The organism is Herpetosiphon geysericola (assembly GCF_001306135.1).
Classification (GTDB): domain Bacteria; phylum Chloroflexota; class Chloroflexia; order Chloroflexales; family Herpetosiphonaceae; genus Herpetosiphon; species Herpetosiphon geysericola.
In genome coordinates this window covers 115,344-162,090 of record NZ_LGKP01000007.1, presented here as the reverse complement: position 1 = coordinate 162,090, position 46,747 = coordinate 115,344, and the positions used below count along the sequence as shown (strand labels likewise).

Annotated in this window: 43 protein-coding genes and 1 tRNA gene (1 of these 44 running past the window's edge); 20 read left to right on the top strand and 24 right to left on the bottom strand. The window is 50.8% G+C overall.

From position 1 onward, the window contains the following. The coding region (locus SE18_RS03600; RefSeq protein ID WP_054532803.1) for an IS982 family transposase at nucleotides 1-697 on the top strand (697 nt) is incomplete at its 5' end. 28 nt (nucleotides 698-725) lie between these two features. Here the strand turns inward: SE18_RS03600 and SE18_RS03595 are convergent. After that, nucleotides 726-1,304: an integrase core domain-containing protein gene (locus SE18_RS03595; protein WP_054533053.1), complete on the bottom strand. Its 579-nt coding sequence runs from the start codon at nucleotides 1,302-1,304 to the stop codon at nucleotides 726-728. Continuing rightward, nucleotides 1,283-1,654, bottom strand: a complete 372-nt coding sequence (locus SE18_RS03590) for a helix-turn-helix domain-containing protein (RefSeq protein ID WP_054533052.1) — start codon at nucleotides 1,652-1,654, stop codon at nucleotides 1,283-1,285. Before SE18_RS03590 ends, SE18_RS03595 begins: the two co-directional genes overlap by 22 nt. Before the next feature lie 582 nt (nucleotides 1,655-2,236). Here SE18_RS03590 and SE18_RS28120 point away from each other — a divergent pair. Both SE18_RS28120 and metG read left to right on the top strand, forming a co-directional pair. Further along, the gene (locus SE18_RS28120) at nucleotides 2,237-2,362 is read left to right on the top strand and encodes a hypothetical protein (protein ID WP_269083549.1); all 126 of its coding nucleotides are present in this window, start codon (nucleotides 2,237-2,239) and stop codon (nucleotides 2,360-2,362) included. Nucleotides 2,363-2,448: 86 nt separating this feature from the next. After that, nucleotides 2,449-4,173, top strand: a complete 1,725-nt coding sequence (metG, locus tag SE18_RS03585; RefSeq protein WP_054533051.1) for a methionine--tRNA ligase — start codon at nucleotides 2,449-2,451, stop codon at nucleotides 4,171-4,173. A 95-nt stretch (nucleotides 4,174-4,268) separates the two neighbouring features. On the opposite strand, the gene SE18_RS03580 is transcribed toward metG, so the two are convergent. Together SE18_RS03580 and SE18_RS03575 are read right to left on the bottom strand one after the other, a co-directional pair. Continuing rightward, on the bottom strand, nucleotides 4,269-5,741 hold the full coding sequence (locus tag SE18_RS03580) for a sensor histidine kinase (protein WP_054533050.1): 1,473 nt from the start codon (nucleotides 5,739-5,741) through the stop codon (nucleotides 4,269-4,271). Next, nucleotides 5,738-6,448 (bottom strand): response regulator transcription factor, encoded by a 711-nt coding sequence (locus SE18_RS03575; RefSeq protein ID WP_012190338.1) that lies wholly within the window; start codon nucleotides 6,446-6,448, stop codon nucleotides 5,738-5,740. Before SE18_RS03575 ends, SE18_RS03580 begins: the two co-directional genes overlap by 4 nt. Nucleotides 6,449-6,664: 216 nt before the next feature. Here SE18_RS03575 and SE18_RS03570 point away from each other — a divergent pair, with 216 nt between their 5' ends. The 4 genes from SE18_RS03570 to SE18_RS27370 are packed head-to-tail and all read left to right on the top strand — an operon-like array spanning nucleotide 6,665 to nucleotide 10,489. Further along, nucleotides 6,665-7,942, top strand: coding sequence for an AI-2E family transporter (locus SE18_RS03570; RefSeq protein WP_054533049.1), 1,278 nt, complete (start codon nucleotides 6,665-6,667; stop codon nucleotides 7,940-7,942). Next, on the top strand, nucleotides 7,939-9,147 hold the full coding sequence (locus SE18_RS03565; protein WP_054533048.1) for an AI-2E family transporter: 1,209 nt from the start codon (nucleotides 7,939-7,941) through the stop codon (nucleotides 9,145-9,147). The genes SE18_RS03570 and SE18_RS03565 overlap by 4 nt, the downstream gene beginning before the upstream one ends. Nucleotides 9,148-9,187: 40 nt before the next feature. Next, complete coding sequence (locus SE18_RS03560) at nucleotides 9,188-10,294, top strand: YihY/virulence factor BrkB family protein (protein ID WP_054533047.1); 1,107 nt, start codon at nucleotides 9,188-9,190, stop codon at nucleotides 10,292-10,294. Nucleotides 10,295-10,315: 21 nt separating this feature from the next. Then, nucleotides 10,316-10,489 (top strand): hypothetical protein, encoded by a 174-nt coding sequence (locus tag SE18_RS27370; RefSeq protein ID WP_160319463.1) that lies wholly within the window; start codon nucleotides 10,316-10,318, stop codon nucleotides 10,487-10,489. Nucleotides 10,490-10,624: 135 nt separating this feature from the next. Here SE18_RS27370 and SE18_RS03555 read toward each other — a convergent pair whose 3' ends face one another. Further along, complete coding sequence (locus SE18_RS03555) at nucleotides 10,625-11,179, bottom strand: hypothetical protein (RefSeq protein ID WP_054533046.1); 555 nt, start codon at nucleotides 11,177-11,179, stop codon at nucleotides 10,625-10,627. 134 nt (nucleotides 11,180-11,313) lie between these two features. Between SE18_RS03555 and SE18_RS03550 the strand changes: the two genes are divergently transcribed. From SE18_RS03550 to SE18_RS03525, 6 genes are all read left to right on the top strand, one after another. Continuing rightward, a complete protein-coding gene (locus tag SE18_RS03550) occupies nucleotides 11,314-11,793 on the top strand; it encodes an aminoacyl-tRNA deacylase (RefSeq protein ID WP_083469697.1) in 480 nt (159 codons plus the stop codon). Nucleotides 11,794-11,935: 142 nt separating this feature from the next. Then, nucleotides 11,936-12,748, top strand: coding sequence for an exonuclease domain-containing protein (locus SE18_RS03545; RefSeq protein ID WP_054533044.1), 813 nt, complete (start codon nucleotides 11,936-11,938; stop codon nucleotides 12,746-12,748). 170 nt (nucleotides 12,749-12,918) lie between these two features. After that, nucleotides 12,919-12,995 (top strand) — tRNA-Glu (locus SE18_RS03540). Nucleotides 12,996-13,058: 63 nt separating this feature from the next. Further along, nucleotides 13,059-13,850 carry an AraC family transcriptional regulator gene (locus tag SE18_RS03535; protein ID WP_054533043.1) on the top strand — a complete coding sequence of 264 codons (792 nt, stop codon included), beginning with the start codon at nucleotides 13,059-13,061 and terminating at the stop codon, nucleotides 13,848-13,850. A gap of 47 nt (nucleotides 13,851-13,897) precedes the next feature. Continuing rightward, on the top strand, nucleotides 13,898-14,341 hold the full coding sequence (locus SE18_RS03530) for a hypothetical protein (RefSeq protein ID WP_054533042.1): 444 nt from the start codon (nucleotides 13,898-13,900) through the stop codon (nucleotides 14,339-14,341). Further along, on the top strand, nucleotides 14,331-14,684 hold the full coding sequence (locus SE18_RS03525; RefSeq protein WP_054533041.1) for a VOC family protein: 354 nt from the start codon (nucleotides 14,331-14,333) through the stop codon (nucleotides 14,682-14,684). Before SE18_RS03530 ends, SE18_RS03525 begins: the two co-directional genes overlap by 11 nt. A 110-nt stretch (nucleotides 14,685-14,794) precedes the next feature. On the opposite strand, the gene SE18_RS03520 is transcribed toward SE18_RS03525, so the two are convergent. Next, the gene (locus tag SE18_RS03520; protein WP_054533040.1) at nucleotides 14,795-15,220 is read right to left on the bottom strand and encodes a hypothetical protein; all 426 of its coding nucleotides are present in this window, start codon (nucleotides 15,218-15,220) and stop codon (nucleotides 14,795-14,797) included. Between the two features lie 155 nt (nucleotides 15,221-15,375). Further along, nucleotides 15,376-16,596 (bottom strand): metallophosphoesterase, encoded by a 1,221-nt coding sequence (locus SE18_RS03515; RefSeq protein ID WP_054533039.1) that lies wholly within the window; start codon nucleotides 16,594-16,596, stop codon nucleotides 15,376-15,378. Between the two features lie 324 nt (nucleotides 16,597-16,920). Here SE18_RS03515 and SE18_RS03510 point away from each other — a divergent pair, with 324 nt between their 5' ends. Next, entirely contained in the window at nucleotides 16,921-17,964 is a 1,044-nt protein-coding gene (locus SE18_RS03510) for a hypothetical protein (protein ID WP_054533038.1), read from the top strand. A gap of 120 nt (nucleotides 17,965-18,084) precedes the next feature. Here the strand turns inward: SE18_RS03510 and SE18_RS03505 are convergent, their stop codons facing one another. The 5 genes from SE18_RS03505 to SE18_RS03485 all read right to left on the bottom strand — a co-directional run bounded on the left by SE18_RS03505 (nucleotide 18,085) and on the right by SE18_RS03485 (nucleotide 22,858). Then, nucleotides 18,085-18,840 carry an ABC transporter ATP-binding protein gene (locus SE18_RS03505; protein ID WP_054533037.1) on the bottom strand — a complete coding sequence of 252 codons (756 nt, stop codon included), beginning with the start codon at nucleotides 18,838-18,840 and terminating at the stop codon, nucleotides 18,085-18,087. A 24-nt stretch (nucleotides 18,841-18,864) separates the two neighbouring features. Then, complete coding sequence (locus tag SE18_RS03500; protein ID WP_054533036.1) at nucleotides 18,865-19,683, bottom strand: ABC transporter permease subunit; 819 nt, start codon at nucleotides 19,681-19,683, stop codon at nucleotides 18,865-18,867. A 368-nt stretch (nucleotides 19,684-20,051) separates the two neighbouring features. Further along, nucleotides 20,052-21,197, bottom strand: coding sequence for an FMNH2-dependent alkanesulfonate monooxygenase (gene ssuD / locus SE18_RS03495; RefSeq protein WP_054533035.1), 1,146 nt, complete (start codon nucleotides 21,195-21,197; stop codon nucleotides 20,052-20,054). Between the two features lie 103 nt (nucleotides 21,198-21,300). Continuing rightward, nucleotides 21,301-22,293: a sulfonate ABC transporter substrate-binding protein gene (locus SE18_RS03490; protein WP_054533034.1), complete on the bottom strand. Its 993-nt coding sequence runs from the start codon at nucleotides 22,291-22,293 to the stop codon at nucleotides 21,301-21,303. A 10-nt stretch (nucleotides 22,294-22,303) separates the two neighbouring features. After that, nucleotides 22,304-22,858: an NAD(P)H-dependent oxidoreductase gene (locus SE18_RS03485; protein WP_054533033.1), complete on the bottom strand. Its 555-nt coding sequence runs from the start codon at nucleotides 22,856-22,858 to the stop codon at nucleotides 22,304-22,306. Between the two features lie 180 nt (nucleotides 22,859-23,038). Here SE18_RS03485 and SE18_RS03480 point away from each other — a divergent pair, with 180 nt between their 5' ends. Together SE18_RS03480 and SE18_RS03475 are read left to right on the top strand one after the other, a co-directional pair. Next, a complete protein-coding gene (locus tag SE18_RS03480; protein WP_054533032.1) occupies nucleotides 23,039-24,025 on the top strand; it encodes a lysylphosphatidylglycerol synthase transmembrane domain-containing protein in 987 nt (328 codons plus the stop codon). Continuing rightward, nucleotides 24,009-25,199 (top strand): hypothetical protein, encoded by a 1,191-nt coding sequence (locus SE18_RS03475; RefSeq protein ID WP_152976543.1) that lies wholly within the window; start codon nucleotides 24,009-24,011, stop codon nucleotides 25,197-25,199. The genes SE18_RS03480 and SE18_RS03475 overlap by 17 nt, the downstream gene beginning before the upstream one ends. A 45-nt stretch (nucleotides 25,200-25,244) precedes the next feature. Here the strand turns inward: SE18_RS03475 and SE18_RS27690 are convergent, their stop codons facing one another. Beyond that, nucleotides 25,245-25,400 carry a hypothetical protein gene (locus SE18_RS27690; protein ID WP_164689389.1) on the bottom strand — a complete coding sequence of 52 codons (156 nt, stop codon included), beginning with the start codon at nucleotides 25,398-25,400 and terminating at the stop codon, nucleotides 25,245-25,247. A 407-nt stretch (nucleotides 25,401-25,807) separates the two neighbouring features. On the opposite strand from SE18_RS27690, the gene SE18_RS03470 reads away from it, so the two are divergent. Then, the gene (locus SE18_RS03470; RefSeq protein ID WP_054533030.1) at nucleotides 25,808-26,890 is read left to right on the top strand and encodes a lysylphosphatidylglycerol synthase transmembrane domain-containing protein; all 1,083 of its coding nucleotides are present in this window, start codon (nucleotides 25,808-25,810) and stop codon (nucleotides 26,888-26,890) included. Continuing rightward, a complete protein-coding gene (locus SE18_RS03465) occupies nucleotides 26,887-28,176 on the top strand; it encodes an NAD(P)/FAD-dependent oxidoreductase (RefSeq protein WP_054533029.1) in 1,290 nt (429 codons plus the stop codon). The genes SE18_RS03470 and SE18_RS03465 overlap by 4 nt, the downstream gene beginning before the upstream one ends. Nucleotides 28,177-28,449: 273 nt before the next feature. Here the strand turns inward: SE18_RS03465 and SE18_RS03460 are convergent, their stop codons facing one another. The 10 genes from SE18_RS03460 to SE18_RS03415 form a co-directional block, all read right to left on the bottom strand. Continuing rightward, the gene (locus SE18_RS03460) at nucleotides 28,450-29,943 is read right to left on the bottom strand and encodes a carboxypeptidase M32 (protein ID WP_054533028.1); all 1,494 of its coding nucleotides are present in this window, start codon (nucleotides 29,941-29,943) and stop codon (nucleotides 28,450-28,452) included. Between the two features lie 324 nt (nucleotides 29,944-30,267). Beyond that, entirely contained in the window at nucleotides 30,268-32,172 is a 1,905-nt protein-coding gene (locus tag SE18_RS03455; protein ID WP_054533027.1) for a WD40 repeat domain-containing protein, read from the bottom strand. A gap of 92 nt (nucleotides 32,173-32,264) precedes the next feature. Then, the gene (locus SE18_RS03450) at nucleotides 32,265-33,542 is read right to left on the bottom strand and encodes an N-acetylmuramoyl-L-alanine amidase (protein WP_054533026.1); all 1,278 of its coding nucleotides are present in this window, start codon (nucleotides 33,540-33,542) and stop codon (nucleotides 32,265-32,267) included. A gap of 577 nt (nucleotides 33,543-34,119) precedes the next feature. Beyond that, nucleotides 34,120-35,685 carry a PP2C family protein-serine/threonine phosphatase gene (locus SE18_RS03445; RefSeq protein ID WP_054533025.1) on the bottom strand — a complete coding sequence of 522 codons (1,566 nt, stop codon included), beginning with the start codon at nucleotides 35,683-35,685 and terminating at the stop codon, nucleotides 34,120-34,122. Then, a complete protein-coding gene (locus tag SE18_RS03440; protein WP_054533024.1) occupies nucleotides 35,682-36,632 on the bottom strand; it encodes an NHL repeat-containing protein in 951 nt (316 codons plus the stop codon). The genes SE18_RS03445 and SE18_RS03440 overlap by 4 nt, the downstream gene beginning before the upstream one ends. Nucleotides 36,633-36,651: 19 nt before the next feature. Further along, nucleotides 36,652-37,011, bottom strand: coding sequence for a hypothetical protein (locus SE18_RS03435; RefSeq protein WP_054533023.1), 360 nt, complete (start codon nucleotides 37,009-37,011; stop codon nucleotides 36,652-36,654). Continuing rightward, nucleotides 37,008-38,567 carry a 4-alpha-glucanotransferase gene (gene malQ / locus SE18_RS03430; protein ID WP_054533022.1) on the bottom strand — a complete coding sequence of 520 codons (1,560 nt, stop codon included), beginning with the start codon at nucleotides 38,565-38,567 and terminating at the stop codon, nucleotides 37,008-37,010. The genes SE18_RS03435 and malQ overlap by 4 nt, the downstream gene beginning before the upstream one ends. Nucleotides 38,568-38,862: 295 nt before the next feature. Next, the gene (locus SE18_RS03425) at nucleotides 38,863-39,651 is read right to left on the bottom strand and encodes an SAM-dependent methyltransferase (RefSeq protein WP_054533021.1); all 789 of its coding nucleotides are present in this window, start codon (nucleotides 39,649-39,651) and stop codon (nucleotides 38,863-38,865) included. Nucleotide 39,652: 1 nt separating this feature from the next. After that, nucleotides 39,653-40,246, bottom strand: a complete 594-nt coding sequence (locus SE18_RS03420) for a hypothetical protein (protein ID WP_054533020.1) — start codon at nucleotides 40,244-40,246, stop codon at nucleotides 39,653-39,655. A gap of 16 nt (nucleotides 40,247-40,262) precedes the next feature. After that, a complete protein-coding gene (locus tag SE18_RS03415) occupies nucleotides 40,263-43,415 on the bottom strand; it encodes an AfsR/SARP family transcriptional regulator (RefSeq protein WP_054533019.1) in 3,153 nt (1,050 codons plus the stop codon). A 103-nt stretch (nucleotides 43,416-43,518) separates the two neighbouring features. On the opposite strand from SE18_RS03415, the gene SE18_RS03410 reads away from it, so the two are divergent. Beyond that, a complete protein-coding gene (locus SE18_RS03410; RefSeq protein ID WP_054533018.1) occupies nucleotides 43,519-44,130 on the top strand; it encodes an RNA polymerase sigma factor in 612 nt (203 codons plus the stop codon). Nucleotides 44,131-44,350: 220 nt separating this feature from the next. On the opposite strand, the gene SE18_RS03405 is transcribed toward SE18_RS03410, so the two are convergent. Beyond that, complete coding sequence (locus tag SE18_RS03405; RefSeq protein WP_054533017.1) at nucleotides 44,351-46,426, bottom strand: molybdopterin oxidoreductase family protein; 2,076 nt, start codon at nucleotides 46,424-46,426, stop codon at nucleotides 44,351-44,353. A gap of 224 nt (nucleotides 46,427-46,650) precedes the next feature. Here SE18_RS03405 and hflX point away from each other — a divergent pair, with 224 nt between their 5' ends. Further along, on the top strand, nucleotides 46,651-46,747 hold the 5' portion of the coding sequence (gene hflX, locus SE18_RS03400; protein ID WP_054533016.1) for a GTPase HflX. 1,238 nt of this gene lie beyond the right edge of the window; the window shows 97 of its 1,335 coding nt (coding positions 1-97); the start codon lies at nucleotides 46,651-46,653; its stop codon lies beyond the right edge, outside the window.

Below are 46,747 nucleotides of genomic sequence, written 5' to 3'. Positions count from 1 at the left end.
TGCCGATTTATTTCCGACCCTGCCGCATCAAAGCCAATTCAATCGTCATGCTCGCCGCCTGTGTGGCCTGCTTGAACCATTACGCCAGTCGTGGCTCCGCTCCTGGGCAACCATTACTCGTCCGCAGGTCATTCTGGATACCAAACCGATTCCCGTGGTTGGGTATGCCCGCCCCAAAACCCGCAGCGATTTTGCTGGCAGTGCCAGCTATGGGTACTGTGTTAGCCGCAAATTGCATTATTTTGGCTATAAACTGGTCATGCTCACGACCCTGGATGGCATTCCCGTCGCCTATGATCTCGTTCCTGCCCATACCGATGAGCGAGCCGCTGCGGACGAACTACTCGACCGAATCACGAATGCCGATGTCTGGGCGGATAAAGGCTTTCTTGGTCAACAATGGCAGCAGGCGGTGCGGAACACGACTACGAATCGCATCTGGACGGCCAAACGCCACAATCAACGACGGAATCCCGCGCCATTTGATGCGCTCCTCGGGTCGATCCGTGAACGGATCGAAGGGACGTTTCATGAACTGCAAAACACCGGACGGCATGTCGAGCGCTTGTTGGCCAAAACCGTAGAAGGCTTGGCGACCCGTATTGCGAGCAAGGTGACCCATCTGGTCTTAAAAGCCGTGTTGCGTGCACGCTTTGGGATCGATGTGCTCACCTTCACCATTCTTAAAGAAGCCTAACTCACATCAAGCGTATAGATGTAATGTTTCATAACATTAACAACCGAATGTTGGTATCCCGCGCATACTCGCGACGAAACACCGCATCGGGGGTTTCACCCCCAAGACCCTGATGCGGTCGCCGGGTGTTATAGCTCATTTCCCACAACCGATGGACATACCGCCGTTCTTCCGAGGATACGAACTGCTGCCGATGGAAACACTCCTCGTTATCCGTCCGGTTACTCCGTTCAATAAACCCGTTCCGCCACGGCGCACGGCGCGGTATCCGCCAATGGCGTAATCCCAAGTGCCGCACCATCCGTTCAAAGGCCGTGACCCGCTGCGGATGGGCGGTATACGCCATGGTGAACATCATGGCATTGTCGGTCACCACCAGATGGAAGGGCGGGACCCGCGTCACGGCTTGGGCAAGCACCCTCGCAATCACGGCGCTGGTTTGGGTCGGATGGATTTCGGAATATTTGATCCGCGTCCGCAGGTGAATCACGCTGATTTTGTATTCCCGTCCATGCTGCCCCTGAATCGCGGGTAATTCCTGAATATCCAATTGCACCCGATGCCGTCCCACCGGAATATGCCACGCTACCCGTTTTTTTTGGGGCATGATCCGATCCGGCCAGCGGCATGCAAAATCCGCCAGATGGTCGCGTTATTGGCGGTTGGAAACTGGGCCTGGAGTTCATGGGCGATGCGCTGGGTTCCGTGATGCGGGTTCGCATCGCGATAGGTGAGCACGGCCGTACGATAGGCGTCGGTGACGACGATCCGGCCATGGTGGTTGGGGGCTGAGGAGCGGTCATCGGGATGGTCACGATGAATCCAGCGGAAGACGGTACTCCGATTGACCCGAAAATGGGTGGCTAAGCGGGCAATCGTCCAGCCCTCCTCACGGCGCAGGCGTTGCAGTTCTTGCCGTTGGCGTACCGTCAGCGCGGCATTGCGGTGTATTCCCATAGGGCCTCCACGATGGACACGAATATGATCGCTAACCTATTGTATCATTACACATAGAGCATAGAACATAGAGCATAGCGGTACTGGTTTATTGCGTTAGCAACCGCAGCATTCCCGCATCGCAACTCTATCCCAAGGGTTGGTTTTCGCTGTCCACCACGCATCCGCAGGGTCATCAATGGATGCGGTTCGGTCACGAATTGTCCTTGAGGGGGTGCAGGGGGATTAAAGCCCCCTGCGTTTCCCGCTGGCGGGACGGAAGGGTGGAAAAGAATGCTGGTGGTTAATGTGATGAACCATTACACATAGAGCATAATGTTGATCCACGAAGGGCACGAAGCGCCGATTTTTCGCCACAGATGCCACCGATTGACCCAGATTATGATTTCTATAGCCTATAGCCATCATCCCTCTGCGCCTCTGCGTTAAATTTCAACTTGCTGATTTTTGATTTCTGCCTTCTGACTTTTGATTTGGTATTTCATCCTTTTCTATGTTCTATGCTCTTTGCTCTACTCCCATAGGCCTATGCGTCCAACCAGCCAGTGTGGTACAATGGGGCTACGTAGGCGAGGAACCCAAATGCAACCATTGCAACGCACAGCCAAAACTTCCCCAGAAGCGGCGCAAGCAGCAGCCGATTTTTGGCTATGGGCTGGGATTCGCCTTACCGCTGGCGGCTTCATGGCGGGCCTTCCCGCCAACTAGAAGATGCGCCCACCTCGTTGAATCACGCAACCGGGCGACGTGTGCTCGGTTTTTTGTTGCCCTCGGTTTGTTTTAAGGATGTGTGTATGTCAAAAAATATTTTAGTGGCGGTAGCCTGGCCGTATGCCTCAGGCGCGCGTCACCTTGGCCATGTTGCAGGCTTTGGGGTGCCGAGCGATGTTTTTGCCCGCTATCAACGCTTGGTCGGAAACAATGTTTTGATGGTCAGCGGCACCGACGATCATGGCACGCCCATTACGGTGCGTGCTGATCGCGAGGGCAAAACGCCCCGCGAAGTAACCGATTTCTACAATGCTGAAATTCGCAATAACCTGCGCGATTTGGGCTTGTCGTATGATTTATTTACTAGGACATCGACCGAAAACCATTACCAAATAACCCAAGCATTTTTCACCCGCTTGCAGGAAAAAGGCTATATTTTTACCAAAGAAATGATTGGCACCTATAGCGAGGCAGACAAGCGCTTTTTGCCCGACCGCTACGTCGAAGGCACCTGCCCACATTGTGGCTACGATAAAGCGCGCGGCGATCAATGCGATAACTGTGGCAAGCAGCTTGATCCAGTCGATTTGATTGAGGCACGTTCGACCTTGAGCGGCGCAACCCCAATCTTTAAGCCAACCAAACACTTTTTCTTGGATTTGCCAGCCTTTGTTGATCGTTTGCGCGAATGGATTTCAAGCCAAGACCATTGGCGCCCAAATGTAAAACGCTTTTCGTTGGGCTTGCTTGAAGAAGTGCCAGCCCGCGCAATTACTCGCGACTTGACTTGGGGCGTGCCAATTCCGGTCGAGGGCGACGAATTCGATAGCAAGCGGATTTACGTTTGGTTTGATGCAGTCATTGGCTATCTTTCGGCAGCAGTTGAATGGGCGACCAAGGTTGGGCGACCTGAGGCTTGGCGCGAGTGGTGGCTCAACCCAGAGGCCCGGCATTACTACTTTATGGGCAAAGACAACATTGTGTTCCATAGCGTGATTTGGCCAGCCATGCTGATTGGCCATGGCGAGCTGGAATTGCCCTATGAAGTGGTCAGCAGCGAATTTTTGACCTTGGCAGGCGGCGAGAAAATCTCATCATCACGGGCTGAAGGTAATAGCATCCCGTTTGTTGGCGAATTTTTAGCCCAATATGATCCCGATCCGTTGCGCTATTTCTTGGTAATTGCTGGCCCCGAAACCTCGGACACCGAGTGGTCGTTGAGCGAATTTATTCGCCGCAACAACGAGGAATTGGTTGCAACGTGGGGCAATTTGGTCAATCGGGTGCTTTCCATTACCCACAAGAATTTTGGCCATGTGCCAACACCGCAAGCCCTGACCGCCGAAGATGAAGCAGCTTTGGCAACGGTGCGCAACGCCTTTGAAACCGTTGGCAAGGAATTGGAGCTAGCGCATTTCAAAGCAGCCTTGATTGCCACGATGGCAGCGGCGCGGTCGGTCAACGAATATTTGGCTAGCCAAGAACCATGGAAAGTGCTCAAAACTGATCGCGAGCGGGGTGGCACGATTTTGTATGTTGCTTTGCAAGCAATTAATAATTTGCGCACCTTATTCACGCCATTTTTGCCATTCACCAGCCAAAAATTGCATGAACTCTTGGGCAACGAAGGCTATTTGGCTGGACCATTGCTGTTTGAAGAACGCCAAGAAAGCCAGCACAGCCACGAAGTGCTCACCTGCGAACCAAGCACATGGGTTGGGCGCTGGGAATGGAGCGATCTGCCAGCGGGCCGCGAGCTAGCAGCGCCAAGCGTGCTGTTCAAAAAGCTCGAATTACCAACCGAGTAGGATCGGATAGAATAACGAGTTAACCACGAAGGACACGAAGAACCACTAAGGTTAATTACTTCGTGTCCTTCGCGTTCTTCGCGGTTAAAATATCGTTATTGCCGAATAACGGGCAATGGTTGCGATGGCGAATCGCGCAGCTGGCTAGTAAGCAGCCGATCGGTGGCTGGTGCTAAGGGCAGCCACAAGGTGAACATACTGCCTTCGCCAACGTTTGATCGAACTTCGATTGTGCCCCGATGGGCATCGGTAATCCATTTGACGATTGCCAGCCCAATCCCAGCCCCGCCGCCCTTGCGTACCCGCGATTTGTCGGCGCGATAGAAACGTTGGAAGATATGGGGCAACACATCGGCAGGAATCCCCTCGCCAGTATCTTGCACCCGCAGTGCCACCTCGCGGCCAACTCGTTCCAAACTGAGGGTGACTGTGCCATCATCGGGCGTATGTTGAATTGCGTTATAGGCCAGATTGAGCATTGCTTGCTTGAGGCGGTCGCGATCGCCAATAACCGTTGCTTGATCTTCGCTGCCAATTTGCAGCTTGACATGCTCGGCGAGTGGGCGCAATTCGCGAAATACTTCCAAAATCAAGGTATCAAGCTCGACTGGCTCGCTACGCATTTGCACGCCAGCCTCAGTTTGAGCCAAAAATAATAGGTCGTTGACCAAGCGATTCAAACGCACAACTTCGCGTTCTAAGTCGCTGAGCGATTCGCTGAGCAATTCGGGGTTGTGCATTGCGCCACGGCGTAGCACTTCGAGATTGCCGCGCATGGCAGCCAGCGGCGTGCGCAATTCGTGGGAAACGTCGGCGGTGAGCCGTTTTTGAGTGTTGAACAAACCTTCCATGCGCGCCAGCAAATCGTTGGTGATGGTGGCGAGCCGACCAAGCTCATCGTGGGGATTGGCCACAGCGATCCGGCGGCTCAAATCTTCGGCGCGCACAATTTGCTCGGCAGTGTTGGCAATCATATCAATTGGGCGGAGGCCGCGCTTGGTAATTTGACTAATGCCAAGGTACATCAGCACAATCGTCAGCGAGCCAGCAATCAGAAACACCAACGACAAGGTATCCAAGGCACGATCAACCGTGCGCAACGATTGGCTAGCCACCAACACACCAACCACCGTGTTATCGAAGGTTAATGGCGAAACCACCTGCATGGTGCGACCATAGGCCGATGGTTTGGTGCTCATAACTGAATTTTTTTCGAGCGCCGAAGCCAATTCAGTGCTATCGAGGCTTGGGCCTTCGCCCATAAACGCTGGAGTTGCAGCCAAGCGCACGCCATTGGGATAAAAGACCGCAACCGAAATCGGCGAACCCTCAAAATCTTCGTTTGGCACAGGCAACAACGAGATGCTCGTGCCGCTGAAATAGCGCTCAAGCGGCTTTTTGGCTTGGGCATATTGGCTTTGAATTTGGTTGGTAGCCCGCACTAAATCATCGCGCACGCCATTGAGCAAAATCGCCCGTTCAGCAGAATAGAGCGTCAACCCTAGGATGAGCAATCCAAGGGTCATAAAGGCGACAGAAATGAAGGTTAGCCGATAGCGTAGGGTCATCGTTCACCGTAGGGTTGTTCACGTAAAATATAGCCAGCGCCGCGCACGGTGTGCAGCATGCGGCCTTCGCCCGATTCTTCGAGTTTTTGGCGCAAATAGCGCACATAGACTTCAATGATATTCGATTCGCCGCCAAAATCATAGCCCCAAACCCGATCGTAAATCACATCGCGGGTCAGCACTTGGCCTGGATGGCGCATAAATAATTCGAGCAGTTCGTATTCTTTGGCGGTGAGTTGCACTGCGCGCCCAGCAATTGTAACCTCGCGCGAAGCAGTGTTCATCTCTAAGCCATTAACTTGGAGCACGACCGGGCCTTCGGTGCGCGCAACATGGCGGCGCAGCAATGCGCGAATGCGAGCAAGCAACTCTTCAAAGGCAAAGGGCTTGATCAAATAATCGTCGGCGCCACTTTCCAAGCCCATCACGCGGTCGGGCACCGTTTCTTTAGCGGTAAGCATAATAATTGGCACATCGCTGCCAGCGCGCAAACGCCGACAAACCTCAAAACCATCCATGCCTGGCAACATAATATCGAGAATCACCAGATCGGCGGGGCGTTCGCGGGCGGCGGCAATGCCGGTTGGCCCATCGTGTGCTACCTCGACTGTAAACCCTTCGAAGGCCAAACCTCGCCGCAAATAGCCAGCAATTTCTTTTTCATCCTCGACAACCAAAATTCGTGCAGCAGCTTGCGGTTGGCTCATGCAGCACACTCCTTCTTGAATAATAGGCAACACCGCTGAGGTGGTGGGATTCGGAATTATTCCCCCTAGCATAGCACACTCTGCTGAAAATCTGGCAAGAATCGGTTAAGGATTGGCTTAATTTTACGCTTGCTACAGGCGATGTTTTTGGTATAGTTGTTGCTTAAATCCTGCCTGTATCCATCCAGCTAAGCATATTTGTGTATGGGAGTCGCCATGGACGAGCTTTCGTTGACCCTCGCTCGTTGGACAACGCGGCGTGTCATGACCGCAACTTTGGTCGTCCTTGCGATGATCGGCCTTGCTTTTGTGATTGTTAATTTTTATAGTGTGTTTGTGGTGGCGTTTATTGCGTTTGTGCTCAGCACAGCAATTCGCCCGCTGGTGCAGCTGTTGCAACGGCTCAAAATCGCGCCCCAGCTGGGGGTGATTATCGCCTACCTGCTGTTATTGGGCTTGTTGATTGGGGTTGTGGTGCTGCTGGCGCCGCTGATTACCGAGCAAATTACCGCGATTACCGCCAAAATACCCGAGTATTACCACGATGCGCGTCAGTTTCTGGTTTCCTCGCGGAGCAGTTTTATTCGCAATTTGGCTGCTCGCTTGCCACTTGAAGCGCCGCTTTCGCTCTCGGGCGTTGCTCCCGCCGAAACCAACCAGCAACAAACTGACGTCGCGGTGACTCAATTAATTAGCGTACTCGAAAATACAGGCATTAGTCTGTTTGTGGTGATTGCTACGCTGTTGCTTGGCTTCTACTGGACGCTCGATGGTGATCGGGTGCTGCGCACCTTGTTGCAATTAGTCGCTGTCGAAAAGCGTGAGAATTGGCGTTCGCTGATTGCTGAAATTCAAGCCAAAATGGGTGCGTTTATTCGTGGCCAATTGATTCTTGATTTATCGATTGGCGCACTTTCGACCGCTGCCTACCTGTTGATTGGCATCGATTATGCGATTGTGTTAGGCATTTTGGCTGGCTTGCTGGAGACAATTCCTATTCTAGGGCCAGTGTTGGGAGCGGTGCCGCCGCTGCTGATTACGCTTGCCCAAGGCGATGTAACCGCCTTTACTTGGGTGATTGTGGCAACCGTGGTGATTCAACAAATCGAAGGCACCTTTTTGGTTCCCAAGGTGATGGATCGCGCGGTTGGGGTCAATGCAGTGTTGACGTTGGTTGCCTTTGCTGCATTTAGCGCGACCTTGGGCTTGGCAGGCGGGATTTTGGCCGTGCCTTTGGCGGCAATTGTGCAAATTATCTTCACTCGCTTGGTGTTTAACCAAAGTGAATCGAGTGCGAATGTAACCCGCCGCGATCGTTTTGGCGTCTTGCATTACGAATCGCAACAATTGCTCCAAGCCTTACAGCGGCATAATCGGGCTGATGAAAACGAAGATGAAGCCAATATTGTGTTTGATGATCAACTAGAGCATGTGGTGGTTGATTTGGATGGCATGCTTGCGGCGATCAATAGCAGTGAGGAACTAGCCGCATGAAACAGCTTGCGCGGGTTACTGCAACCATCCTCTTCACAATTGGCCTTGTGGTGCTGATGTGGATGTTTAGCGATGCGGTGTTGCTCTTTTTGGTTTCGTTGGTGATTGCCTCGGCAGTTCGACCATTTGCGCAGCGCTTGATCGATCGCGGGATGAGTCGTGGCGCGGCCTATGGCTTGGTCTATTTTGCCAGCTTTATCTTTTTTGGCAGCTTGTTTGCAGTAATTAGTCGTGGCTTGTTGACTGAATTGCAACGGGCTGGCGATCAATTGCTCAATTTTTATACCAATATCACCATCACTTGGCCGCAAGGCCAACAATGGCAACAAACGATTGCCAGCGAATTGCCATCGCGTCAAGGGTTGCTTGATTATATGGCTGGCACCGATGGCACGGCGGTTGTAGATAGCATTATTGGGTTTAGCAGTGGGGTCTTTGATTTTCTGGCTCAGTTGGTTATTTTGCTCTCGCTGAGCACCTATTGGGCGGTTGATCAAAATCGCTTTGAGCGCTTGTGGCTCTCATTAATCAATGCCAAACATCGCCAGCGGGCGCGCACGATTTGGCGCGCGGTTGAGCTTGAAGTTGGTGCCTATATTCGCAGCGAAGTGGCCCAAAGCTCGTTGGCAGGCATTAGCTTGGGCATGGTGTTTGAATTCATTGGCATGCCCTACCCAACCTTGCTAGCCTTGTGGATTGCGATTGCATGGCTGGTGCCGTGGGTTGGGGTTTTGTTGGCGCTAATTCCAGCGGTTGCGATGGGCTTGTTGGTCAGTTTGCCAGTGGCGTTGTTGGCTGGTTTATCAACGATTGCGGTGTTTGCAATGCTGCAAATTTGGGTCGAGCCACGTTTATACGGGGCCAATCGGGTTAGTCCTGTGTTGGTGGTCTTGATATTGATGGTGATGGCGCAGGCTTCGGGGATTTTGGGCATGCTGATTGCGCCACCCTTGGCAGCGACGATTCAAATTTTGGGTCGCGAACTGTGGTTTAACAAAGCAATTGATGACCAGTTGGCCGATACCTACCGCAACCAATTGAAGGTGCTGCGTGAGCGCTTGGTTACAATTCAGCAAGACGAAGTTACTGCTGAAGTTGCGGCGACGGCGCAACATCAATCGTATATTCGCCAGATTGAAGAGCTAATGGATGAAACCCAAAGCGTGCTTGGCAGTGCTGGCATGCTCAACCGCGAACAAACATAATCGGGCAATTAATCGCCTAGTGTGAGATGAGGCGCAATCTATGAAACAATGGGTTACGAAAACCGCTTGGCCTTTGCTGCAACGCACAGTCAAAGCATGGAACGATGATGATTGTTCGCGCATGGCTGCATCGTTGGCATATTACGCGGTATTTTCAATCTTTCCGTTGATTTTATTATTACTTTCAGTTTTGGGCTATTGGTTGCGCTTGCAAGGTGATACTAACGCTAATGTTGAAGAAACCTTAGTTAATTCGCTGATGCAGGTCTTTCAAACAAGTCCGCAAGTTGGCGTTGATAACTCTTCGATTCGCAACGCACTGGTTGAAATTTTGAAAAGCCTAAGTCAACAAGCTGGTACGAATGCGCCAATTGCTTTAATTACAACCTTTTTTGCTGCTAGCGGGATTTTCGTCCAAATCGATAAATCGTTTGATGTTATTTGGGATATTCAGCCCAAGCAGGGCAATTTTCTCTATACCATCAGAAGTACCGTGATTGAGCGTAGCAAAGCATTTTCCTTGGTACTAGTGATTGGCTTGCTGTTAATTAGCTCGTTGATTCTTTCCTCTGTATTGCAAGGCCTAGAAAATTTGTCCAAGAGCTTCAATTTGCCTGGGGTTGGGGTTGGCTGGCAAATTTTTACTTTTGCCCTAGCGTTTGCAGTCAATGTCTTAATTTTCTTTTTGCTGTTTTTTGCCATGCCCAAGCCCAAAATGCGCTGGCGCGATATATTGCCTGGGGCACTTTTGACCGCAGCGCTGTGGGAAATTGGCAAAATCGTGCTTTCGCTGTTTCTTGGCGGCAATAAATATACTGCTTCGACGACAGTGGCGGCTTTTATCGCATTGCTCGCATGGATTTATTACGCCAGCCAAATTATCTTTTTTGGCGCGGAATTTTGCCGGGTGTATACCGATTGGAATCAAACTCGGCGCGCGAAGCAGGCCCCAGCTATTGCTTTGCCCACGCCGCCAGACTTGCCAACGACCGCCTTGCCGCCAGCGCTGGCTACCTCGCAACAAAAAGCTACCTATGCCGTTGGGGGCACGGCCTTGGGTGTGGTTTTGGGGGTCGTGATGAGTATTGTTGGTACGTTAGTTGCGATTGTTCAATTTATTCGAACGTTGCGCAACGGCAAAGCCTAGCTTTAGGATGAGGATATTGCGATGAGCGACCAAAGCGATCAGCCAACACCAATTGAGCCACCAACACCTGAAACCACGCCGATTGGCGACCCGCCAATTGAGCCAGCCAATGATGCTCCGCCCACGATTGGCGATCCGCCGAGCAGGCCCCAACCGCCTATTGGCGATCCACCCAAGGAAGAACAAAGAGCATAGAACATAATGATGATCCACGAAGAAACACGAAGAGCACAAAGTTGACCCTTCGTGTTTCTTCGTGTCCTTCGTGGATCAAAAAATAACCTTCGCGTCCTTCGCGGTTTCTTGGCCTCGTTTCCTCGTGGATCGGATTTACTGCCTAGGTTTGCGCATGCCTGGTAGACGCAAAATGTTGGGTGCTGCGATGGCAACTCCAACCATCCCAAGGATTAAAATTGTGGTAAATGCATCATTATTAAGGTTTGTGGTGCGCGACAAAATTGCCATCAAGCCAAGCATAATGATAAAACCCAAGATAAATGTGCCAGCTAAGGCGAATTTGCCGCGCAAAGTTGTGCGCATTGGCGGGATCGAACTCATACCACGGCCATGGGCAAACGGCCCTGGTGATTCATTGACATATGCTGGCGGAACGTAATAGCCTTGGCTGGGATCAACGTTGGTTGGCATTGCTGGTGGCGGTGGCAACTCATACATGCCTGGGCGGCGCAGCACCAGCCGAATACTCACCAACAATACGACAAAGCCAATAAAGTTAAACCAGCCGAGAAAGGTATCAAGTTCTTTGGTTGAAAGCGTGATGATCAGCGTGGGGATCAACAGCAAGCTTGCACCAATGCCGCCAATCAACAAGACTGCATTGATGCCCTGCTTTGAGAGTTTAAGCTGTGGTTTTGGTTTGAACATACATTCTCCTCAATCGAATATAGCGAACATCCAAGGCTAGTTTAACATACATTTTCGTGCTCCAAATAGGCCAAAAGCTGGTTTGAACTAGGTCTAGTGAATGATTATAATGAGCGTTATTGTGATGGAGGCCAATGATGGGAACCAGAACCAGAGCAACCGATGTGATGTGCCGTGTGACTAGCGATTTTGAGCTGTTGAGTTTTGAGGCAACAGAATTTACTGCCGAAGAAGCAGCCACAAAGCTCAACTTGCCCTTGAATATGTTGTTTAAAACTTTGCTGGTCAAAGGCGAGAAAAAAGGCTATGTGCTGGCGGTTGTGCCCAGCAATCATCATTTGAGCTTGAAGAAATTGGCTGATGCGATTGGCGATAAACGAGTTGAAATGGCTCCAATTGAGGAATTAACGCGCTTGACTGGCTATCTCAAAGGTGGCGTTTCGCCGTTGGGCACGCGGCGGGCAATGCCGGTAGTGCTCGATTTCAGCGCGTTTCAGCATCCGCGAATTAGCTTGAGTGCTGGTCAACGTGGCTTGCAAATGCTGGTTGCGCCGAGCCATTTACAACAAGCAGCCAAAGCCCAAGTTGCCGATATTAGCGACGATCAAAGCTAAACTGATTATTAAAATGACAAATATTGACACATGAGCGTGTTAGACTGACAATCAGTAACGACAAACCTTGCAAGCCTTTTGCACGTACTGTCGAGCGAAGTTGTTAAATGTTTCCCGCACGGGAACTAGAAATGAAGCACGCATGTATACTCTCCTTGATCGTCCGTTGCACACCATTCCGTTTGTGTTGTTCGATATGGAAAGCACTGGCTTAGATGTTCAAATTGGGCATCGCATTTGTGAAATGGCTGCAATGCGCATTCAAGGTCGCGAGATTATTGATCGTTGTGAGTTTTTGGTAAATCCGCAACGCGAAATTGATCCCGCTGCATTCGCAGTCAATGGCATTAGTGCCGAAATGATTGCAAATGCGCCGTCATTTGGCGAAATTTGGCCCAAAGTCAATAAATTATTGCATGAAGCAGTGTTAGTTGCGCACAACGCCTATTTTGATATTGGATTTTTGACTAGCGAATTAGGCCGCATTAATTTGCCACCGCTGGAAACTCCAGTTATCGACACGCTGGCTTTGGCTCGGCGCTACATCACTGCGCGGCGCTATAATTTGACTTCGTTGGCAACCAACCTTGGCGAAAAAGCGCCTTCGCACCGCGCCATGAGCGATGTGGTGGCTTTGCGCCCAGTCTTTGAACATCTGCTTGATATTTTATATCGCAAAGGCGTGCATACCTTGGCCGATTTGCTGCGCGCGCAACGTGGCCTATTGCCTGGCGATGAAGAAAGCCCATTGATTCAAGAGATTTCGACGGCTATGACCAGCCGTCAATCGTTGATGATTTCGTATCGGACTGCTGGCGGCGACCCAGTTGAGCGGCGGGTGTTGCCAATTGGGCTGACGGTTGAAGGCAAGCGCCACATCTTGCACGCCTACTGCTACTTGCGCAATGCGCAGCGCATGTTCGCCCTCGACCGCTTATCGATTGTTGAATTGTAATGGTAAACGCTTGGTTATAGTGCTGAATGAGGATTGATCACCATCCTTCCGTCCCGCCAGCGGGAGACGCAGGGGGCTTTAATCCCCCTGCACCCCCTCAAGCACAATGGTGCTCAGCTTTGGGTAATTTGACAAAAATCGGCTGCTGGATATAATACACAACGTTGCATGGCGCATTCGTCTAGCGGCCTAGGACGTCACCCTTTCAAGGTGAAGATCACGGGTTCGAATCCCGTATGCGTCACCAAGACACTCGGTTTTGCCGAGTGTCTTTTTGTTTAACGCTGCTTTTTGCAAGCAAGGAGGGCGGATGCAGCACCAAAGCTTGGGCGTTGACGAATCGCTGGGTTCGCAGATTATGCGGCTGTGGGCGTTGGCTGAATCGCAGGCCCACTACAATCGCCAAGCAATTATTCCCGATTCGTATGCCCAATTGATTATTTGCTGTGGTGCGCCACTGCAATGGCTGCGAGCCAATGGCACGCTTTGCGAGCTGCCAGCGGCCTTTATCTTGGGCGTGCAACAGCAACCATTACACTTGTATGCAACTGGGGCTTGCCAGTTGGTGGGTATTCAAATATATGCCTGGGCGGTTGCTGATTTGCTAGGTCAACCATGTTTGCCAAATGAACCTTTGGCGTTGAACGAGCCGCGCTGGCAGCGTTTTGCCGCTCAGGTGCGCCATTGGGCGCGCTTTGCCGATTTGGCCACACTGTTGCAGTATGTTCATGCTTATTTAATTGATCATATGGTTGCGAGCAAGCCCACGTTGGCGCTGCACCACAGCGGTTTGCTGCTCTATCAAGAGTTTGGCAATGTGCGGATTGCTGAATTAGTCCAGCATCAACGGCTCTCGCTGAGCCAATTTGAGCGCCAATTTCGCCAAATAACAGGCATTACGCCCAAACAACTGGCCCGTTTGATTCGCTTTGAGCAGGTGCGCGATCGCTTGGTTCAGCAACCAATGCAATCGATTGCAGCGCTCGCAGCGGATTTGGGCTACAGCGACCAAGCCCATTTGCTGCATGAATTTCGCCATTTTGCTGGCCTCACGCCACGCCAATTTTGCCAGCAGGTTAATGCCGATTTTTTACAAGATTAAGCCTGTGCCAAGCGGTATGCTGTTGCTCTGTTATAGGAGGAACAACGATGAACGAGCAACAAAAACCAATCGGCTATTGGCTCAAAGAGGCCGATCAGGCGCTGACCGCATGGTTGGATCGAGCTTTAGCCCAGTTTGGCTTATCGCGTTTGGCTTGGCAACTATTGAATATCGTGCAGCAACAGCAGCCAGTACGCTTGGATTCAGTGTCAACAATTACCGCTGTGTTGGCTGATCAAGCAACATTGCGCATGACCGTCACGACATTAGTTGAACAACATTGGATTTCTGCGCCAGCCGAGCACACTAATCTGCTGGCCTGTGAACTTGCAATCAATCCGGCAGCGCTTGAGCGCTTTGCTGATGTTACGCGTTTGGTGCACGAGCAGCGGGCGCAACTGATGCGGCAGATCACGCCAGAAGCGTATCAAACAACGCTCAACGTGTTGGCGCAACTAATTAAGAATGCAGAGGTGAGCAATGCAGCTTAATCATCTGAACTTAATTGTTAGCGATTTGACTGTGGCGTGTGATTTCTTTTGCCGCTATTTTGATTTTGTGGTTTTGGCAACCAAAGGCTCGCGTTTGGCGGTTTTGCAGGGCCAAGCCCAATTTAGCTTCGTTTTAAGCCAACAAAACGAGCTGCCGCAGTATCCGGCGGGCTTTCATGTGGGCTTTATTCTTGAATCGACCGCTGCTGTTGACCAATGTTTTACGCGTTTGCAGACTGAATATGCAGCGACAATTCAGCAACCACACTCAATGCGTGGTAGCTATGGCTTCTATTTTGAAGTGCCTTCAGCGATTTTGATTGAGGTGAGTACGCTGCTGTAAGTAACGTGCAATCAGCTTGACGTTTGCCTTCGATCAATACAAGTTTCATATCTTCGCGCCCTTCGCGTTCTTCGCGGTTCCTGTTTCGCTTAGTCCTGCACCCTGAACGATTATCGCTCATTCGGATAAAGCGTTGCTGTATGCAGGGCTTGGCGTTTGCGGTGGCTGAGGATTATGGCTTGTCGCACGCGATCAACCAGCCAACCAAGCGCGAGCGCAAGGCTGGCGATTTCGAGCATTCTGACGCTGTAACCACGCTGGCTCAACTTCCAGAGATCAGGATTCAGCAACAGATTTTGCAAATAGCAAACGCCAAGCAGATAGCTAGCAGTTGCAATGATTGGCGCTAACAGTAGATAGTGCTTGCGTGCAAATAAGCCACCAACTAATAAACTAAAACTCATAATACAATAGAGGAACAAGCGTTGACTGAATGGCTCGTTGCGAGCAAAGACGACATACGTGGCTGAAATACCAAGTAATAATGGGCGGAGCACGATCCATTGAATTAATAATGTGCTTACAAAAGCTAGCATTGCAAGCCAATTACTTCTAAAAAGATACTTCATAGCCTAAGTATAGAAGAATGAATACTGGTTTTGTTGTAACAAACGGGTAACAAAAAACCATCAGCAGTTAGAACGTAATCGTTGGAGCTGCTGATGGTTTAGCAATCAATGCTTGATTTTGATTATGCTTTCGATTCGCTGATCGAGGCGGTTGGGCTTGGTTGCAAAGTAATCACGGTTACTTCTGGTTTGGTGCCAAGCCGAAAGGGAATGCCCCAATAGTTGGTGCCAGGGTTGATGTAGAGCAGCGATTGAGCCTGCTGATAGTGACCCATTGCATGTTCCAAAAAGGCCGAGGCCATGCTCCAGCCAAGTTTGGGAATGGCAAATTGGCCGTAGTGGGTATGGCCGCTGAGGGTCAATGGCACGTTGCGTTCGGCCAAGGCTGGCCAGAGCGCTGGGTTATGCGCCAAGACCACATGAAAATCGTTGGCGGGAATCTTGGCTAAGGTTTTGGCAATATCCGGCGCAACTGATTCGCGGCCTGAGGCCACATAGGTTCCGGCGGGATCGCCAGTGCCCGCCAGCCACCAACGCACCCCGCGATAGTTAAAGGCTGTGGCTTGATTAACTAAAACCTTGATGCCTATGGCTTCTAAACCTGCCCGCACGCCATCCCAGCCTGCATAAACATCGTGGTTGCCAGCAATCGCGACCACGCCCAATGGCGCTGAAAGTTGGCCGAAGGCAGCGGCAAATGGCTTAACATCATCGACATAATCATCAACTTGATCGCCAGTCATCACAATCAAATCGGGCTTGGCTGCTTCAATCGCCTCGACCACATTGCGCAAATGGCGGCGCGACGTATGCGGCCCAACGTGGGTATCCGAGATTTGTACAATCTTCAAGCCTGCCAGTTCGCTAGGCAATTGGGGCAAATTGGCGGTCAATTCGCGCACCGCCAAACGGCGTGAGCCAAAATAGGCCAAGCCAATGCCTGCCAAATAGATCAGCCCGATGCCGCCAGCAAGGCTACGGCCAACGATGCTGCTACTATGAAATGGCAAGCCGATAATTAAACCGACTAAACCACCCATCGCCATCAGCGGCAACAGCAATTGGCTATACCAAAATGGCCGAAAACCCCATAAGCGCAGATGCGCCGATGGAGCAACTGGCCCGCCAAACGAGCGCGCAACAAAGAGCAAGGGAATATAACTCAGCAGCATCAAGCCGATGATGCTGAACCAGCCACCAGGGATGATGCTATAAAATACGCTGCCAATAATCAGCCAGCACAAGGCCATCCATGCCATCACAATGCTGGCGATTTTGCTCCGATTAAGTCGTTGCGGGCGGGCGCGGCGTTGGGGCACGCTGTCTGCCTCTGATGAAGCCATACGCTATTTCCCTCGCTGGAATGGTTAATTGCAGATTTCGCTGTGCCGCCATCGCAGCACCTAGGTAGTGTACTACGAGTTGTCTGCTTGCCAAGGCTTTGTCATAGATGTTCAAAAAGCAAAGCCAATGGTTGCGCATTAGCTAACTTCCCATGGGCAGCAGCTGAATTGCTGTAATGTTCCTCCGCTTCGGGTGCTTCGCATTCTTCGTGGTTCCAACTCGTCTGGCCTCAGCATCCTTCATCCCTCATAGTTCGATTGCTGCTTGACTCTGCCACTGTGTCAGGCTTTATGGTTAGCCCATTAATCTGAAGGAGCAATAGCGTGCAACTACCAATCAGCCAATCGCCAGCGCAGCAGCAAACCCAACCAAGCTGGTTTCGTACATTATTACGTCATCGTGGCGTTCAATTGACGTTCATTTTGTGGATTGTTGGCCATGGCCTGATCGTGCTGTTGGCCAAGGGCGTGCTGCCATTTGATCGGCCTGCGTTTGCAGGCGCTCCATTTATCATGCAGATGTTTGTGCCAAGCATTATGCTGCTCGAAGTATTTGTCTTGATGGGCTTGACCGTTATGCTCACACGCAAACGCATAATCCCTGATCTTGCTGCACGCGCTCCTGAACGTAGCCAAGCCTTGCGCGAAACGCTTGGATTAATTGCCTATGCGCTGTTTGGGCAAGCCTTGGGTTGGATTTTAGGCCCATTATTGGGCTTCAAGCCATTCAGTTTTCATTTGGCAGGAACCTTGGTTGGTGGGCATAGCGATTTAGCGGTTGCTGAGGTGTGGAGTTGGGCAATTTATAATTTTGGCTTTTATGCGGTTGGCCCATATCTGTGGTTTCGACGGCGCTATTCGGCAGTTCAGCTCAATTTAGTTTCAAGCAATCGCCGCAATGATTTGCTGGTAATTGCAGTGATTGGGATTTCAGAAATATTATTCGAGTTAACAACCTTGAGTACAAGCCTCAACCGTTTAAGTTTCAGCCAATTGGCCTTGGGCTTGCCCCTTTCCTTTGTGATTTATGGCATTGGCACGGTGCTGCCAACTATGGTGCTGATCTATTCAATATTGGTTCCACGTTTTCTCAAGCTGACGAATTCAGCCATAACCACGGTTTTGCTTGGCGGTCTGTGCTATGCGCTGGTGCATATGGCCGAAGCGTGGACCAACTTCAGCACCCTAACTAATGCGCTAATTTCAATTATCTTTATGCTGATCAACTACTTTGGGGCTGGTATGATCAAAACGGTGTTGACCTTGCGCACGGGCAATGCTTGGGTCCATGCTTGGGGCTACCACGCCATTGCTCCACACGTGATTATCGATACGCCGCATATTATCAATATCTTTGGCATTCGCTAAAACGAGGGGAAAGTTTAGAGGGGTCAGGGGTCAGTAGCTAGGGCTTATTCATATACCGACCTCTGACAACTAGCCCCTGACCCCGCAATGTATGTTCTATGCTCTTTGTTTTATGTTCTTTTATGCCCCAACGACGCGCGTTGCCAGTGGATAGCCAGCGCCGAAAATTGCCCCAAGCAGTTGATCTTTGATCGCGGCGAATTCGGCGCTGCCCCGTTGGCGGCTACGTGGCAGGTGAATTGGCAAATTGAGCGCAATATGTTGGTTTTGAATCAGCAACACCCGATCGGCTAAGGCGATGGCTTCTTCAACATCGTGGGTGACGAGAATGGCGGTGAAGCCTTGGGCCCGCCATAATTGCTCGACTAAGTGTTGCATTTCGATCCGAGTGAGCGCATCGAGCGCACCAAACGGCTCATCGAGCAGCAACAAACTTGGCGTGTTGGCGATGGCGCGAGCGAGAGCCAAGCGTTGACGTTCGCCGCCAGATAAGCCCAAGGGCCAGTCGTAGGCGCGATCAGCGAGACCAACTTGGTGCAAAGCTTGCAAGGCTTGATCTGCATTGAGGCCAGGCAACCCGAGCGCGACATTCTCCCAAACCCGTTTCCACGGCAGCAAGCGGGCATCTTGAAACATCACTCGCGCCGCAGGATTCAAGCCATCGAGCGGGCTATCATCAAGCGCAACTTGGCCAATTGTTGGCTCGGTGAGGCCAGCAATCAAGCGTAAGAGTGTGGTTTTGCCACAGCCGCTTTTGCCAATCACGGCGATAAATTCGCCTGGCTTAATTTCAAGATTAATGTCGTGCAAAATTGTGCGGTTGGCAATTGCCTTGCCCAACCCACGCAGCCCTAATTCAACGCCACGAATACTCATCACACACTCCTACGAGATTATTGTTTATGCGCCAACTTGCCAACGAAGGCTGCGCCGTTCGATCAAACGCGCAATTGTATCGGCCAACTTGCCAAGCAGGGCATAGATCACAATACCCATTACCAACACGTCGGTTTGCATAAATTCACGAGCGTTCATAGTCAAATGGCCAATGCCTGCGTTGGATGCCAAGCTTTCAGCGACGATCAACGTGAGCCACATCACTCCCAAGGCATGGCGTAAGCCAACCAAAATTGAGGGCAAGGCTCCGGGAAAGATAATGTGGCGAAACAAGCCCCATTTCGATAGCCCATAGACAATGCCCATCTCGCGCAGCTTGGGATCAATGCTGCGGACACCGTGATAGGTATTCAAATAGAGCGGGAAGAACACGCCAAAGGCTACCAAAAAGAGGCGTGCTGTTTCGCCAATGCCAAACCATAAAATCACCAATGGCAGCAAGGCCAAATGGGGAATATTGCGAATCATTTGGAAGCTGCTATCAAACAGCTGTTCGCTGATGGCAAATGTGCCATTCAACAACCCAAACCCAAAGCCAAGGCCGCCACCGATTGCCAAGCCAACCAAGGCGCGGCGGGTGCTGATGGCAATATCGCCAAGCAAATTGTGGTGCAGCAGCAAATCCCAGGTTGTTTGCAGAATTGTGCTGGGCGCTGGCAGAACCCGTGCACTGATCCAGCCGAGGGTTGCGCTCAGTTGCCATACGCCAATCAATAAAACTGGTACTAGCCATGGCAGCCAGCGTTGGCCCAATTGGCGCAGTTGCAGCCGTCGGGCTGGGCGCGTCGCACTCGTTGTCGGTTGTTCAATCGCCAATGCCATTGCCGTGCTCCTTATTTAGGGTCTAGGGATCAGGGGTCAGGGACCAGGTTTTTAGCCACGAATTGCACGAATTTCACAGATTGATTATTTCAAAGCCCTTCGTGCTCTTCGTGTCCTTCGTGGATCAATAACCCTAAACCCTTTGGCACAGATTATGGGGATAATGTTCCGATAGCCCATAGCCAACAGCCCATAGCCATGCTTTCTCTGCGCCGCTGCGTTAAAATATTCATCCACGAAGAATTCGGAACCACGAAGGACGCGAAGAGCGCGAAGGATGTTTTTTGGTCACAGATTTTGGTATTCCAACCAATTCCCGATAGCCCATAGCCTGAAGCCTATAGCCTTTATGCTCTATGTTCTATGCTCTATGTTCTGACTTGTCCTTCTCGGCGCGAAAACTCGTGCAACTGCAAAAGTTCGCCAAAAATGCTGGGTTGATTCGCTGGCGGCGCTGGTTTGCTGCCAAGCGGCAAGCGCGGAAACAACAATTCAGCCACGCGATAGGCTTCTTCCAAGTGTGGATAGCCCGAGAGCACAAAGGTATCGATGCCAAGCTCGCTATATTCGAGCATGCGCTCGGCAACCGTATCGGCATCGCCAACTAAGGCCGTGCCAGCGCCACCACGCACTAAGCCAACCCCAGCCCACAAATTCGGGCTAACTTCAAGCTGGTTGCGATTGCCATTGTGCAAGGCTTGCATGCGCTTTTGGCCAACCGAATCCATCTTGGCGAAGGCAGCTTGAGCGGCAGCAATCGCCGTATCATCAACATAGCGAATTAGGTCGTTGGCTGCATCCCACGCTGCTTGGTTGGTTTCGCGCACGATTACATGCATGCGCATGCCGAAGCGCAACGTGCGTCCATGCTTGGCAGCCAAAGCCCGTACTTGGGCTATTTTCTCGGCAACTTGGGCTGGTGGTTCGCCCCATGTCAGATAAACATCAACATGTTTGGCCGCAACTTCGAGCGCTGCTGGCGATGAACCACCAAAATAGAGCGGAGGGTGTGGTTGTTGGACTGGTGGTAAGAGCAATTTGCCATCGGTGACATGAATATGCTGGCCTTCGAGCGTTACATGTTCGCCTGCCAACACTCGCCGCCAAACCTCCAAAAACTCATCGGTCAATTCGTAGCGCTGATCATGGTCGAGCTGTAAGCCATCGCTGGCAACTTCGGCACTATCGCCACCAGCAACCACATTGATCAACAAGCGGCCATTGGAAATGCGGTCGAAGGTCGAGGCCATACGCACAGCAGGGCCAGGCAACATCAGGCCTGGGCGAATTGCCACCAAAAATTTCATCTGGCGGGTGACCGCTGCCAGTGCCGAAGCCAAAACCCAAGCATCCTCGCAATAGTGGCCAGTTGGTAGCAACGCGCCTGTAAAGCCCAATTCATCGACCGCTTGGGCAATTTGGCGCAAATAGGGAAACGTCGTCGAGCGGCTAGCCACGGTCGAGGCGAGATAGCGGCCATCGCCGTGGGTTGGAATAAACCACAAAATTTCCATCGAGCCAAGCTCCTTTAGCAATGAGCGCTGCCGTTGGGTCACACCACCCCAGCGAACACCAACGACAGCAGGAAATCATCACTGATGATTATACAGATCGACGCTATTGCGCGCTGGTTTGGGCTGGTTGCCATACCCAAACTGCTTCACGAATGCTCACCTTTTGCGGAATTAAGCCTAATTCAAAGAAGGTATCGGCAATGTGTTGTTGCTCAGTCACAAGTGCGTCATTGATTGGGCTAAGCCCAAAGGCCTGTTTCTTGGCCACTTCTTCTAAGATTGCCGCATCAACCCCAATGACTGGAGCCAAAATCTTGGCAACCGCCTGTGGCTCTTGCTGCGACCATTGCTCAACTTTTTGAATTTCGTCTAAGGTTGCGCTAACCAGATCGGGATGCTGCTCGGCAAAGGTTTTGGCGGCCAAATAATAGCTATGGCTGGGCGCAAGGCTCGCTCCATTGTGCAACACGCGGGCATCGGTGGCCTTAAGCGCAATCGTTAAATAGGGTTCCCAAATAATCCAGGCATCGACGCTGCCACCCTCGAAGGCAGGGCGGGCATTTGGCGGAGTCAGAAAAGCTGGCTCAATCTCGCTATATTGCAAGCCTGCTTCGCGCAAGACATCAATTGCAAAATAATGGGCGCTCGAACCTTTGGCAAAGGCAACTTTCTTGCCCTTCAGCTCGCTGACGCTTTGAATTGGCGAGTCTTTCGGTACAAGCAAGGCTTGGCCAGTTGGCGAAGCCGCAACCGAAGCGATATACACCAGCGGCGTGCCAGCGGCTTGGGCAAAAATTGGCGGCGTTTGGCCTGTTGAACCAATATCAATGCTGCCAGCGTTCAGGGCTTCCAACAATGGCGGCCCAGCGGCAAACTCAATCCATTCGATCTTCACATCTTTGAGCCGAGCTTCAAGTGCGCCGTTGCCCTTGAGAATCGGCAACGAGCCACCCTTTTGATAGCCAATCCGCAGGCTGCGGGTGCTCGTTTGTCCATTCGAAGCAGCATCATTGCTGGTGGAGCCACAGCTTGCCAAAAGCCCGACGATCAAAGCTAAGGCCAAGCGTTGCCAACCAATCGAAAAACGGCGTACCATGATCTGCTCCTTAGGCCACTGCTGCCAATGGCAAAACTCCTAATTGCTGGGCAATAGTATCAAGCGCCAGCCCCAAGCGTTCTTCTAAATGGCGATGAATCCGCGGCTGCGATTTCGTTGCAGTTAATTGAATTTGCTGCTCGGCGGCAAACAGGCTTGGAATAATATGCTTGGCTCCAAGCTGGCGAAAACGCGCCGCCAAATCTGCATAGATTTGGGCTTCGGTGCGCGCCGAGGAGCCAGTAATTATTGGCAATACCAACGTATTCCGTAAAACTCCTGCTGGAAGTAAATTAAGCCACGCCCGTAATAATTCAGCATAGGTATCCTTATAAATAGGCGTTGCCACAATCAGCGCTCCCGCTTGGCGAATAAGTTGGGTATAATGGCGTACTGCTGGGCTGAATTGAGCTTGGCCGATCAATTCCTCTGGTGGAATATCCCGCACACTCATCGATTTCACTACAAGCGAGTGGCGTTCTAACACAGCCTTGGAATGCTCCAAAAGTACTGCTGTTGTTGAGCGGGGCGCTGGACTACCCGCTAAAGTGACGACATCAACCACCACACACTCCTTAGATGACTTTCTTGATAAAGATACTTAACAATTGCTAGTATAGGCAGCCAAGGTTCCAACATAGGTTCCATGCTGGTAACAACTTGGTTCCAAATCAAGGACATGTGGGATGGAGTATAATCAGACTTTGTGACTGAACGTGAACAATACCTGGCTTAAGGAGCTTGTGTGGATAAATCATTACGCTCAAAAGTTGTAATTTCTGTGGTGCTTGGCGTCATTGTTATGCTTGGCTTGGCGCTATTTAGCGATATTGGCAAGGTTGGCGATAGCCTCAGCAGCTTCAATTGGCTCATGCTGCCAGCAGTGCTGGGCTTTACAATCTTCAATTATGTATTGCGTTGGCTCAAATGGGATTACTATCTGCGCAAGCTAGGCCAAGGCACCAATGTGAGTTACAGCCAAAGTGCGCTGCTTTTTTGTGCTGGCATGGTGATGGCGGTAACGCCTGGTAAAGTTGGCGAGGTGCTCAAATCGGGCTTGCTCAAACGTTTGAATGGCACGCCTATCAGCCGCTCGGCGCCAATTGTGCTGGCCGAACGCTTGACCGATGGCTTGGCGATGTTACTGTTGATGGGCACTGGTTTGGCGCTCTATCCGCCAGCCCGCCCAGCCTTTGTGGCCTTGGTTATTGTGAGCGTGCTTGGCTTGGCGTTGTTCCAAAATCGTCGCGTTGCCTTGGGCTTTATTGGCTGGCTGGAACGCGGGCGCTTGGCCCGTTTTGCCAAGCCCTTACACAGCTTTTACGAAAGCAGCGCCGAGCTGTTAAGCGGACGTTTGTTGGTGGTCTCGACAATTATTTCGGTTGTTTCGTGGGCTGGCGAATGTGTGGCCATGTATTATGTGTTGCGAGGCTTTGGCGCTGAAGCATCTGGATCACTTTTGTTACAATCGACCTTTATTTTTGCCGCCTCGACGCTGTTTGGTCTGGTATCATTCTTACCAGGTGGCTTGGGCGCTTCGGAAGTTTCGAGTACCTTGTTAATTACTACCTTGGTAAAATTAGGCGAAGGCGCTGCAACCGCCGCCACAATTGTGATTCGCTTTTGCACCTTGTGGTTTGGCGTGCTGGTTGGCATTGTTGCCATGAGCATTTTCGCCCATCGTTATGGATTGATCGAGTCGGAGGCAAATAATCTTGCGAAAGAAGCTTAACTATGTTTTGGGGCTAAGTTTGGGTCTCGCTTTATTAATTGGCTGTGGCTCGGATACGGCGCTGAGTGAGGTAACGCTCAGCGAGCCAATTATCAACTTGAATACCGGCCCGCGTACCACCACGATTAGCTATTTAATTGGCCAGCCAACCAATGTTTCGATTTGGCTCGAAACCGCTGCTGGCGAGCGTTACGCCCTGCGGCAAGCAGTTAAACGCGAGCCTTCTAAGGATGCCTATCAAGTGGTATTCGATGGCAGCGTGCCGATTGACGCTGATACCAATCGCTTGCTACCGAATGGCAACTACACGCTGGTGGTAGAGGCGGAAAACGCTGCTGCCCAACGGCTGAATCTGCAAATCGATCAAGCACCAAGCGCCAGCTTCGATGTGTATGATCTGCGGGTCACGCCCAACCCATTTTCGCCCAATGATGATGCGGTTGAGGATTTTACCACCTTCTCGTATCGCTTGCCAATTACCGCGACCGTTTCGCTCGATGTGATCGATCCAACCAACCAGACTCGCTATCCAATTGTCAACCGCGAGCTGCAAGGGCTGGGCGAGCATAGTGAAGCTTGGTCGGGGCGACCAGTCGTTGGCGGCATTTTGGCCGCAGGCACCTATCAATATGAATTGCGTGCCGATGATGGCCTTGGTAATCGCGTAACCAAGCGCGGCGATGTAACCCTCAGCAGTGCGGGGATTGGGGCGCTTGATGTGCTCAGCGTTGAAATTGGCCCTGAGCAAATTTTATTAAACGATACCATCACCGTCACCTTCAAGGTCAAAAATAACAGCGAAGTGGCGTTGCGCACCTTTGGCCCTGCTTCGGGCTACACCTACAGCACCAACCAAAGCTATTCGTCGATTGAAAACGAGCAGTATGCCAACCTTGGTGGCGGCTTGTGGCGGGTGGCGATCGATTGGGATGGCAATGGCGGCTCTGGCTTTCGCTACCCCTTCCGCTGGGCAATTTCGCCGCGCAGCCCTGAGCAATGGGCCGACCCAAATAAATTTGATTACCTCTACCCAGGTGAAGAAGCGACGATTGTTGGGCGGGTACAAATTAAGCAGCGGGAAGATCGCATGACCTTTTATGCTGGCGTGGCCCATGAAGGGGTCGATTACCCGACCAACCGTCTGAAACCAACCCTCATTCTGGTTTCGTTCTAAGCTTTAAACCAACAACCCACGGGAAATCCGTGGGTTGATTTATTTTTAGGCTGCACCAGTTTTAGTGAGCAATTGATAGACTAATTGGTTGAGGCGGGTTTCGGCTTCGAGATAGGTTGGCGCATAGCCGACTAATTCGCCATCAAGATACATAGCAAAATCGCCAGTTTTTCGATCATATACAATCATTTTGCGATACATGGATGTACTCGCTTTCTTTAGGTACGTTGTCGATAACCCAGTAACGAATATTTTAGCACAAATGTTCGTGATAATCAAGGCCTATTTGTTAACGAAATAGGCTTTTAATTGGTTTGCTGGCCTGAGTATACGCTTTGCTTGTGACAACCAGTGTCACTTGATTAATCCAAAGGCTGAAAATTGGCGATTAATCTATTGACAGCTAGAACTAGCCACGGCTAGCTAAATTGGGGCTGAAATAGCGCAAAACTCAACCCATCGGGCTATTTGCAGTCTTGTCGCCGATCGGCTATGATCTTAAGTTGGGTGTGTGGTGTGATTTTTTGTTCACACAGCGCGGCACACATCGTACTATTGACATTGAAGTACAGCTGGTAGCCTTGGCTACTGGCATGGTGGAGGACGCTGTGCGACGACCAAAATTATGGTTTGGAATCGCGATTAGTGTATTCTTTTTGTGGTGGTCATTTAATGGCCTCGATTGGGCTGGCTTTTGGGATGCGCTGAGCACCGCCAATTATTGGTGGATCATCCCAGGCGTTTTGGTCTATTTTGGGGCTGTTTGGGCCAGAACCTGGCGCTGGCACTATATGCTACGCCACATTAAAGCGGTTTCAATCCGCCGCTTGTTCCCTGTGGTCGTGATTGGCTACATGGGCAACAATGTCTACCCCGCCCGTGCAGGAGAAGTCATTCGTTCGTATGTGCTCAAGCGTAAAGAAGGCATCGGCATGGGCGCATCGCTCACCACCGTCATCCTCGAACGCTTGTTTGATGGTTTGGTGATGCTCTTATTTGTGTTTGTCACCTTGCCATTTATAGAATTGCCTGCGCTGTGGAATAATTTGGTGATTATTTCATCAATTTTGTTTGGGGTTGCCTTGGTTATCTTTTTGATGATTGCCAGCAACCAACGCCGCACCGAGCAGCTGTATTCGTGGGCGCTGCGCAGCATTGTTCCCCAACGCTTCCATAGCAAAGCCCATGGTTTGTTTGATAAAATTATGCTTGGCTTGCATTCGTTACGTTCGCCCCGCGAGATGCTGATGATTTTCGTCACTTCAACCGCAATCTGGCTGACCGAAACGACCAAATATTGGTTTATTATGCAGGCCTTCGATTTCCATGTCTCGTTTGATGTGTTGATGTTGATGACTGCCGTCGCTAACTTGGCGCTGATTATTCCGGCTGCGCCTGGTGGCGCTGGCACCTTCGATGCCGCTGGGATTAGCGTTTTGAAGTCGTTCAATGTGGCCGAAAGTATTGCTACCGGCTATACGTTGGTACTGCACTTGGCGCTATGGGTGCCAATTACCGTGCTCGGTTTTTGGTATATGTGGCGGGAGCGGGTCGCCTGGAACGAGTTTGATCAAGCGGTGAACGAAAGCCAAGCTGCCGAAAATCGCATTCAACAACGTGAGGCAGCCCTACGAGAAGAATTAGGCGAATCGGCCAACGCGCCGCACGCTGAAGTTGAGGTACGACTTTGAAAACCATTGCAGTAATTGGGGCGGGCTTCGCTGGATTAAGCGCTGCCTATGATTTGGCCGTTGCTGGCCACAACGTAACCGTGTATGAAGCTGCGCCGCAAGTTGGTGGCTTGGCAGCAGGCTTTCAGGCTGAGGGCTGGGATTGGTCGCTGGAAAAGTTCTATCATCATATTTTTGGTTCAGATAAGGCGCTGCTTGATTTTATTAAAGAAATTCGCGCCGATGATTTGCTCTTTTTCAATAGCCCTGTTTCTGGCCAATGGGATGCTCAGCGTGGCTCGATTGAGATTGGTGGCGTCGTGCCATTGCTCACCTACCCGCATCTTTCGGTTTTTAATCGCTTGCGCAACGCCGCCGGCGGCGCTTGGCTCAAATTCTTGGCGGTTATCAATCGCTGGCAACACCTCGAACAAACCACCGCCGAGCGCTATATTCAAAAGCTGATGGGCAAGCCAGCCTACGAAGCGATGTGGAAACCAGTGCTCGAAGGCAAATTTGGCCCGTATACGCCAGAAGTTAATGCAGCCTGGTTCTGGGCACGGATTGCCTCGCGAACCTTCAAACTTGGCTATTTTCGTGGTGGCTTTCAAGCCTTGGGCGAACGTATGGCCGATGCTGTGCGCAAAAAAGGCGGCACGATTCGCTTGAATAGCCCCGTTAAAGAGCTGCGCAAAATCGAACAAGGTTGGCTGGTGATCAGCAATGATCAATCCAGCTACGATCAAGTGCTCTCAACAACCTCGCCAAGCTTGCTCAAACGCATGACCCCAGACTTGCCAACCAGCTATACTGCCAAACTCGATCAACTTAAGTCGATTGGCGCGGTCGTGTTGACGGTGGCGCTCAAACAATCGCTGACCAATGGCATGTACTGGATGAATATGGACAAAAAGCATTTTCCCTTTTTGGCTTTGGTCGAGCACACTCAAATGATCGATCGACGCCATTATGGTGGCCAGCACTTGGTCTATCTTGGCGATTACCTTGAGCCTTCGCATGAATATTTTCAATTGAGCAAAGAAGAATTGTTAGAACGCTTTATGCCTTCGTTGAGCAAGGTTAATCCGCAGTTCAAGCCCGATTGGATCGAGGGCGTGTGGCTGCATCGCGAAGCTTATGCCCAGCCGATTGTGCCAGTCAACCATAGCCAATCGATTCCTGCCCTGAAAACGCCGCTAGAAGATTTGTGGTGGGCAAGTATGAGCCAAGTCTATCCATGGGATCGTGGCACGAATTTCGCGGTCGAAATTGGCCGCCGCGCCGCCAAAGAGATGTTGGGTAAGTAGAGAATAGAACATAGAACATAGAGCAGAGAACAGAGAACATAGGGTTCAGGGAGCAGGCGCAAGAGGTTAGGGGCTTGGGGAATTTAATAATCTGAGCGCATCTGGGGCGAAAAGAACAATATTTAACGTAGAGGCGCAGAGTTGCGGAAGGATGAGGGATGAAGAGCAGAGACCATAGCGCATAAAAGCCAAAAGCCTATAGCCTATCGCCCATAGCCTAATAAGGCCCGCGTTGCATTACCCAAAAACGGTGACACAGCGCGGGCTGGCTGCTTAATACAACTCGCCGAATTTGGTTTGCAAATACTTGACGTAAGGAGCTGCATCCATTGGGCGGCCTGTGGCGCGCTTGATCAGCTCGTTGGGCAAGAATTTGCTGCCATGTTGCAGAATGTTTTCACGCATCCAGCCAAGCAAGGTGCCAAATTCACCACGGCGCATTTCATCCCAAATTTCTGGATGTTTGGCAACCGCCGTATCGAACAATTGCACCGAAAGCACATTGCCGATGGTATAGGTTGGGAAATAGCCAAACATCATGCCCGACCAGTGAATATCTTGCAGCACGCCTTCTGCATCGTTGGCTGGGGTAATGCCAAGGTAGGTTTGCATTTTGGCGTTCCAGGCTTCAGGCAAATCGGCGACCTTGAGTTTGCCTTCGAGCAGCGCAATTTCCAATTCCATCCGCAGCAAAATATGTAAATTGTAGGTCAGTTCATCAGCTTCAACCCGAATTAACGATGGCTTGACAGTATTGACTGCGCGATAGAATTTTTCCAGATCAACATTGACCAATGGCTCTGGGAAGGTGGCTTGCAAATCGCCATAGAAAAATTCCCAGAAAGGGCGCGAACGGCCAACGATGTTTTCCCACATGCGCGATTGCGATTCGTGCACGCCCAACGATGTGCCACGCCCAAGCGGCGTGCGATTCAATTCGGGCTTGATATTTTGCTCGTACAAGGCGTGACCAGTCTCGTGAAGCGTTCCAAACAATGCTGGTGCAAGCCAATTTGGATTAAAGCGGGTGGTGATCCGCACGTCGTCGCGGCCAAAGTTGGTGCAGAACGGGTGGGTGCTGCGATCCTGGCGGCCTCGATTCCAATCGTAGCCATAGCGCACGGTAACTTTTTTGCCAAATTCCTCTTGCAACGCTTCGGGATAGTTGCCATGCAGGGGTGCATCGCGGCCATCATCGCCCATTGCGGCAATCTTGAGGGCCAAAGGCACAGTTCCAGCCTTCAATTCATCGAAGAGTGCGATTGCTTGGTTGGTGGTCAAACCGCGTTCGTAGCTATTGAGCAAGGCATCGTAGGGATGTTCGTCGTAGCCCAACAACTCAGCTTGTTCGCGCACCATGTCGACAATCGTTTCGAGATGCGGTTGAAACATGGCAAAATCTGATTTGGCGCGCGCATCTTCCCATACATTGCCAGCCAAGGCCCGCACCCGTGATTGTTTGGCGATAAACTCGGCAGGCAATTTGGTTGACCGCTCGTAGTTGTAGCGTGTATGACTGATCAAACGCGCTTCATCAGAATCTGGTGGCAAATCGGCGACATTAATCGCATCAAGCAGTTTAAGCGTTTTTTCGCCAGTAAACAGCTCGTGCGAAATTCGGCTGATCGTTGCTAATTGTTCGGCGCGGGTGCTGGCACCGCCACGAGGCATTTGGGTGCGTTGATCCCACGATAGCAATCCAGCGGCGTGGTTGAGGTCGCGAATGGTTGCCAAATGTTCGCGTAGTTGCTCAAGAGCTTGACTCATGAATCGATAATCCTTCTGCTTGGTGCAGCATAATCATGTATGATCAGGCTGCTCGTCATTCCTGCTCTATTTTAGCATATGTTGATATGATCATACATGGTTATTTTTAAGCATTGCATGATCAATGGACAATTGAATAGCACGAAAGATCGGAACCACGAAGAACGTGAAATTGGCTATCGGCTAGAGGCATTAGGCTCTCGGAATATTGGTTAACATGTCCACAATCGTGGGTTCTATAGCCAAAAGCCAAAAGCCCATAGCCATATATTTTCTCTGCGCCTCTGCGTTAAATACCGACCGCCAGCCCTTGACCCCTATATTCTATTCCTCGCGAATACCCCATAATTGCAACTGCCCGCGATCAATACTGACGATTAGGCGCTGGTCGGGCGCAATCAAGGCATTCTCTGAGCTGAACAAGGCTTGACCATCAGCAACCCGATAGATGATAATGCTCGGCTCGATTTGCAGATCATTCGTTAAGCTGGATTGGACGAGCAATAATTGCCCATCGGGGCTAAATTGAATCGCTGGATCGAGTTGGGCATAATTAAGCGCTTGACTACTGCTATGGCATTGGATGCTTTGGCTCACTTGAACATCAGCAAGATTCACCAGCAGAATGCAATGCTCTGCGGGTGTTTGGGCGCTCATAGCAACCGCCAATGACTGACCATCAGGGCTAATTGCTAAGCCCAAGGCTGGTTGATTGAGATTCAGGCTGTGGAGGGTTGTGCCCGTTGTGAGTTCAAGCACACTCACTTGGCCTTGTTGGGTTAATAGCACCAAGCGATTCTGATTCGGCACAAGTGCCAGATCGACCAAATAGCCAGGATCAAGCGGGCGGCTATAGAGCGGTTGGCCAGCCTGCGAAACATGCAATTCAAGGCCACTAATGCTGACTGCTTCAACCACAAGCTGCTGATCGGCATCACTCACAACGAGGTTGTAGCCAACATCATCGATGCCTCGTAATTGGTGCTGCCAGCGTTGGCTCAGATCACTCAAATTCCATTGGCTGATGCCAAGGTTAATTTGAGTGCTATCGCTGCTGAAAATAGGCTGGGTTTGGGTTCGATATGATACAGGTTGGGGGATTTCGTAGGCAATACTGGTTTGCTCAAGGTTGAGTATTCGTAAACCCTGGGCAACTGCCAGAAGTTGGCTATTGGGGCTGAATGTCGGGAGTGCATAAACGGGAAAACTGAGCGTTTGGCTTTGACCATCGCTCAGGTTGACAACGGTTAATGCTTGAGCATCGAACAGCATGGCTTGGCTACTGTCGGCACTAAATCGCAGGTTATAGCTGCTTTTGCCACTATAAATCGGCTGTTGATCAGCAAGCCGAATCAGGGTTACATCGCTATCGCTTGGCACGCCTTCAGCAATTGCGAAGCGTGCCTCAATCAGGCCATCGGGGCTGATAATCCGTGGGTTGGGCTGATCGTAATTGGTTGGTTGGGTGTTCCAAGTATGAATGGTGTCGGTGGTTGGCTGCCGATCGATAAACGCGCCAGTTGTGGCGTTGTAGCGCTCGATTGACCACGAGCCAGCTAGGGCCGGATCGCTGCTGATTTCAATTAATGCTTCAATTGTGGCAGTGTCGGCAGTGACCCGAACTGCCATAATATCGGTTGCAGTACCTACAAAATAGCGTTGTTGTAAGCTTGGCAATTCGTATACCCCAAAGCCTTGTGAGGTTACCACCGCCATAAATTGATTGTTTGGCGCAAAATCGCCACTCTGTAGCCGCCCCAAACCGATGGTTTGCAATAGCTCAACTTGGCTCAATGAGCTTTCGTTAATTAATTGGCTGCTGCGGGCTGGCAAGCTGGCTGGAACCGCCAATAAGCCATGGCTATTGGGATCAATCTGTTGTAGTGATTCAGTAGGCGCTTGGAGCAAGGCGGGCAATTGATGATTGGTTTGAACTTGCGCTCGATCTGGCTCGCTTGGTTGGGTTGGCGCGCTGGTGGCGGTCGCAACGCTGGCTTGAGTTGGCTCAGGCGTAGCTTGTTTGGTTGGTGCAAGCGTTGGGCTGGCAACTTCGGCAAGGGTGGCCGATGCTTGCGGCACTAAGCCTTGCACGCTGCTGCTGGTTTCGCTGGTGCTGGTAGCAACTGGCGGCAGGCTAGGGCTTGGTTGGCTTGCAGGCGCACTTTGGCAAGCACTAAACACGATCATTAAAAGACCGAATCCGATCCGCTGGACTGGATGCTTCAACATAACTCCTCCTTAGATAGATAGGTCTATCATCTAAGAAGGAGCTATTAGGATACATCATACGGTGCTGATAGTTGGCTTATAGTTGGCTGAAACTAATCTGCTTGTTCGCTTAAGAGCCGAACTTCATCTGGCTTGTTGGCCAGCGCAAACAGCGTATCGCCAGCATACACCACATACACATACTCGTTATTGCGATAGCTCCAACGGCGTTGGCTCGACAATGGCGCGCCCAATTTGGCTTCGATGGCTTTTTTGATAAAGGGCAATTTGGCATCGAAGGCGCTGTTGATGCGGGTGTACATTGCGCGGCTAATAATTTCGCGTAGTGCAGTATCTGCTGCCGAAGCATTTTGGGCTGCAACGATTGCACTGAGTTGCTTCACCACCGACCAATTGGTTGCGCCAGTGGTGGCAATTGGCGTATACAGCGTGTCGAGCGAGAAAATTTGGGCAGCGTAGGCTGCTCCATCGCCAGCTTGCAAGCGATTGCTATTGCTCAAGGGCACGCCAACCGCTTTGCGCGGAATCTGGCTAATAAATTGATAAAAAGCTTGATCTGGCCGATAATCCACGCCCAACGCGCCATAGGTATATTGCATCAACGCATTGTAAACATCTTGATCGGTTAGTTCATTGGCCCGCAACACAATATCCCATTGATTGTAGGGGCTAATAATGACATCGCGGCCATAAACCTCGCCCGTGTAGCGAATGCCTTTAACGCTAAAATCCATGCCAACCCGAATTGGCGAACCAAGCTTATGTTTCACGGCATATTGGTGAAACACCCAATCTGGACGATATTCGCCCTTGGCCAAGGTATACACTTCGTTGCGCAATTGCGCGCCGAGGGTGTTGGGCCGTGGGCCAGTGCTTGGGCTACTTTCATCCAATAATTTCAAGGTATATTCAACGCTATAACCGCGTGGATCGTCTTTGTAGCCAGGTGCAACCGTGCTATGGGCGAAAAAATAATCACGGCTAATTGGAATCGCATAGGTATCACGAAAATAGCGAATTAATTCAACTAAGGATTTGGTTTGGTTGGTGGTGATCGGTGTGCCATCGTTTGGCCCCTCGACTTCGACCCCAATTGCATGCACGTTGATTTCGCCGCCGCTATAGCCACGCGCCCAACTGCGCACGCCCGCATGCCACGCGACATAGGCTTTCTCGTTGACATAATGATAGATTTTGCCATCGCGGGCAATCAAATAGTTATAACTTGAGCGAACTTCTGGGCGCAAATTCCATTCCAGCGAGCCATAGCCAGCAGTCTCGTGCAAAACGACAAATTCGGGCTTGAAACTCGTGGTGTTGCGCGCGGTTTTGTTGGGGGTTTTGTTGAGATACGAGGTATCAAATTGCATACAAGCTCCTTGCATGATGCTAAACATGGCATCATTACTACCGCCTCTAATATTCTCGTTGTTAATGTACTACAGAATTAGCAAGAACATAGAGCAAAGAACATAGAACATAGAACAAAAATAAAGGATGAATTATGAAGGATGAAAACAAAAGTCGGAAGTCAGAAGGCAAAAAAGAACAGAGAGCATAGAATAGAGAGCATCAAGGCAGAAGGCAAAAGTCAAAAAGATTGAGCGCAGAGGAATGAGGGCTATAGGCTGGTGGCTATAGGCTATCGGGGAGTAGGAACATAATCACAATAATCTGTGCCAAGCTGTGGCTAAAACGAAGGATGAATTATGAAGGATGAGGGATGAAGTGTCAGCGGGATGAACAGAGATTCACCATGGGCAGCAGCAATAGAATCCAAACAATCTGCGCCAATCTGTGGCGAAAACAAAGGATGAAGGATGAATTATGAGGGATGAATCCAACAGCCTATCGCCTATAGCCTCATTCCCCTTCGTGCAATTCGTGGCTAAAAAAATTAGCTTAGCATAACACCGATCCCCAGTCCCCAGCAACCAATCCCCAACGCTACACAAATTTCAACGCCAACATTGTAATATCATCGTGTTGCTCGGTGTGGTCGGCAAAGCGTTGCACATCGTTGAGCACAGCATCAAGCAAGGCTTGGGCATGAATATCTGCTGGCAACGAGCGCACCAAATCTTCCAAGCGCTCAAAGCCATACATCTCAGCCTCGCCATTCATGGCCTCGACAATTCCATCGGTGAAGAACAACAACATATCGCCTTGGTGGCACTGAATTGGGCTATCTTCGTATTGAATCAAGGGCGTAATGCCTAACGGTAGCGATTGGCCGCGCCCTGTCAAATATTCGGGAAACTCTGGCTGGTTGCGCTGGCTGTGAATTAAAAATGGATAAACTTGGCCTGCATTGGCCCAAACCAATGTCCGATCAAGCGCATCGATGCGGGCATAGCTGACCGCTGCAAACATACTGCGCGGAATATTTTGCACCAAACTGGTGTTGGTTTGATCCAGAATCGCCGCTGGGGTGGCTTGGGTGCCGGCCAATGCGCGCAAGGTGCTATAGGTTGCAACCATCACCAACGCAGCAGGCACACTCTTGCCAGAAACGTCGCCAATCATCAAATCGAGCGTGCTATTGCCTTGGGCGATAACCCCATAGAAATCGCCAGAGGTTTCGCGTTGGGGCAGACAAATTGCGGCAACTTCGAGGCCTGCAACGCTTGGCAAGCGCTTGGGTAATAAGGCTTGTTGTACGTTGCGGGCAATTTCTAGCTCGCGCTGCAAGCGTTCGTGTTCGCTTTGCTCGGTGTAGAGTTCGGCAATTCGTTGCGACATCAGGTTAAACGTGTGAGTCAGATCGGTTAATTCATCGGCAACCCGTTGCTCGTTGGGCAAGGTATGGCCGAGATGACCGTCTGCAAGTTGCAACGCGCCTTGTTTTAAGCGCTGAAGTGGCCGATTAACCACGACTACCGTTGCCAACCAAGCACAGGCAATCGCCACCACGCTGCCGCCAATAATTAATGGCAACAACTGGTTGATCAACGATTGTTGGGTCAGGTCACGCGCCTCGACCGAAAGCGAAGCCTCAACAATTGCAATCACATATGGCTGGCCCTGGGCATCGTTGACGACAATCGGCGCAACCAAGCCATAATACGAGCCAAATTCATCGGCGTAGCGCACTGCGTGGCGTTGGCGATCTTCAAAGGCGGCCCAATGCTCTGGCGTATCGTAAAAGAAGGGATAATTGATCCCAGTATTATCAACATCAACCCAATAATACAAGCGATGTTGTTTAATATCGCGGCGCAAAATGCCAATAAAACCCACATTGGCCGCAGTTTGGGCTTGAGCCAATTGCTTTTGTAGGGTTGTATATTCTTCGGTATATAAATCGGCAGGCGTATTAATTTGGTTCAACAACGCCGGATCAAGCTCGCGGGCAATTAATTCGACCACCCGCGCCAAACGGGTATCCATTTCGCGCTGCCAGCGTTGATTGGTTTCGCGGTAAAAGCTGAGGCCAGCAAACCCCAGCGTCGCAATAATAATTAATTGGAGCGGCAATAAAACCTTGATAATCAGCGGAATACGCAATTTCATTGCTTGCTCTCCAATAGGCGTTGTGGATTGCTGCCATCGGCGTTGAAGCGCCAGATCGTGTTGTTGTAGGCATCGGCAGCATACACATGATTGTTGTGAAACGCCAAACCAAAGACTTGCCAACGCTCAATTGCGGGCGCAAAGGCCGCAATTGGCTGGCCATCGTGGCTCAAACGCTGAATCCGTTGGTTGCCCATATCGCCAACATAAATATCGCCAGTTGCTTGATCAAGCGCAATATTTAGCGGATAGGCAAACTCGCCAAGGTTGCTGCCATAGCGGCCAATTACCCGCAAAAATTGCAACGAGATTGTATCGCCAGCCTCGTGCAGCGAGAATTCTTGAATTCGGCCATTGAACGAATCGACGACATAGACGTGTTTGCGTTCGCGATCAACAACTAAATCGCTGAGGCCGCTAAATTCTTCGTTGCCATTGCCAAACTGGCCAAAAAACTCGGCTAGTTGGCGGCCATCACGCTGATAGACCACGACGCGATTTGCTTTGTAGTTGGCGACCCAAATTCGGTCGGCACTATCAACCGTCACGCCATATGGCTCGTTGGTTGGCTCATCCAGCGCTGGATCATAATCGTTGCCGCCAAACTCGCGGCCAAAGCTGCCATCAGGCTCGAAACTACGCACGCCGTCGTGCACCAAGGTTGCTTCATCGTTGTAGATAAAATTGCCAATATACAGCGTGCCTTGGCTATCGCGCCCAAGATCCCAGCCAGAATGAATGTTGCTTGGGCCAACCCCAAAAACCCCAATGCTGGCCGTAATTTGGCCATTGGATTCAAGTTGGGCAATGCGATAATTGCCGCGATCAGTCACATACAGTTGCTGATCATCAACAACCGCAACCCCATTTGGTCGCAGCAAGTGTTGGGGTTGCTGACTACAGCCAGCCAACAACCCCACAAGCAAGAATGAAAGCCAACGGCGCATGCATGCTCCAGCAAGGGTTTTATAGCCCAAAACGGCCTAGTTTGAGTAACGCGCCGAGAATGCCGGTTAATCCAGTTAGGCCATAGAGGGCAATAATGGCAATTGTTTGAGGCTCAAGGCGCAAGCTACTGCTGCGGCTTTGGGTTGGTTTGATCTCAATCCGCTGGCCACGCCAGTATTGCACCTGTGAGCTATTGCTAAAGCGCGTTGAACCTTGGCGATTCTGCCAGATTTGCCAAGCAACCCAGAGCAAAAAGCCACAGCCCACAAAAACCAAGCCCACGCGTATCAGATTGGGCATCGTCCAAACCTGATTGCGAATCACAAACAGGCCCACAACTGCCAAGATTGCCGGAATCCAAGAACGATCAAATCTCATAGTTCGCTGGTTTCTTGTAAGTCAAAGTAGGGCGGAGCGTTGGGATCAAGCTCTTTGCTAAGCGCAGGTTGTGCCAAGCGCCCATACACTTCAGCTAACCCATAGAGCGAATGGGCTAAATCGTAGGATAACTGGTCGGGCTTGATCCGCCATGACCAATTGCCGCCAGTTAAGCCTGGCCGATTCATACGGGCTTCGGTGCCAAGATCAAGCGCATCTTGCATTGGGATTATCACCGTGTCGGCAACTGAGGCATACAAGGTACGAATCATCGTCCAAACAAGGGCCTCTTCGCCACAATGCAAATAGGTGCGGGCGCGATGCTGTTCTTCTGGGCCTGCACTATTGTACCAGCCGCGCGAGGTGTCATTATCGTGCGAGCCAGTGTAGGCAACCGTATTTTGCACGTAGGTATGCGGCAAGAAGTTCGATTGGAACGCGCCTGAGGTGAAGGCAAATTGCAAAATTCGCATGCCAGGTAGGGCAAATTGATCACGTAATTGATAGACATCGGGCGTGATCATGCCCAAATCCTCGGCAATTAACGGCAGGCTGCCAAACGCTTGGGCAATTGCTTGGAAGAAATCAGCACCTGGGCCACGGCGCCATTCGCCATTGACCGCAGTTTCTTCGCTGGCTGGCACGGCCCAATAGCCAGCAAAGCCGCGGAAGTGATCGATGCGCACAATATCGACAGTGCGCAAACTGGCGCTAATCCGTTGTTGCCACCATTGATAGCCATCTTGGGCCATCACATCCCAACGATAGAGCGGGTTGCCCCAGCGTTGACCAGTGGCCGAAAAATAATCTGGTGGAACGCCAGCAATATCAACCGGATTGCCATCGGGGTGCAACAAGAACAGGCTGCGATTGCCCCAAACATCGGCGCTATCGTGGGCCACAAAAATTGGAATATCGCCAACAATCTTGATGTCGCGCTCGTTGGCATAGCGCTTCAGATCATCCCATTGATTGAAGAAGGCCCATTGCAAAAACTTATGAAACTGTACATCGTCGGCGAGTTTCTGGCTCCATTCGGCCACAGCCTCAGGCTCATGCAAGGCAATCGCGCTATCCCAGGTTGTCCACGAAGCGCCAGCGTGAGCAGCTTTGCAGGCCATGAATAGGGCATAATCGTCGAGCCAAGCTTGTTCGGCAGCACAAAATGCGTTAAAACCACGATCGTCAGCTTGGGCTTTGAAATTTTCAAAGGCTGTGCGCAGCAATTGCAATTTGGCCGGAATCACCGCGCCAAAATCGACGCTTTCGCTGGGCAAATTGGTTAATTGCTCCAAATCCCATTGAGCGAGCAAATTAATCCGCGCCAAATAATCGGGGCTAATCAACATATGGTTGCCAGCAAAGGCCGAAAAACATTGATACGGCGAATCGCCATAGCCCGTTGGCCCAAGCGGCAAAATTTGCCAGAGTCGTGCGCCAGCGGCTTGCAGCCAATCAACAAATTGATAGGCTTCGCTGCCAAGGTCGCCAATGCCATAGCGACCATGCAACGACGTGGGGTGCAGAAGAATCCCCGCAGCTCGTTCGAATGTCATCGAACTACCTCCAACTATCGGTGAGTATCAAGCAAGTTCTCAAGTATGTCCTTGGTATGATAGCATAGAGACGGATGAGGAAAGGATGAAGGATGAATTATGAATTATGAAGAAGACCATAAAAAAGGCAGAAGTCAAAAGGCAAAAGGCAAAAAGGCTATGGATTGATGGCTCTAGGCTATTGGATGAGCGGAACATGCTGTGGATGCTCAGTTAATCCCAAACCCAAAAGCCAAAAGCCAATAGCCAATAGCCCATAACTCAACGCCATAGCCCAAAGCCAATAACCCCAACTCTACAACAAGCCAAACTCGCGGGCCAAGGTTTGGTCGAATTCGGCCTCGCCGTGGGCTGGAACATACAAGGTTGCATAGGCCGAAACGTGCTGTTCAGCCAAAGCGTTAAGCTGCACATGGCAAATTGTTGGCTCTTCGATTGGCAAAATTGCTGCTTGATAAATTATTACTTCGTGCTGCTCAGGATAGAAATGTTGTAAATGAGCCACCAAGCGGGCTAGCCCAGCGCGTGGATCAAGCCCAGCATGCACAACCTTGAAATAGCCAATTACCCCAATTTGCCATAAAACCAAGGGTGTCGTTGGGTCAAAACGCCGTGGCCGCAGCAAAAAATCGCTGGCCTCGTAGCTTTGATAGCCATGCAAGCCAGGATCGAGCGCCAAATCAGCAAATAGACAGGCCTCGGCAGAAATCCCAGGCAGCACATGCACTGTCACTCCTTCCCGCTGCCCGCGCTGCACTAAATCGCTGGTTGGGGTCACAAACACGCTTGGATGGCCATAAAACGCCACACACACCCGCTTGCCTGCCTCGACCGCTGCCCAAATATGCGCGACCATGGCGTGATACACCTGTTCGCGTGGTAGATCTGCTTGGTAAAAATGGGCCAACGATTCAGCATGCGGATTCAGCTTGTGAATCCATTGATCGGCCAGCGGGTGCATCACCAAATAAAAAGTTTGATCGGCTTTGCTAATCCATGCATGAGCTTCATTGGTTAAATGGGCGATCATCGTAATGCCAGTGCCGACCAGCGTTAGTGAGCCGTGATTGCTTGGGTTTGGCATCTTATTGCGGTTGCTCGTCAAAGCCAATTTCAAATAATGGTGGCTGATCGTCTTTTTGGCGATGATAGATAAAATTGGTTAATTGGGTGTACACCGGACGGGTTCTGCCAACCAAAATATAATTATTGGCTGGAATAGTTAATTGAATTGGAATATTGGCGCAATTATAGGTTGGATTTTCAATTTGCTCTTTGCTGCGGATATACAAGACTTGCGGTATATCAGCGGGATCATTGGGATCGACATAACACACATGTAAATCAAAATAAGGATTTCCGCTAGAATCTTCGATCATATAACTATGATTGAGCAACCAGCAAGTAACCGTATAATCTTTGGATTTATCGAGGGCTTCGATAAAGACATTCATATACGATGAAACGATAACATCGATATTGGTATAGGTTCTGGTTTCTGGCGCGATTTGGCCAAGACTACGCAACGTCATCACAGTCGTAATTTCTTGCACTGGATCTTGTTTGGGTAAGCTTTGGCCAAGGCCTGCTTGGGCTAAAAATGCTTGAGGATCGTGCTTAAATGAGGCTAGACGGCTGGGATCATCGACGAGGTTCTGGACGAAATCGACCATATCCATGAATCTGTTCCTCCTACTAAACCGCAAGTTTTTGGCTTTGCTCAATTTGGCTTAAACAAAGCGCAACGTCGGCTTCGATTCCTGCCAGTTCAGCTTTAACGTGGCTGTTGTGATTGACACTATGCTGCTGTGGTTGTAAACGATTAAGCAAGTGTTTGGTTTCAGCGCTACAGGCTGGATGCTGCAATATGCGCTGCCAGAGTTCGAGCCAATGACTTGGCTGGCCTGTACAAACCTCCTGCCAAAGCTGAAGCACTGTCGCATAGCATTCTAGTAACAACGGAATCTCTTGACGTTGTTGGGCGATTGCAATGGCCCGCGCCAACCATGGTTGAACATGCTGAAATTGACGTTGAGCCAATTCTAGTTGAGCAATGTGCAAGGCAGCTCGCCCAATCATCGCCTCAACACCTAGCTCTTGGAAGATGGCAAACGCTTTGTGTAAATAGCCAGCGCTTTGCTGATACTCTTCGCGCCGCAACGCCAACATGCCCATTTGATCGCGAATTAATGCCTCGCCAAGTGGCGTTTTGAGTTGATAGGCCAAATCGAGGCTGGCTTCAAAGTAGTGTTCTGCCTGATCATACTTGGCTTGAGCCAGGGCCACAACTCCTAAAAAACGTTGACTATGGCATAAGCCCCAGCCATGCTTTTGGGCTTGATAGTGTGCGCTACAAGTCAAAAACGCCTCTTCGGCAGCGTGCCAATTACCTTGCGCCAAGCGCACAGCCCCAATCGACAACCAAGTATCGCTCATTTTAATCTGGTCGTTAATTGCTTCTGCTTGGGCTAAACAGCGTTGCAATAAATCTAAGGCCCGCGTGTATTCACCGCGCCGCTGGGTAATTACACCGAGTTGCTTGTAAATGAATAATAACTCGTTAGCATTTTGTAGCTGCAACTGCTCAAGCAACTCGATACATTGTTGTAATAATTGCTCAGCATGAGCTAATTCGCCCAAAATATACTGAAATTCGGCATAGCACGAAACAATTCGCACAATAATTAATCCGATTGGCTGATTGTGCAATAATTGCTCAGCAATAGTTGTAATTAATTCGGCAGCTGGCTCGAAAAGTTGTTTGCCTTCAAGTTCGCGGTTGCGAATTGCAAAAAAATCGTGTAAGGCAATACAATACGCGCCAAGAATTTGAATTTGCTGTGTTTGGACTGCCCACAGCCAGCCAGCGCGCAGATTATCCAGCTCTTGCTCCAAAACAAACAAGGCTTGTTGGCTGGCATTGCCATGAATCAACGGCTCTTGCTGCTGGCTCAATTGGCCAAAATAGCTGGCATGATGCTGATAGAGGTTGTGTTGGTCGGGCATGGTTTGTTGAAGCTTAGATTGGGCAAATTGATGCAATAACGGGTGCAAGCCATAGCGGGTTTGCTGGTGCTGCACTTCAAGCATTAACAGCGATTTGGCATGAAAATTGGCCAAAACTGGCAGATCGACTGCTGCAATCGCTGCTGCTGCTTGGGCATCGAAGCTGCTGGGAAACACCGCCAAGCGCGCTAAACAAGCCTGTTCATGTTGATCGAGCAATTGCCATGAATAATCGAAGGCTGCTTGAATGCTGCGATGGCGGGTTGGAATATCAACCACATCGCTGTGAAAAAGCTGCATATCTTGGCGGAGTGCCTGCACAATTTCGTTGCCGCTGCGAATCGTCATCCATGGGGCGATTAATTCAATTGCCAGCGGCAAGCCATGCACCATTTGGCAAATTTGGCCAATTGCTTGGCGCTCGGCGGGCGCATAATCGGCTAAATTGGCCGATTTGCCTTGGCGTTGCAAGCAATTCATAAATAGATCAAGCGCTGCAAAATGCTGGAATTGTTCAGCGAGCAAGGGCGAATATTCTGCATCAACATCGATCTCTGGATAGGCCAAGCCCGCTAATTCCAACACATATTCGTTTTGGAGCCGCATGCGCTCGCGCGAACCGATGATCAAGCGCAATTGGGGAAGCTGCTGAAGCAGGCTGCTCAAGGCTAGGCGCGCGCTGGTGGCCAGTAATTCGCCATTATCGATGATGATCAGTAGCTCTTGGGTTTGGATTTGGCGAATGATGTGCTCGACGAAATCGCTGTTGCGGGGCGGCGCGAGGCTGAGCGTTTGAATCAAGGCCAAGAGCACAGGCTCGGCCTCTAAAAGCTGGGGCTGTTGATCAGGGCTGACCAACGAACAATAAAAAACGCCATTGCTGGCTGCCCCAAGATAATCATTGACCACCTTCCAGCCAAAGGTCAGGGCTAGCTGGGTTTTGCCACTGCCACCAGCGCCCATAATCGTCAAAAGTTGATGTTGTTCGGCTGCAAGCCAATGGGTTAGGCGTTCTAGCTCATTTTGGCGGCCATACAGCAGCGGAGTTGCGCGTATCAGGCGCTGTGGGCGTTGAGCTGGTGTGGCCAAAATTTGGCGTTGCAAGGCTGCGCTAGCCGGTTCAGGTTGTAATCCATATTCACGCTCTAGCACCTGTTCGAGCACGCGATATTGGCGCAAGGCTGTGTGCCGCTGGCCTGTGCGCATCAACAATACCATTAACTGGCGTTGCGCGACCTCATCGCACGCATCGAGCGTAACCAAGCGTTGGAGCCAACGAATGGCCTCGTTGTAGTTGCTGACGAGGCTATAGCGTTCGATCAAGCGGCGCAGCGCGCCGAAGGTTTGTTGGCGCCAATATTCTGCTTGCTGAAGCTGCCATGTGCCAAAGCCTTCTGCATCGCGCAAATAAAAACCGTTTAAGAAATCGCCCTGATAGTGCTCGATTGCGCTGGCTAAGTCCTCGGTTGAGCTAGCTGGATTTGCGTAAATTTTGGCGCAATAGTGCAGATCAAGCCAATAGGTTGCTTGCGGGTGCAGCCCAATCGTGTGGCGTGTGACCTCAATAAATGGATTGAGCGCTTTACGTAATTGATTGAGCGTTAGGCGCAGATTGCCCGCCGTGCGCTCTGCAGATAAATCATCCCATAATAACTGAGCCAATACCTCGCGTTCGTGAGGATAGGGATTGACCGCAAGGTAGGTTAGAAGCGCTTCGACTTTGCGGGTTGGCAGATCGCTAATTCGTTGATTATCGATAAAGATTCGCAAACCACCAAAAACGTGAATCCGTAAACTTGGCACCGATTGAGCCGAATCATCAGGCTGAGGCGTGACATTCACGGAGCTACATCTCCCATAAAACGATTTTGAAACGCTGCGCTGTTATGCTTTGAATTGTAGCAGACCTACTAACGGATATTCAATAGCTAGTGAAGGATGCGCTATGAACAGCGATGTTTGCAATCAAAACCAACCCAGCGAAACAGTGGCCATACAACTCGTCGAACAAATTTGTCGCGGCGAACAGGCTGCAATTTGGGAGTTGTATAGTTTGTATCAAGCTGAACTTTCGCGCCAATGTTTAATCTGGATGCATGGTAATGCGCACGATGCTGATGAAGCCTTGAGCCGTTTGGTGCTCAAAGTGTGGGAATCGTTGCCGCGTCATGCCCATAAAATTACCAATGCTAAGGCTTGGCTGATGCGCATGGCCTATAACTTGTGCATTGATCTGCATCGCCAGCAGCAACGCGAACTCAAACGCTTACAACCGCTTGATAGCTTGTTGTCCAATGATGAAAGTATGCCGCAGAGCGCCACGCCCTCGCCAGAAACTGCCTTGCTCAAGCGCGAAGTCTATGAAACGATCAATCAAGCCTTGCAAGCATTGTCACCGCGCCTTAACAGCACCTTTTCCTTGTGGTTCTACAACGATATGTCGTGCGATGCGATTGCTCAGCACCAAGGAATCTCGCTGGCCAATGTCTATAAGCGCTTGCAGCAAGCCCGCGATATGCTCCAACCCCAATTACGCCCAACCACGGTCGAGGGGTGAACGAAAGGATGAAGGATGAAGGATGAAGGATGAAGGATGAAATGCCAAATCAAAAGGCAAAAGGCAGAAATCAGAAGGATGAGGGATGAAGGATGAATTATGAGGGATGAAATTTAACCACGAAGAACGCGGAGTTTTGTTGGGATCAAGCTTCGTGCTCTTCGTGCTCTTCGTGGTTTCGTCCTTCGTGCTCTTCGTGCTCTTCGTGGTTTCGTTAACCTTATGCGCTGGCCTCAACCTCGACAACGATGCCATTTAATGCAGCGTTGCCACTAAGGGGATCGATCGCTTGGTCATCGGTTAAGTCGTTGATGCTGCTGCCAGGGCGGGCTTGAGCAATCTGCAATTTCGTATCTGGGTAGCGATGACCCCAGCCATGAGGCAAGCTGACAACGCCAGGCATCATTACTTGGTTAATTTCTAAGCTTGCTTCAATGCTGCCAACCTGCGAGCTGATTTTAACAGTTTGACCATGCTGCAAGTGGCGTTGCTCAGCATCGTCTGGGTGCATTTGCAAGGTACAACGATCATCGCCCTTAACCAAGCGTTGACTATTGTGCATCCATGAATTGTTGCTACGCAGTTGGCGTCGACTAATCAAACGTAATTGCTTGCTTGGCGCTTGCTGCAATAACTCGGCCAAGCGATCCAAATCATTGGCAATTGCTGGCGGAATCAGCTGAATCTGTTTATCGTCGGTAAATAAGCGCTCTGGCAGCCGTGGCTGCAATGGCCCAAGGTCGATGCCATGCGGCTGTTGGGCCAATTCGCTGAGCTGAATCGCATATGGCCCTGAGCGCAATCCACGTTCAAGCATCGCTTTTGGCGGAAAGATGCGGTTCTCTTTTTCGCTCAGACGTTGGGTCAATTCGCCAAAAATTTGCCAATCGTGGCGCGCATGCTCATCGATTTCAAATAGCGCAGGGCTGTATTTGGCGGTGTTGCGAATTGCCAAATTGTGAAATAGCACATCATAATGATCATGCTCCAAGGGCGAGCTTGGCGGCAAAATCAAATGGGCATGGCGGGTTGTTTCATTCAAATAAAAATCAATCGAGAGCATAAACTCAAGCCCAGCCAAGGCCCGATCAAGTTGCTGACCATTAGGCGTTGATAAAACTGGGTTGCCTGCCGAGGTGATTAAGCCGCGAATTTGGCCTTCGCCAGGAGTTAACATTTCTTCGGCCATTGCAGCCGAAGGCAATTCGCCAGCAAATTCTGGTAAGTTGCGCACGCGGGTATGCCAGCGGCCAACATTGCCTTTGCTGCCAAGCGGCAAGGTATCGAAGGCAGGCGTGGTAAACATCGAGCCGCCCTCGCGATCCAGATTACCAGTGATGATGTTGAGCACCTGAATCAGCCATTGGCTCAGCGTGCCAAACTGCTGGATCGAAACGCCAATCCTGCCATAACAGACAGCGCTGCTGGCATGCGCAAAATCATGGGCTAGTTGCAGAATGGTGCTGGCGGCGACTCCTGAAATCGCAGCGACCGCAGCAGGGCTAAACCGCTCGAACAAGCTTTCCAGTTCGTCAAGGCCATGGGTAAAACCAGCTAAGCGCCCAGGATTAGCCCAGCCTTCCTTGAGAATTGTGTGAATCAGCGCCGCCAAAACTAAGCCATCGCTACCTGGCTGAATAAAATAATGTTGATCGGCCAGTTGGGCAGTTTCGGTTTGGCGTGGATCAAAGACCACGATTTGGCCGCCACGCTGCTGAATGGCCTTCAAACGGCGTTTGATATCGGGAGCGCTCATAATGCTGCCATTTGAAACCGCCGGATTCGCCCCAAACATCAATAAAAACTGGGTTCGATCGAGATCGGGAATTGGCAGCATCAATTGATGTCCATACATGTGATAAACCACCAATTGATGGGGCCATTGATCGACTGAACTGGCCGAAAAGCGGTTTTTGGTACGTAAGCTGCGCACGAATGCGCCAGCCCCCAAGGCCGTGCCAAGATTGTGCACCGAAGGATTACCCTGATAAATCGCGATGCTATCGGGGCCATAGCGAGCCTGAAGCTGCTTTAATTGGCTGGCAGCATAATCAAACGCTTCGTCCCAACCGATTGCATGCCAGCCATCAGCGCGGCGTTGCAACGGCTGGCGCAAGCGATCAGGGTCGTGGTGAATATCGCCAAGCGCGCTCCCTTTGGGGCAAATATGGCCGCGACTAAGCGGATCTGCCTGATCGCCACGAATCTGCTTAACTGTGCCATCGGCCACCGTAATCGCCAAGCCACACATCGCCTCGCAGAGTGGGCAGGTTCGATAATGGATCTGTTCAGTCATCGCTACGCCTCCTTGCGTCACACAATTAACCCCATTATCGCATAGCAAAATCAGTCGTGCGAGGGATGAGCCATGGCCAAAATTATGCTACAGTATCAGCAAAGAGCAACCACAGCGTATCCTTGGTGAAAGGCGGAACTCAAATGATCAAGTTATGGTAAAAGAACAACATTATCGATTTTGCAGTTAATCACGCTGTGGGCAGAAAAATTTTAAGGAGTTGTATGAGTAATACCGTTCGGGAAAAAATGCATGTTACCGCCAAACCTAAGGAACGCGCCCTGTTAGTTGGGGGCGATGTTTATAATAACCGCGAAGCTT

Bases quoted from the DNA above. Each gene is read 5' to 3' on its own strand.
- SE18_RS03595 (WP_054533053.1), bottom strand. From the start codon at position 1,304: ATGCCCCAAAAAAAACGGGTAGCGTGGCATATTCCGGTGGGACGGCAT.
- SE18_RS03590 (WP_054533052.1), bottom strand. From the start codon at position 1,654: ATGGGAATACACCGCAATGCCGCGCTGACGGTACGCCAACGGCAAGAA.
- SE18_RS28120 (WP_269083549.1), top strand. From the start codon at position 2,237: ATGCAACCATTGCAACGCACAGCCAAAACTTCCCCAGAAGCGGCGCAA.
- metG (WP_054533051.1), top strand. From the start codon at position 2,449: ATGTCAAAAAATATTTTAGTGGCGGTAGCCTGGCCGTATGCCTCAGGC.
- SE18_RS03580 (WP_054533050.1), bottom strand. From the start codon at position 5,741: ATGACCCTACGCTATCGGCTAACCTTCATTTCTGTCGCCTTTATGACC.
- SE18_RS03575 (WP_012190338.1), bottom strand. From the start codon at position 6,448: ATGAGCCAACCGCAAGCTGCTGCACGAATTTTGGTTGTCGAGGATGAA.
- SE18_RS03570 (WP_054533049.1), top strand. From the start codon at position 6,665: ATGGACGAGCTTTCGTTGACCCTCGCTCGTTGGACAACGCGGCGTGTC.
- SE18_RS03565 (WP_054533048.1), top strand. From the start codon at position 7,939: ATGAAACAGCTTGCGCGGGTTACTGCAACCATCCTCTTCACAATTGGC.
- SE18_RS03560 (WP_054533047.1), top strand. From the start codon at position 9,188: ATGAAACAATGGGTTACGAAAACCGCTTGGCCTTTGCTGCAACGCACA.
- SE18_RS27370 (WP_160319463.1), top strand. From the start codon at position 10,316: ATGAGCGACCAAAGCGATCAGCCAACACCAATTGAGCCACCAACACCT.
- SE18_RS03555 (WP_054533046.1), bottom strand. From the start codon at position 11,179: ATGTTCAAACCAAAACCACAGCTTAAACTCTCAAAGCAGGGCATCAAT.
- SE18_RS03550 (WP_083469697.1), top strand. From the start codon at position 11,314: ATGATGGGAACCAGAACCAGAGCAACCGATGTGATGTGCCGTGTGACT.
- SE18_RS03545 (WP_054533044.1), top strand. From the start codon at position 11,936: ATGTATACTCTCCTTGATCGTCCGTTGCACACCATTCCGTTTGTGTTG.
- SE18_RS03535 (WP_054533043.1), top strand. From the start codon at position 13,059: ATGCAGCACCAAAGCTTGGGCGTTGACGAATCGCTGGGTTCGCAGATT.
- SE18_RS03530 (WP_054533042.1), top strand. From the start codon at position 13,898: ATGAACGAGCAACAAAAACCAATCGGCTATTGGCTCAAAGAGGCCGAT.
- SE18_RS03525 (WP_054533041.1), top strand. From the start codon at position 14,331: ATGCAGCTTAATCATCTGAACTTAATTGTTAGCGATTTGACTGTGGCG.
- SE18_RS03520 (WP_054533040.1), bottom strand. From the start codon at position 15,220: ATGCTAGCTTTTGTAAGCACATTATTAATTCAATGGATCGTGCTCCGC.
- SE18_RS03515 (WP_054533039.1), bottom strand. From the start codon at position 16,596: ATGGCTTCATCAGAGGCAGACAGCGTGCCCCAACGCCGCGCCCGCCCG.
- SE18_RS03505 (WP_054533037.1), bottom strand. From the start codon at position 18,840: ATGAGTATTCGTGGCGTTGAATTAGGGCTGCGTGGGTTGGGCAAGGCA.
- SE18_RS03500 (WP_054533036.1), bottom strand. From the start codon at position 19,683: ATGGCATTGGCGATTGAACAACCGACAACGAGTGCGACGCGCCCAGCC.
- ssuD (WP_054533035.1), bottom strand. From the start codon at position 21,197: ATGGAAATTTTGTGGTTTATTCCAACCCACGGCGATGGCCGCTATCTC.
- SE18_RS03490 (WP_054533034.1), bottom strand. From the start codon at position 22,293: ATGGTACGCCGTTTTTCGATTGGTTGGCAACGCTTGGCCTTAGCTTTG.
- SE18_RS27690 (WP_164689389.1), bottom strand. From the start codon at position 25,400: ATGTATCGCAAAATGATTGTATATGATCGAAAAACTGGCGATTTTGCT.
- SE18_RS03460 (WP_054533028.1), bottom strand. From the start codon at position 29,943: ATGAGTCAAGCTCTTGAGCAACTACGCGAACATTTGGCAACCATTCGC.
- SE18_RS03455 (WP_054533027.1), bottom strand. From the start codon at position 32,172: ATGTTGAAGCATCCAGTCCAGCGGATCGGATTCGGTCTTTTAATGATC.
- SE18_RS03450 (WP_054533026.1), bottom strand. From the start codon at position 33,542: ATGCAATTTGATACCTCGTATCTCAACAAAACCCCCAACAAAACCGCG.
- SE18_RS03445 (WP_054533025.1), bottom strand. From the start codon at position 35,685: ATGAAATTGCGTATTCCGCTGATTATCAAGGTTTTATTGCCGCTCCAA.
- SE18_RS03440 (WP_054533024.1), bottom strand. From the start codon at position 36,632: ATGCGCCGTTGGCTTTCATTCTTGCTTGTGGGGTTGTTGGCTGGCTGT.
- SE18_RS03435 (WP_054533023.1), bottom strand. From the start codon at position 37,011: ATGAGATTTGATCGTTCTTGGATTCCGGCAATCTTGGCAGTTGTGGGC.
- malQ (WP_054533022.1), bottom strand. From the start codon at position 38,567: ATGACATTCGAACGAGCTGCGGGGATTCTTCTGCACCCCACGTCGTTG.
- SE18_RS03425 (WP_054533021.1), bottom strand. From the start codon at position 39,651: ATGCCAAACCCAAGCAATCACGGCTCACTAACGCTGGTCGGCACTGGC.
- SE18_RS03420 (WP_054533020.1), bottom strand. From the start codon at position 40,246: ATGGATATGGTCGATTTCGTCCAGAACCTCGTCGATGATCCCAGCCGT.
- SE18_RS03410 (WP_054533018.1), top strand. From the start codon at position 43,519: ATGAACAGCGATGTTTGCAATCAAAACCAACCCAGCGAAACAGTGGCC.
- SE18_RS03405 (WP_054533017.1), bottom strand. From the start codon at position 46,426: ATGACTGAACAGATCCATTATCGAACCTGCCCACTCTGCGAGGCGATG.